50 protein-coding genes and 1 tRNA gene are annotated in these 50,075 nt (G+C 67.3%); 21 read left to right on the top strand and 30 right to left on the bottom strand.

The features are described 5' to 3' along the window. The first annotated feature begins 100 nt into the window (after window positions 1-100). Complete coding sequence (locus tag JC881_RS31745) at window positions 101-1,348, top strand: phenylacetate--CoA ligase family protein (RefSeq protein WP_198789729.1); 1,248 nt, start codon at window positions 101-103, stop codon at window positions 1,346-1,348. Here JC881_RS31745 and JC881_RS31740 read toward each other — a convergent pair. Then, window positions 1,339-2,364: a hypothetical protein gene (locus JC881_RS31740; protein ID WP_198789728.1), complete on the bottom strand. Its 1,026-nt coding sequence runs from the start codon at window positions 2,362-2,364 to the stop codon at window positions 1,339-1,341. The two genes, JC881_RS31745 and JC881_RS31740, sit on opposite strands and share 10 nt — an antisense overlap. A 109-nt stretch (window positions 2,365-2,473) precedes the next feature. After that, complete coding sequence (locus tag JC881_RS31735; protein ID WP_198789727.1) at window positions 2,474-3,589, bottom strand: citrate synthase/methylcitrate synthase; 1,116 nt, start codon at window positions 3,587-3,589, stop codon at window positions 2,474-2,476. 82 nt (window positions 3,590-3,671) lie between these two features. Here JC881_RS31735 and JC881_RS31730 point away from each other — a divergent pair, with 82 nt between their 5' ends. Next, window positions 3,672-4,835, top strand: a complete 1,164-nt coding sequence (locus JC881_RS31730; protein ID WP_198789726.1) for a citrate synthase — start codon at window positions 3,672-3,674, stop codon at window positions 4,833-4,835. A gap of 6 nt (window positions 4,836-4,841) precedes the next feature. Here JC881_RS31730 and JC881_RS31725 read toward each other — a convergent pair whose 3' ends face one another. Both JC881_RS31725 and JC881_RS32650 read right to left on the bottom strand, forming a co-directional pair. Beyond that, complete coding sequence (locus JC881_RS31725; protein WP_198789725.1) at window positions 4,842-5,411, bottom strand: type 1 glutamine amidotransferase domain-containing protein; 570 nt, start codon at window positions 5,409-5,411, stop codon at window positions 4,842-4,844. A 188-nt stretch (window positions 5,412-5,599) separates the two neighbouring features. After that, window positions 5,600-6,784, bottom strand: coding sequence for a M48 family metalloprotease (locus tag JC881_RS32650; protein WP_198789724.1), 1,185 nt, complete (start codon window positions 6,782-6,784; stop codon window positions 5,600-5,602). Between the two features lie 205 nt (window positions 6,785-6,989). On the opposite strand from JC881_RS32650, the gene JC881_RS31715 reads away from it, so the two are divergent. Further along, the gene (locus JC881_RS31715) at window positions 6,990-7,964 is read left to right on the top strand and encodes a tripartite tricarboxylate transporter substrate-binding protein (protein ID WP_198789723.1); all 975 of its coding nucleotides are present in this window, start codon (window positions 6,990-6,992) and stop codon (window positions 7,962-7,964) included. An 80-nt stretch (window positions 7,965-8,044) separates the two neighbouring features. Here JC881_RS31715 and JC881_RS31710 read toward each other — a convergent pair whose 3' ends face one another. Beyond that, window positions 8,045-10,177: a carboxypeptidase regulatory-like domain-containing protein gene (locus JC881_RS31710; RefSeq protein WP_198789722.1), complete on the bottom strand. Its 2,133-nt coding sequence runs from the start codon at window positions 10,175-10,177 to the stop codon at window positions 8,045-8,047. Between the two features lie 187 nt (window positions 10,178-10,364). Here JC881_RS31710 and JC881_RS31705 point away from each other — a divergent pair, with 187 nt between their 5' ends. Continuing rightward, on the top strand, window positions 10,365-11,342 hold the full coding sequence (locus JC881_RS31705) for a helix-turn-helix transcriptional regulator (RefSeq protein ID WP_198789721.1): 978 nt from the start codon (window positions 10,365-10,367) through the stop codon (window positions 11,340-11,342). 129 nt (window positions 11,343-11,471) lie between these two features. On the opposite strand, the gene JC881_RS31700 is transcribed toward JC881_RS31705, so the two are convergent. Further along, complete coding sequence (locus JC881_RS31700) at window positions 11,472-13,592, bottom strand: PQQ-dependent dehydrogenase, methanol/ethanol family (RefSeq protein ID WP_198789720.1); 2,121 nt, start codon at window positions 13,590-13,592, stop codon at window positions 11,472-11,474. Window positions 13,593-13,725: 133 nt separating this feature from the next. On the opposite strand from JC881_RS31700, the gene JC881_RS31695 reads away from it, so the two are divergent. Further along, window positions 13,726-14,946, top strand: a complete 1,221-nt coding sequence (locus JC881_RS31695; RefSeq protein WP_198789719.1) for a helix-turn-helix domain-containing protein — start codon at window positions 13,726-13,728, stop codon at window positions 14,944-14,946. 21 nt (window positions 14,947-14,967) lie between these two features. Here the strand turns inward: JC881_RS31695 and JC881_RS31690 are convergent, their stop codons facing one another. Further along, window positions 14,968-15,822 carry an IclR family transcriptional regulator gene (locus tag JC881_RS31690; protein ID WP_332875321.1) on the bottom strand — a complete coding sequence of 285 codons (855 nt, stop codon included), beginning with the start codon at window positions 15,820-15,822 and terminating at the stop codon, window positions 14,968-14,970. A gap of 115 nt (window positions 15,823-15,937) precedes the next feature. On the opposite strand from JC881_RS31690, the gene JC881_RS31685 reads away from it, so the two are divergent. The 4 genes from JC881_RS31685 (at window position 15,938) to JC881_RS31670 (ending at window position 19,701) form a co-directional block, all read left to right on the top strand. Then, the gene (locus JC881_RS31685) at window positions 15,938-17,206 is read left to right on the top strand and encodes a 3-isopropylmalate dehydratase large subunit (RefSeq protein ID WP_233102154.1); all 1,269 of its coding nucleotides are present in this window, start codon (window positions 15,938-15,940) and stop codon (window positions 17,204-17,206) included. Then, a complete protein-coding gene (locus JC881_RS31680) occupies window positions 17,203-17,709 on the top strand; it encodes a LeuD/DmdB family oxidoreductase small subunit (protein WP_198789717.1) in 507 nt (168 codons plus the stop codon). Before JC881_RS31685 ends, JC881_RS31680 begins: the two co-directional genes overlap by 4 nt. Window positions 17,710-17,780: 71 nt before the next feature. Further along, complete coding sequence (locus JC881_RS31675) at window positions 17,781-18,662, top strand: isocitrate lyase/PEP mutase family protein (RefSeq protein ID WP_198789716.1); 882 nt, start codon at window positions 17,781-17,783, stop codon at window positions 18,660-18,662. Between the two features lie 43 nt (window positions 18,663-18,705). Next, window positions 18,706-19,701, top strand: coding sequence for a Bug family tripartite tricarboxylate transporter substrate binding protein (locus JC881_RS31670; RefSeq protein ID WP_198789715.1), 996 nt, complete (start codon window positions 18,706-18,708; stop codon window positions 19,699-19,701). A 34-nt stretch (window positions 19,702-19,735) separates the two neighbouring features. Here JC881_RS31670 and JC881_RS31665 read toward each other — a convergent pair whose 3' ends face one another. From JC881_RS31665 to xylF, 5 genes are all read right to left on the bottom strand, one after another. After that, the gene (locus JC881_RS31665; RefSeq protein WP_198789714.1) at window positions 19,736-22,219 is read right to left on the bottom strand and encodes a membrane-bound PQQ-dependent dehydrogenase, glucose/quinate/shikimate family; all 2,484 of its coding nucleotides are present in this window, start codon (window positions 22,217-22,219) and stop codon (window positions 19,736-19,738) included. Window positions 22,220-22,290: 71 nt separating this feature from the next. Beyond that, a complete protein-coding gene (locus tag JC881_RS31660; protein ID WP_198789713.1) occupies window positions 22,291-23,448 on the bottom strand; it encodes an ROK family transcriptional regulator in 1,158 nt (385 codons plus the stop codon). 19 nt (window positions 23,449-23,467) lie between these two features. Further along, on the bottom strand, window positions 23,468-24,274 hold the full coding sequence (locus JC881_RS31655) for an ATP-binding cassette domain-containing protein (RefSeq protein WP_198789712.1): 807 nt from the start codon (window positions 24,272-24,274) through the stop codon (window positions 23,468-23,470). A 1-nt stretch (window position 24,275) separates the two neighbouring features. Beyond that, on the bottom strand, window positions 24,276-25,466 hold the full coding sequence (locus JC881_RS31650) for a sugar ABC transporter permease (protein WP_198789711.1): 1,191 nt from the start codon (window positions 25,464-25,466) through the stop codon (window positions 24,276-24,278). Window positions 25,467-25,607: 141 nt separating this feature from the next. Then, window positions 25,608-26,630: a D-xylose ABC transporter substrate-binding protein gene (gene xylF / locus JC881_RS31645; protein ID WP_013544086.1), complete on the bottom strand. Its 1,023-nt coding sequence runs from the start codon at window positions 26,628-26,630 to the stop codon at window positions 25,608-25,610. 217 nt (window positions 26,631-26,847) lie between these two features. Between xylF and JC881_RS31640 the strand changes: the two genes are divergently transcribed. The 3 genes from JC881_RS31640 to JC881_RS31630 all read left to right on the top strand — a co-directional run bounded on the left by JC881_RS31640 (window position 26,848) and on the right by JC881_RS31630 (window position 29,386). Further along, on the top strand, window positions 26,848-27,264 hold the full coding sequence (locus JC881_RS31640) for a surface-adhesin E family protein (RefSeq protein ID WP_198789710.1): 417 nt from the start codon (window positions 26,848-26,850) through the stop codon (window positions 27,262-27,264). Window positions 27,265-27,332: 68 nt separating this feature from the next. Then, window positions 27,333-28,430 carry a thiamine pyrophosphate-dependent dehydrogenase E1 component subunit alpha gene (locus JC881_RS31635; RefSeq protein WP_198789709.1) on the top strand — a complete coding sequence of 366 codons (1,098 nt, stop codon included), beginning with the start codon at window positions 27,333-27,335 and terminating at the stop codon, window positions 28,428-28,430. After that, on the top strand, window positions 28,421-29,386 hold the full coding sequence (locus tag JC881_RS31630) for an alpha-ketoacid dehydrogenase subunit beta (protein WP_198789708.1): 966 nt from the start codon (window positions 28,421-28,423) through the stop codon (window positions 29,384-29,386). Before JC881_RS31635 ends, JC881_RS31630 begins: the two co-directional genes overlap by 10 nt. A 16-nt stretch (window positions 29,387-29,402) precedes the next feature. On the opposite strand, the gene JC881_RS31625 is transcribed toward JC881_RS31630, so the two are convergent. Then, window positions 29,403-30,167, bottom strand: a complete 765-nt coding sequence (locus tag JC881_RS31625; protein WP_198789707.1) for an SDR family oxidoreductase — start codon at window positions 30,165-30,167, stop codon at window positions 29,403-29,405. Between the two features lie 124 nt (window positions 30,168-30,291). Between JC881_RS31625 and JC881_RS31620 the strand changes: the two genes are divergently transcribed. Together JC881_RS31620 and JC881_RS31615 are read left to right on the top strand one after the other, a co-directional pair. Then, on the top strand, window positions 30,292-31,218 hold the full coding sequence (locus JC881_RS31620; protein WP_198789706.1) for a LysR family transcriptional regulator: 927 nt from the start codon (window positions 30,292-30,294) through the stop codon (window positions 31,216-31,218). A 64-nt stretch (window positions 31,219-31,282) separates the two neighbouring features. After that, window positions 31,283-32,302: a Bug family tripartite tricarboxylate transporter substrate binding protein gene (locus JC881_RS31615; protein ID WP_198789705.1), complete on the top strand. Its 1,020-nt coding sequence runs from the start codon at window positions 31,283-31,285 to the stop codon at window positions 32,300-32,302. Window positions 32,303-32,311: 9 nt separating this feature from the next. On the opposite strand, the gene JC881_RS31610 is transcribed toward JC881_RS31615, so the two are convergent. Both JC881_RS31610 and JC881_RS31605 read right to left on the bottom strand, forming a co-directional pair. Further along, window positions 32,312-32,635: a DUF1840 domain-containing protein gene (locus tag JC881_RS31610; protein WP_198789704.1), complete on the bottom strand. Its 324-nt coding sequence runs from the start codon at window positions 32,633-32,635 to the stop codon at window positions 32,312-32,314. A gap of 11 nt (window positions 32,636-32,646) precedes the next feature. Beyond that, a complete protein-coding gene (locus JC881_RS31605) occupies window positions 32,647-33,918 on the bottom strand; it encodes an SAM-dependent methyltransferase (RefSeq protein WP_198789703.1) in 1,272 nt (423 codons plus the stop codon). Between the two features lie 115 nt (window positions 33,919-34,033). On the opposite strand from JC881_RS31605, the gene JC881_RS31600 reads away from it, so the two are divergent. From JC881_RS31600 to JC881_RS31575, 6 genes are read left to right on the top strand one after another with little or no spacing between them, the layout of a single operon-like run. Continuing rightward, complete coding sequence (locus tag JC881_RS31600) at window positions 34,034-36,418, top strand: bifunctional salicylyl-CoA 5-hydroxylase/oxidoreductase (protein ID WP_198789702.1); 2,385 nt, start codon at window positions 34,034-34,036, stop codon at window positions 36,416-36,418. A gap of 1 nt (window position 36,419) precedes the next feature. Further along, window positions 36,420-36,899 (top strand): MarR family winged helix-turn-helix transcriptional regulator, encoded by a 480-nt coding sequence (locus JC881_RS31595; protein WP_198789701.1) that lies wholly within the window; start codon window positions 36,420-36,422, stop codon window positions 36,897-36,899. Further along, a complete protein-coding gene (locus JC881_RS31590) occupies window positions 36,896-37,750 on the top strand; it encodes an enoyl-CoA hydratase family protein (RefSeq protein ID WP_198789700.1) in 855 nt (284 codons plus the stop codon). Before JC881_RS31595 ends, JC881_RS31590 begins: the two co-directional genes overlap by 4 nt. A gap of 4 nt (window positions 37,751-37,754) precedes the next feature. Further along, complete coding sequence (locus JC881_RS31585) at window positions 37,755-38,948, top strand: acyl-CoA dehydrogenase family protein (RefSeq protein WP_198789699.1); 1,194 nt, start codon at window positions 37,755-37,757, stop codon at window positions 38,946-38,948. 5 nt (window positions 38,949-38,953) lie between these two features. Further along, window positions 38,954-40,579: an AMP-binding protein gene (locus JC881_RS31580; protein ID WP_198789698.1), complete on the top strand. Its 1,626-nt coding sequence runs from the start codon at window positions 38,954-38,956 to the stop codon at window positions 40,577-40,579. Further along, window positions 40,576-40,974, top strand: a complete 399-nt coding sequence (locus JC881_RS31575; RefSeq protein ID WP_198789697.1) for a RidA family protein — start codon at window positions 40,576-40,578, stop codon at window positions 40,972-40,974. The genes JC881_RS31580 and JC881_RS31575 overlap by 4 nt, the downstream gene beginning before the upstream one ends. A 21-nt stretch (window positions 40,975-40,995) precedes the next feature. Here JC881_RS31575 and JC881_RS31570 read toward each other — a convergent pair whose 3' ends face one another. After that, window positions 40,996-41,970: a GlxA family transcriptional regulator gene (locus tag JC881_RS31570; RefSeq protein ID WP_198789696.1), complete on the bottom strand. Its 975-nt coding sequence runs from the start codon at window positions 41,968-41,970 to the stop codon at window positions 40,996-40,998. 115 nt (window positions 41,971-42,085) lie between these two features. On the opposite strand from JC881_RS31570, the gene JC881_RS31565 reads away from it, so the two are divergent. Further along, on the top strand, window positions 42,086-42,733 hold the full coding sequence (locus tag JC881_RS31565; protein ID WP_443083384.1) for an HD domain-containing protein: 648 nt from the start codon (window positions 42,086-42,088) through the stop codon (window positions 42,731-42,733). A gap of 110 nt (window positions 42,734-42,843) precedes the next feature. On the opposite strand, the gene JC881_RS31560 is transcribed toward JC881_RS31565, so the two are convergent. The 14 genes from JC881_RS31560 to rpsH form a co-directional block, all read right to left on the bottom strand. Further along, window positions 42,844-42,920 (bottom strand) — tRNA-Met (locus JC881_RS31560). Window positions 42,921-42,938: 18 nt separating this feature from the next. Beyond that, window positions 42,939-43,337 carry a 50S ribosomal protein L17 gene (gene rplQ, locus JC881_RS31555; protein WP_093436362.1) on the bottom strand — a complete coding sequence of 133 codons (399 nt, stop codon included), beginning with the start codon at window positions 43,335-43,337 and terminating at the stop codon, window positions 42,939-42,941. Window positions 43,338-43,426: 89 nt separating this feature from the next. Next, a complete protein-coding gene (locus JC881_RS31550; RefSeq protein ID WP_009124827.1) occupies window positions 43,427-44,416 on the bottom strand; it encodes a DNA-directed RNA polymerase subunit alpha in 990 nt (329 codons plus the stop codon). 139 nt (window positions 44,417-44,555) lie between these two features. Continuing rightward, window positions 44,556-45,179, bottom strand: a complete 624-nt coding sequence (gene rpsD, locus JC881_RS31545; RefSeq protein ID WP_009124826.1) for a 30S ribosomal protein S4 — start codon at window positions 45,177-45,179, stop codon at window positions 44,556-44,558. A 129-nt stretch (window positions 45,180-45,308) separates the two neighbouring features. After that, window positions 45,309-45,713, bottom strand: a complete 405-nt coding sequence (gene rpsK, locus JC881_RS31540) for a 30S ribosomal protein S11 (protein WP_009124825.1) — start codon at window positions 45,711-45,713, stop codon at window positions 45,309-45,311. A 12-nt stretch (window positions 45,714-45,725) separates the two neighbouring features. Next, window positions 45,726-46,091 (bottom strand): 30S ribosomal protein S13, encoded by a 366-nt coding sequence (gene rpsM / locus JC881_RS31535; RefSeq protein WP_013544105.1) that lies wholly within the window; start codon window positions 46,089-46,091, stop codon window positions 45,726-45,728. A 23-nt stretch (window positions 46,092-46,114) separates the two neighbouring features. Continuing rightward, entirely contained in the window at window positions 46,115-46,228 is a 114-nt protein-coding gene (gene rpmJ / locus JC881_RS31530) for a 50S ribosomal protein L36 (protein ID WP_013544106.1), read from the bottom strand. Between the two features lie 66 nt (window positions 46,229-46,294). Continuing rightward, the gene (secY, locus tag JC881_RS31525) at window positions 46,295-47,608 is read right to left on the bottom strand and encodes a preprotein translocase subunit SecY (RefSeq protein ID WP_042577480.1); all 1,314 of its coding nucleotides are present in this window, start codon (window positions 47,606-47,608) and stop codon (window positions 46,295-46,297) included. A gap of 27 nt (window positions 47,609-47,635) precedes the next feature. Continuing rightward, entirely contained in the window at window positions 47,636-48,067 is a 432-nt protein-coding gene (rplO, locus tag JC881_RS31520; RefSeq protein WP_042577479.1) for a 50S ribosomal protein L15, read from the bottom strand. An 11-nt stretch (window positions 48,068-48,078) separates the two neighbouring features. Beyond that, window positions 48,079-48,264 carry a 50S ribosomal protein L30 gene (rpmD, locus tag JC881_RS31515; protein WP_009124818.1) on the bottom strand — a complete coding sequence of 62 codons (186 nt, stop codon included), beginning with the start codon at window positions 48,262-48,264 and terminating at the stop codon, window positions 48,079-48,081. Window positions 48,265-48,288: 24 nt separating this feature from the next. Further along, the gene (gene rpsE / locus JC881_RS31510) at window positions 48,289-48,807 is read right to left on the bottom strand and encodes a 30S ribosomal protein S5 (RefSeq protein WP_198789695.1); all 519 of its coding nucleotides are present in this window, start codon (window positions 48,805-48,807) and stop codon (window positions 48,289-48,291) included. Between the two features lie 18 nt (window positions 48,808-48,825). Then, the gene (gene rplR, locus JC881_RS31505) at window positions 48,826-49,191 is read right to left on the bottom strand and encodes a 50S ribosomal protein L18 (protein WP_042672913.1); all 366 of its coding nucleotides are present in this window, start codon (window positions 49,189-49,191) and stop codon (window positions 48,826-48,828) included. Between the two features lie 14 nt (window positions 49,192-49,205). Next, window positions 49,206-49,739 carry a 50S ribosomal protein L6 gene (gene rplF, locus JC881_RS31500; RefSeq protein ID WP_198789694.1) on the bottom strand — a complete coding sequence of 178 codons (534 nt, stop codon included), beginning with the start codon at window positions 49,737-49,739 and terminating at the stop codon, window positions 49,206-49,208. Window positions 49,740-49,763: 24 nt separating this feature from the next. After that, window positions 49,764-50,075 (bottom strand): 30S ribosomal protein S8 (gene rpsH / locus JC881_RS31495; RefSeq protein WP_198789693.1); only part of this gene is annotated, 312 nt, incomplete at its 5' end.

Genomic DNA, 50,075 nt, shown 5'->3' with positions numbered 1-50,075 from the left:
CGGGGGACATTCGCGGAGGGGAGTACCCGGTGGCCTGTGCACGCGCCCTGAACAACACCCGTCGGCAAGACGCTGAACTGAAAAGATAAAGGGTACGGACATGACCGACCACTACGACAAGCTCGAGATCCGCGACCCCGCCGAACGCGAGCGCGACCTGCTCGCCGCGTTGCCCAAACAGATCGCGCAGGCACAGTCAGCAACCTCCGCGTTCAAGAAGATCCTCGACGGCGTGAAGCCCGCGGACGTCACGACGCGCGAAGCGCTCGCCAGACTACCGGTCACGCGCAAATCGGAATTGCTCGACCTGCAGAAGCAACGCCGCGCCGACGACCCCTTCGGCGGGTTCGCATCGATCGTGCGCGGCCCGCGCATGCCGCGCATGTTCGCCAGTCCCGGCACCATCTACGAACCCGAAGGCGAAGCGCGCGACTACTGGCGCACCGCGCGGGCGTTGCATGCGGCGGGCTTTCGCAGCGGCGAGCTGATCCACAACAGCTTCAGCTACCACATGACCCCCGCCGGCTCGATCATGGAGAGCGGCGCGCGCGCCATGGGCTGCACCGTGTTCGCGGGCGGTACCGGGCAGACCGAGCAACAGCTCGAGGCCATCGTCGACCTCAAGCCCGAAGGCTATGCGGGCACGCCGAGCTTCCTGAAGATATTGCTGGAGAAGGCCGAGGAGAAAGGGCAGAAGCTGCCCTCGCTCACCAAGGCGCTGGTCTCCGGCGAAGCCTTTCCACCGAGCCTGCACGACTGGATCGCCGCGCATGGCGTGAAGGGCACGCAGTGCTACGCCACCGCCGACCTGGGCCTCATCGCGTACGAGACGAGCGCGCGCGAAGGCCTCGTGATCGACGAGGGCGTGCTGGTCGAGATCGTGCGCCCCGGCACCGGCGACCCCGTGCCCGACGGCGAGGTGGGCGAGATCGTCGTCACCAGCTTCAACCCCGACTACCCGCTGGTGCGCTTCGGCACCGGCGACCTCTCGGCCGTGCTCGCGGGCACCTGCCCGAGCGGCCGCACCAACAAGCGCATCAAGGGGTGGCTGGGCCGCGCCGACCAGACCACCAAGGTGCGCGGCATGTTCGTGCACCCGTCGCAGGTGGCCGAGATCGCGCGGCGCTTTCCGGAAGTCCAGCGCGCGCGCCTGGTGGTCTCGGGCGAGATGGGCGACGACCAGATGACCTTCAGGCTCGAATGCGCCGGCACGCCGGCCGGGCTCGATGCGCGCATTGCCGATGCGGTGCGCGAGGTGACCAAGCTGCGCGGCACCATCGAGCTGGTGGCACCGGGCACGCTGCCCAACGACGGCAAGGTGATCGAGGACGCGCGCAGCTACAAGTAGCGGCGATAGAACCGGCGCGTCATGGCGCGCGTGATCGCCACCACCAGCGCCGCATAGACCAGCGCGAGCGCCACGGTGAGGCCGATGGCCCCGAGTGTGTTCGAGACGCGCAAGGAGCTCGCGTAGGCAATGAAGAACCATGCGATCGCGATCACGAGGCTCATCACCTGCACCAGCAGGAAGGCCGACACGGACGCGGCCACGGCCCTGAAAGGCCGCGCCGGCGACATGCCGGCGCGCGTACCGAGCCAGGCGCCCCAGAAAGCGAGCGCGAAGGCCGCGAGCCACGGCAGCACCAGGGTGAGCAGCAACCTGAGCGTGTTGTCATCCGACCGGAAAAGCCAGTTGGACACCGCAAGGCTGCTCCACAGTTGCATCGACGCGAACAGCGCGGCGATCAGCCACATGACGGCGCGGCGCGGCGGCGCGCCGGAAACCTCGAAGGCCGCATCCTCCGGTGCGCGAACCGGCACCTCCTGGCCGCCGCTGCGACTGCGGCTCAGCGCGAGGCGTGCTGCAAGCCACAGGCCGAGCACCAGCACCGTCAGCTGGACAACGGACTGCAACAGCATGGCGGCGCCCATGCCGAGATAAGGCGAGTAGCCGGAGAACTCTTCGAAGCGGCCGCCGAGCATGAACAGCGTCCTGATCTTGAAGAACAGCGGTGTCAGGCCGTAGTAGCTGAACGCGACCACGAGTGCCCACACCGTTGCGAAGCGCAGCCTCGCATCGTGCGCCAGCGCCACGTTCGCCGCGCCGAGTCTTTCGAGCGCATTGCGCGCATGGCTCCAGGCGAGCACGGCCGACAGCGTCCAGGGCACCGCGAGGCCGGCCAGCATGCTGATCCAGACCTCCGGTTGCGCGTAGGCACTGCGGATCTGCTCGACGTCGGGCGTGAACCGCGTCAGCAGCACGACGGTGCTGATGACGAACATGGCCACATCGAGCCCCACTGCGATCAGCGCGAAGTCGCGGGGCAAGCGCAGCGCGCGCTCGTCGGAAGGGTTCACCGTCATAGGAATACTTTCGGATTGCGTCATGCATGCCGAGGTCGGCATGCGAAGACAACGAGCGTACCGGATGACGGTGCGAAGGCGCGCGGGCCTTGCGCTTGCCTCTTCGGGCTCAGTGCACGAGCGCGGCTTCGGCGGCTTCGGGCGCGGGCCCGATGTACACCGACTGCGGACGAATGAGCCTGCCGTTCTTCACCTGCTCGCGCGCATGCGCCACCCATCCGCTCACGCGGCCCGCGGCGAACACGCAGGTGAAGCTCTCGCGGCCGAAGCCCAGCGCTTCGAGCAGCAGCGCGGTGTAGAACTCGACGTTGGTCTCCAGCGCGCGGTCGGGCTTCTTCTCGCGCAGGATCGCGAGCGCGGCCTGCTCCGCCGCTTCGGCCAGTTCGAAGCGCGCGGCATTGACGCTGCCCTCGGCGCTCAGCCGGCGCAGCGCGCCCTTGAGCGCATCGGCGCGCGGATCGCGCACGCGGTAGATGCGGTGGCCGAAGCCCATCAGGCGCTGGCCGCCGGCCACCGCGCCTTCGAGCCAGTGGCGCGCATTGGCGGCGGTGCCGATGGCATCGAGCGCATCGAGCACCGGGCCGGGCGCGCCGCCGTGCAGCGGGCCTTTGAGCGCGCTGATGCCGGCGAGCACCGCCGATGCCAGGCCCGCGCCCGTCGATGCCACCACGCGCGCCGCGAAGGTCGAGGCGTTGAGGCCGTGGTCGCACACGGTGACCAGGTAGGTGTCGAGCGCGGCGGCCTGCGCGGCCGTGGGCGTGCGGCCGTGGAGCATGCGCAGCATGTCGGCGGCATAAGGCAGCGATTCGTCAGGCGCGAGGGCCTGCACGCCGAGGCGCCAGCGCATCACGGCGGCCGTGTAGACCGCGGGCGCGGCGACCAGCCGCAGCGCGGTGGCGAGTTCGTCGCCATCGGGCAGCCGTGCGAGCAGCGCGCGCACCGCTTCGATGGGCGGCATCTTGCGCAGCACCGCGTCGTCGTTGGGCTGCAGGCGCTCGAAGGCTTCGCGGCGTGCGCGGCCGAGGGCACCGCGCAGGGCCGCGGCATTCGGCACGGTGTCGAAGAAGCCCTGGAACAGCAGCGCCACCACGTCTTCGTAGCGCCAGCGCTGCGCGATCTCGTCGAGCTGGTGGCCGCGGATCACCAGCCGGCCGGCCGCGCCGTCCACTTCGGACAGGACCGTGTGCGCGGCCACCACGCCTTCGAGGCCATCGTTGTTGTTCATCGTTTCGTACTCCTGGGTTGTCACGATGACGTTGATTCTGTCGGCGCTAACATTGACGTCAATCTTGATCCATTCCATCAACATGACCAAGGCACCCCTCTGGCTCCCCGCCGCCGAAGCGCTCGACCTGATGCAGGTGCGCCCGCAGACGCTCTACGCGAGCGTGAGCCGCGGGCGCATCCGCGCGAAGCCCGACGCGGCGGACCCGCGCCGCAGCCTCTACCACCGCGACGACGTGCAGCGCATCGCCGCACGCACGCGCGGGCGGCGCAGCAGCGAGACGGTGGCGAGCGAAGCGATCCAGTGGGGCGAGCCGGTGCTCCCCTCGGCGGTGTCGACGGTGGCCGAAGGGCGGCTCTGGTATCGCGGGCAGGACGCCTGCGAGCTGGCCGGGCACGCCACGCTCGAAGAAGTAGCGGGCCTGTTGTGGGAGAGCGCAGCGCCGCGCTTCGTGGCCACTGCGTCCGGGCCTGCGCATGCCAAAGCCGCAACGCCGTTGCAGGCGGGTTTGGTCGCACTCGCTGCACGCGCGGCGACCGATCCGCCTTCGCGCGGCCGCTCGCGCAGCGTGCTGCAGGCCGAAGCGGCCGACGTGATCGGCACGCTCGCCGATGCGCTGCTGGGCCCGTCGCCCTCGCACGCGGCGCACCTGCACACGCGGCTGGCCGCGGCGTGGCGACGTCCGCGCGCTGCCGACGTGCTGCGCCGCGCGCTCGTGCTGATGGCGGACCACGAACTCAACGCCTCGACCTTCGCGGCGCGCGTGACCGCCTCCACAGGCGCTTCGCTCGCGGCCTGTTTGCTCACGGGCCTCTCCACGCTGACCGGCCCTCTGCACGGCGGCGCCGCAGCGGCGGTGCAGGCGTTGATGCGCAGCGTCGCGACGCTGGGCAGCGAAGCCGCCGTGCGCGAATGGCTCGCGCACGACCGGCCGCTCGCGGCCTTCGGGCACCCGCTCTATCCCGCGGGCGATGCGCGCTGCGCCGCGTTGCTCGAGGTCATCGAACTGCCGCCCGCCTTCGCCTCGCTGCGCGCCGCCGGCGAGAAGCTGCTGGGCGAAGCGGCGAACATCGATTTCGCGCTGGCCGCGATGGCCGCCGTGCACAAGCTGCCGGTCGATGCGCCGCTGATTCTGTTCGCGCTCGCGCGCACCGTCGGCTGGACGGCGCACGTGCTCGAGCAGCAGGCCACGGGCCAGTTGATCAGGCCACGCGCCCGCTACACCGGGCCCGAACTCGCGCGCTGACGCGGTCTAGTGGATGGCCGCTTCGTAGGCGAGCTCGAACAGCTTGGTCATCTCGCGGTTGAAGGCCGGCAGGTCGTCGGGCTTGCGGCTGGTCACCAGGTGGCTGTCGACCACGACCTCCTTGTCGCTCCACTGCGCGCCCGCGTTCTGCAGGTCGGCGTGCAGCGAAGGCCACGAGGTCATCTTGCGGCCCTTGACGCCGCCCGCATCGATCAAGGTCCACGGGCCGTGGCAGATCGCGGCGATCGGTTTGTCCGCCTCGACGAAGGCGCGCACGAAGGCCACGGCCTTCGGGTCGATGCGCAAGGTGTCGGGGTTCACGACGCCGCCGGGCAGCAGCAGCGCATCGAAGTCTTCGGGCTTCGCGGCGTTCAGCGGCACGTCGACCTGGAAGCTGTCGGCCTTGTCGTGATGGTTCCAGCCGCGCACGCTGCCGTCCATGGGAGAGACGATCTGCGTCTGCGCGCCGGCGCTGTCCAGCGCCTTGCGCGGCTCGGTCATCTCGACCTGCTCGAAGCCGTCCGCAACGAGGATGGCGACTTTCATTCCGTCCAGTGATGAGGTGGTGATAGGCATGGGAAGGTGCTCCTTTAGGGGGTGTGAGTGGGTGAATTTCGGCGCGACGAAACTTCACCCTAGGGCCCCCGCCCGCGGCACGCATCGGCCTGCGCCGGGTCCGCCTGTCGGACAGTTCGACGGGCGGCAACCTTCTCTTACGACGCTTTACTGTCGAGCTACCGTCGAACCTCTTTGCGCAGCGCCAACTACTTGCGGCAGGCGACCGGCAGCGCCTTGGCGGGCAGGCCGTCGCCGGCCGTGCAGTGCCAGTCGATGCCGTCGTCGGTGGCCGACGGCTCCATCTGCAGCGTGCCCTTGGAGGTCTTCACCTCCAGCACCATCGTGTCGGAATCGAGCTTCAGGACCGATCCGTCGGGCAGGGTGTCCGGCGCACCGGCGGCCTCCAGGGATTCGGGGATCTCCTGCTTGTCCTTGTAGTAGGTGCCGAGCGTCTCGCGCACCGGCGCGGCCTGGTACCACGCCTGCGAGACGACGGCGCGCGCCTGGTACTCCTGGTAGGCCGGAATGGCCACCGCCGCCAGGATGCCGATGATCGCCACGACCATCACCAGGGCGAGCGCACCGCCACCCGCGCGGCCGGTGTTGGGCACGAAGATCGCGAGCACGTAGGCCAGCGGGTTGCGCCCCGGCAGCTTCGCGGCCGGATCGATGGCGCGCGCCACGCGCTTGGTGAGCCACGGGTAGCCGCCGATCAGTTCGTGGAACGAGGCCCAGAAGCCGCTGTTGCCCGCCGACTGGCCGGCATAGCGCTGCAGGTCGACGTTGCGCCACTGCTGCGCGCCGGCGGCCAGCGCCACGAGCGCGCGGGGCGCCGAGTCGGGCTCCTCGCAGCAGGCGGCGCCGTGCAGGTCGCAGGTGTATTCCTGCGCCCGCGAATAGGCCGCGCCCAGGAGCGGCAGCCAGAGCACCGGCATGCGCCAGACGTGGCCCGTGAGGTGGCGCTGCTTGATGTGGCCCAGCTCGTGGCCGATGTAGAAGTTGATGCCGTCGGGCTGCGTTTCCATCGCATCGACCACATCGGACAGCAGCACCACGAAGTCGCGCCCGAAGAAGCGGGTGGCGAAGGCGTTGAAGATGCCGTCGCCGTGCAGCAGGTAGGCCTCGGGCGGGTTCTCGATGCCCAGGTACCCGCAGCAGGCCTTGAAGCGCGCATGCAGTTCGGGCAGCTGGGTGGGCGAGAGCTTCACGGCCGTGCCCTTGATCCAGGCGATGACGGCCGACTGTGCGAACACATAGGCGATGAAGCCCAGCAGCACGTAGACGAGCGCGATGCCCAGGGTGCCCAGCACCAGCAGCCCCCAGATCAGCACGCCCAGGCCGAGCGTGATGTTGCCCAGCCAGCGCTCGCGCGGGTAGACCAGTGGATCCATTGGAATTTCCTCCTCGATGCGGCCCCTGGGGACCTGCGTTGTTGTGGTTGTTTTTCGCGCCCCCCGGCGCGATCTGCGAGCGCCGATCATGCCCGAGGAAGGGGTGGATTTCGTCACGAACCTAAGGGCTATTCGGTATAGGTCAGGCCGTGGTCAGCCTATAAGATCGCGGCCGATTTTCAAACTCAACCGTCCCGGAGACTTCATGAAGAAATTGCTTGCCCTTACCGCGATCGCCGCTGCCGGCGTCGGCGCTCACGCCCAGGATTTCCCCGCAGGCAAGACCGTCACCCTGGTGGTGCCTTTCGCCGCCGGCGGCCCGACCGACCGCGTCGCCCGCGACCTGGCCGAAGCCATGCAAAAGACGCTGGGCACCACCATCGTGGTGGACAACACCGCCGGCGCCGGCAGCTCCATCGGCACCGCCAAGGTGGCGCGCGCCAATCCGGACGGCTACACGCTCCTCTTGAACCACATCGGCATGTCCACGATGCCGGCGCTCTACCGCAAGCTCCCGTTCAACGTGGAGACCGACTTCGAATACCTGGGCATGGTCAACGAAGTGCCGATGACGCTGATCGGCAAGCCCTCGCTCCCGGCCAACAACTACAAGGAACTGACGACCTGGATCGAAGCCAACAAGGGCAAGATCAACCTGGGCAACGCCGGCCTGGGCGCCGCCTCGCACCTGTGCGGCCTCCTGTTCCAGAGCGCGCTGAAGGTCGAGATGACGCCGGTTCCCTACAAGGGCACGGCGCCGGCCATCGCCGACCTGCTGGGCGGCCAGATCGACCTCCTGTGCGACCAGACCACCAACACCACTTCGCAGATCGAGGCCAAGAAGGTCAAGGCCTACGCCGTGACCACGGCCAAGCGCCTGACCACGCCAGCCCTGAAGGACCTGCCCACGCTGCAGGAAGCGGGCGTCAAGGGCTTCGAAGTGTCGATCTGGCACGGCATGTACGCCCCCAAGGGCACGCCGGCGCCGGTGCTCAAGAAGCTGAACGAAGCCATCACGGCCGCCATGAAGGACCCGGGCTTCATCAAGCGTGAAGAGGCGCTGGGCGCGGTGATCACCACCGACAAGCGCACCGAGCCGGCCGAGCACAAGAAGTTCGTCTCGGCCGAGATCGCCAAGTGGGGCCCGATCATCAAGGCCGCCGGCGTGTACGCCGACTGATCTTCCCGATCGCCAGATAAAAAAGCCGCCGGCCCTTGGGACCGGCGGCTTTTTTCATGGCGGTGACAGCGGGAGAAAACTCAGGGCGTGACGGTCCAGACTTCGAAGTTCTTGCGCACGTCGACCTGGCGCGCGGTGCGTGCCACGAAGGTGAACGTGCTGAGCGAAGAGCCTTCGGCGTACTGGTAGCTGTTGTTGTTGGCCGGTGCGCAGTGCGCATCGGGAAGCGGCGCCACCGGCACGCAATAGACGATCGCCTTGCGGTTGGTGTTGCGCACGGTCACGGTCTCGCTGAAGCGCGCGCCGCTCGGGCCCGGCGCGCGGCCGAACACGCTGAACGAGGTCGGCGCGAGCGCGCCGTTGGGCACCACCCAGGCGTCCAGGTTGCCGTCGGCGCTGAAGTCGGCGTTGTTGGGGTCCACCAGGCTCGTCGGTCCGAAGACGATGCCGCGCGCGCTGCCCTGGCTTTCCGCCAGGAGGTCGGCGCGCACCGCGGGCACCAGCTCCACCAGGGGCGTCTGCACGGCCTCGGCGATGGTCGGCACGCGGGAGAAGGTGCGCACGTACTGCACCACGTTCGGCGTCACGCCGTCCGCGCGGAAGAACTCCAGCTTCCACACCGTCTGGTCGGGGATCTTGCGCAGATCGTCGTCGCCGATGAACGGGCTGGCGAAGAGGTTGGCGTTCTCGAAGTCGTTGGGGCTGCCCGTCTGCGCCGGATCGAGGTAGCGCGCCGACATGCGCCAGATCGACGAATTCAGGCCCGAGGCGATGGTGCCGTCCGGCGTGAGCACCAGCGAATTCAGGCCGCTCTTGGGCACCAGCACCAGTTGCCGGCCGGGCAGCGATTCGGTCGTGGCCACCACCTTCGCCAGGATCGGGTTGCCCATGCCGTCGCGCACGTTGTCCACCGAGAGGGCGTAGCCCACCGAATGGAACACCAGGTTCTGGTGCTTCAGGTAGTCCTTCTTCTCCAGCTGCGGCCGAACGAAGGCGCGGTAGGTGTCCGCGTTGCCGGTGAGCTTGAGCGCGCCGTCCACGACCCTCGCGTTGAAGACGTCGTTGTCGGTGTTGCCCAGGATGTCGGTCCAGCGATAGGTCAGCGCGATGTCGCCGTTCTTGTAGAAGTACTCGAAGTTGCCGCGGTCGTGCTTGAGGTTGGTCGGGCCGAAGCGGAACAGGCTGTCGAACGAGCGGCGCGCGCCGCCGGCCACGCGGCCGATGGGAACGCCGGCCGCCACGAAGTTCTCCGGGCTGTCGCCCACGAAGAGCGTGCGGCATTCGGGCGCGACCACGTTGGCCGCGGTGCCGAAGGCGTTGCCGTCCTGGTTGATCGGGCTGTTCACGCGCTGGTTGAGCGGCAGCGCATAGCAGGCGTTGATGCGCTCCAGCAGCGCCTGCACCATGGCCGGCGTGGGCGGTGCCGTCCCCAGCGAGATGGTCGCCATGCCCTGGACCGGCTCGATGGTGGCATCGTCGCTGCGAAAGACCAGAGACACCGGCTTGCTTGCGTCGTCCGTGGGCTGGCCCTTCACGGTGATCTCGATGTTGGCGGCCGCGCCATCGGGACGCACGGAGACGCTGATCGTGTCCAGCACGCGGTCCTGCCCCGAGCCGTTGGCCTGGAACTCGCCGCTCATCGGATCGATGCTCATGTTGAGCGCGTCCAGCAGCGGCTGCAGCGCCGCCACGAGCTTGGCGACCTTGTCGCTGATCGATCCGGCCGTGACCGCGCCGGCATCGGCTTGGATCGCCGCGGCCAGCTTCGACGGATCGCCGTTGGGCGCGAGCTGCGCCACGATGATGGTGGTCAGCGGCGTCACGTTGGTGGTGCCGGTCGCGGTGCTCGCGGTGGTGCTGTAGAGCGTCAGGTCGTCGCGCACGGCCTGGATCACCAGCGGCGCCTTGGTGCCCGCGGGCAGCGTGCAGGTGTAGGTGCCTTCGGGCGTGGTGGTCACTTCGCAGACCTTGGCGCCGGTCTGGTCGAACACCGTGAGCGCCGCGCCCGCGAAGGCCGCGCCGGTGGCGACCGTGCCGCTCAACGTGGTGCTGGCGGCCGCGGGCGGATCGCCGCCGCCGTTGCCGCCCGAGGCCGGCGGAATGAAGCCGAAGCCCCCACCGCCGCCGCCCCCGCCACCCCCTCCGCATGCAGCGAGAAGCGCCAGGGTGACGATGGACAGGGCATGGGGGATCTTGCGGGTGAGATGTGGCATTTGTGGGCTCTTCGAAAAAGTTGAAAACTCCGGACCTCCCGGGGTTCCGCAAACAATAGCTTTCACTTTTCGAAGAAAAAATGATGCAAATGCACCATTCTTGAAACACAAGGGCCTTTGCGCGGGCCGCAAACGAATCACCGGAACATGGGATGCGGTACCCCACCGCTGCGGGAAAACTCGGCCCATGCACCGTCCGGAACTGCACGACTTCAGCATGCTGCTGCTGCAGCTGTACCGGCTCTCGCACGAGTTGCCGATCGACGCTTTCCAGGACGCCGCGCTCGAACTGGTCAAGCCGGTGCTGCCCTTCGACGCGTCGATGTGGGGCACGGCCACCACCGCCGCCGAGGGCATCGACGTGCACACGCTGCACCTGCACCGCAAGACGCCCGAGATGATGATGGAGTACGACAACTTCAAGCACCTCGATTCCGCGGCTGCGAGCTTCTTCGGCAAGGGGCACGGCACGCAGGGCTTTCATTCGAAGAGCTGGTGGAGCGGCCCCGAGTACGCGCCCTTCCTGGACTACGTGCAGCGCTACGACCAGAACAACATCTTCATCACGATGGACAGCGACCCGCGGTCCAACTTCATGCACTGGTTCTCGCTGTTCCGCGCCGACCCCGACGCGCACTGCAAGCCCGAGGAAGTGAACCTGCTGGCGAGCCTCTCGCCGCACCTGATGCAGGCGCTGGCGCTCAACCGCATCGTGCACCTCGACAGGCTGGAGGCCGGCGGCCAGGCGCCCAGCGGCTCGGCCATCGGCGACCTGCGCGGCGTGCTCTATCACGCCGACAATTTCTTCGAGACGACGCTCAAGACCGAGTGGCCGTCATGGCACGGCCGCACGCTGCCCGACGTGCTGCTCAAGCACTTCCTGCACGGTCACGCGCGCTACAGCGGGCAGGCGATCGTGGTCACGCACCGCGTGGAGCAGCGCCTGCTGTTCCTCAAGAGCCGCATGCGCTGCCGCGCCGACAGCCTCACGCCGCGCGAGCACACCATCGCCGAGCTGCTGGCGCGCGGCGACACGCACAAGGACATCGCCGCCATCCTGAGCCGCTCGCCGGCCACGGTGCGCAACCACATCCAGTCGATCTACGACAAGCTGCAGGTGAGCAACGTGGCGGGGCTGATCCACGAGCTGCGGCTCGCGGGCTGAGGCTCGCCCCCAGGCTCCGCGCACTTCGTGTCGCTTCTCCACCCCCTACCGGGGGCGACACCTGCAGCCCGGCGAAGCCGGTTCTGCGGTGTCCCGCAACTGGATCACACCAGCTGCATACAGTGCGCCTTACTTCGGCCGGACCGCGTCCGCCGTCCCCTGGATGAACGCCTTGATGCTCTCGATGTCCTCGCCCGAGAGCTTGCCCGTGAAGTCGGGCATGCCGCGCGCCATGGCCGGGCCCTTGAGGATGAACTTGTCCAGGTTCTCGATGTAGGACGCGTCCATGTAGCCCAGGTTGGGAATGTTGCCGCCGCGGTCCACGCCCGGCACGCCGTGGCAGAAGACGCAGTTGCTCACGTAGAGCATCGTGCCGGCCTGCACCTTGGCGGGGTCGTACTTCACGCCCTGCACCAGCTTGCTCATGCGGTACTGCACGAAGTCCGGCATCTTCGCGGTGCCGCCGACCGCGAAGGTGTAGACCGTGCCCGGCCCCTGCTTCTCGGTGGCGCGCTGCGCGAGGCCGTACACGCCGCCCCAGCCCACGGCCACCGACACGTACTGCTTGCCATCGACCATGTACGTCGAGGGCGCCGCGACCACGCCGGTGCCGGTGGGCGTTTCCCAGAGCTTCTCGCCGGTCTTCGCGTTGTAGGCCAGGAGCCGCCCGTCGGCCGTACCCTGGAACACGAGGTTGCCCGCGGTGGTGAGGGTGCCGCCGTTCCAGGGCGAGGCGTAGTCCACGCCCCAGGCCTCCTTCTGCGTCACCGGGTCCCACGCGACGAGGCGGCCGAACGGCTTGCTCGTGGGCGGCTCCACGTTGGCGAACTTGCCGGTGTTCCAGCCGAGCGCCGCGTGCGGGCGGCCCGGTGCGTTCTGGTCGAACTTCCAGTCCTTGTCGTCCATGAGGTTCAGCGGCACGTGCTGCGCGGGCAGGTAGGCCAGGCCCGTCTGCGGGTTGAACGACATCGGGTGCCAGTTGTGCGCGCCGAACGGTCCGGGCACGCTGTCGCCGGGCTTCTCGTTCTGCCGCGCGGCGGCGATCTCGATGGGGCGGCCGTTCTTGTCGTAGCCGGTGGCCCAGTTCACGTCGACGAAATTTTTCGCCGAGATGAACTTGCCGTTGGTGCGGTCGATGACGAAGAAGAAGCCGTTCTTGGGCGCGTGCAGCAGCACCTTGCGCGCCTTGCCGCCGACCTTGACGTTGGCCAGGATCATCGACTGCGTGGAGGTGTAGTCCCAGTTGTCGCCGGGCGTCTCCTGGTAGTGCCACACGTACTTTCCGGTGTCCGGGTCGAGCGCGACCACCGAGCCCAGGTACAGGTTGTCGCCGCCCTTGGGGCTGCGCGCCTTGTGCGCCCAGGGCGAGCCGTTGCCGGTGCCCACGTACATCAGGTTGAGCTCGGGGTCGAAGGCGAAGCTGTCCCACGCGGTGCCGCCGCCGCCAGCCTCCCAGTATTTGCCGCTCGGGTCCCAGGTCCTGGCGGCGCGCGCCATCGATTCGTCCTCGAAGGGCTTGGCCGGATCGCCGGGCACCACGAACCAGCGCCATTTCTGGTCGCCGGTCTTCGCGTCGTAGGCGGTGACGTAGCCGCGCACGCCGTACTCGGCGCCGCCGTTGCCGATGATGACCTTGCCCTTGAAGACGCGCGGCGCGCCGGTGATGGTGTAGCTGCCCTTCTGCCCTTTGATGGTGTTCTTCTCCCACACCTTCTGGCCCGTGGCCGCATCGAGCGCGATGAGCCGGCCGTCGTAGGCCGCCACGTAGACCTTGCCTTCGTGGATCGCCACGCCGCGGTTCACCACGTCGCAGCAGCCCCTGAAGCCTTTGGACTTATCGACCTGCGGATCGAAGGTCCAGAGTTTCTGCCCCGTGCGGGTGTCCACGGCATGCACCACGCTCCATGAAGCGGTGACGTACATGATGCCGTCCACCACCAGCGGCGTGGATTCCACGCCGCGCGTCGATTCGAGGTTGTACGACCAGACCAGCCCGAGCTCTTTCACGTTGCCCGCGTTCACCTGGTCGAGCTTGCTGAAGCGCGACTCAGCGTAATCCAGGCCCACGCTGGGCCAGTCGGGGGTTTTCTGCGCCGCGTTGGCGCGGATGAAATTGCCGTCGACTTTCTTCGCAGCGGCAGCAGCGCGGTCCTGCGGACTCCGGGTTTGGGTCTGGGCCGTGGCCATCGACGCGCCCAGGCACAGCAATGCGCCGGCCAGCAGGCGCAGCCCGGTGGTGGTTTTTTTCATCGTGGGTCTCCTTGTGCCGCAAGGATCGTTCGCGCAACGCCGTCGTTCACCTTCGGGATTTCCCCAATCGAGCCTTGTTCCATTGCGGAACACATTGGGCGGGGTTCCCGGTTCCAGGGAGGCATCGAACACCATGACCATCGAGACGTTCGGCACGGCGGATGCGCCGCGCCAGCTCTTCGCCAGCACGCCCGCGCAGCGCGTGGCGCTCGCGCGGCAGCAGTTCTTCGAGGAAGGCGTGCGGCCCTCGGGCCTCATCGGCGAAGCGGTGCTGCAGTCGTGGATGCGCTGCACCCGCACCCATGCCGACCGCCAGCGCATCGTGCCCTTCGATGCCGTCACGCCCAGCCGCCTGCACGCCACGCTCGCGCGCAACCGCGAACTGCTCGACGTCGCGCGGCAGGAGCTCGGGCAGATGGAGCACGCGCTCGCGGGCACCGACTGCCGCGTGATCCTCACCGACCGCGAAGGCGTGGTGGTGCACGTCACGCAGCAGCCGTGCGCCGGGCACCAGCCGGTGCTGCGCAAGACCGCACGCGTGGGCGTGAACATCTCCGAGCGCATCGTGGGCACGACCGCGCCCGGCATCGTCGCGAGCACCGGGCAGGCCTGCACCGTGGATGGCGCGGAGCACTACTTCGACGTGCTGCGCGAGATGCAGTGCGCGGCCGCGCCGATCCGCGACGTGACGGGGCGATTGGCCGGCGTGCTCGACCTCACGATCGAGGCACGGCGCTTCGGCTTCGATGCGGCGTCGATGGTGGCGCTGTATGCGACCACGATCGAGAACCGCTTGCTGCAGGCGCAGTCGCGCGACCACCTCATCCTGCGTTTCCAGGCGAGCCCCAAGCTGCTGGGCACGCCGCTCGAGGCGCTCGCGGGCATCGCGCCGGACGGCACGATCGCCTGGCTCAACAACGCGGGCGCGCGATTGCTCGGGCGCTTGCCCGAGGCGGCGGACGAGCGCGATGTCGAATGCCTGCTGGGGCACGACCTTGCGAGTTTGCTGCGGCTGGGGCGCCGCGAATCCGCGCAGCCGTTGCGGCTCGCGAGCGGCCTGGGCGTATGGGTGCAGGCGCATCTGAAGCGCGCGGACGGGGTGGACTTCCAGCATGCGGTGGCGATGTCCAGCGTGCAGGCGTCAACGCCCGTCGCGCATTCGGTGGATGCAGCGACTGCGCCAGCGCTCGAGGCGGCCACCGATGGGCCGCACGCCGAGACACTGCAGGAACACAGCCGCAAGCTGATCGAGGAAACGCTGGCCGCGCACGGCGGCAACGTGTCGCAGGCCGCGCGCCAACTCAATGTGTCGCGCGGCACGCTGTACCGCCGCATGCGCGGCTGGACGTCCTAGCGGCCCGCGCAGGCCGGCGGGTCAATCGCCATCGCGGCCCGACGACGGCGCCGCCGACTTGGCTTCGAGCAGCACGCAGATCGCACGCACCTGCTGGTGAATGATCTTGGCCACCTCCGCGCGCCGCGCCGGCCCCATGCGGCTGGAAATGGCCGCCACGCTCACCGCTGCGATCGGGTTGTCGGGCGGAAAGGCCACGCCGATGGCCGCCGCGCCGGGCGTGGCCGCGCTGTCCAGAAATGAATAGCCCTGCGCACGCGTCTGCGCGATGGCCTCGCGCAGGAAGCCCGGCTCGAACGCACCGAACTTGGCATAGCGCGCCTCGTTGGCCGCGACGATCAACTCCGCTTCGGCCTCGGGCAGCGCGCTCAGGATCGCGAGGCCGCCGGCGCCCACGCCCATGGGCCGGCGAATGCCCACATCCAGCGTCAGCGCCTTGATCGGGTAGGCGCCCAGCGCGCGGCTGGTGCAGATGGATTCGGGGCCACGCCGCTCGCTCAGGTAGACCGTGTCGTGCGTCTGCTCGGCGATGACGCGCAGCGCCTCGTCGCACAGCTCGCTCAGCTGGTAGTGCGGCTGGGCCAGCATGCCCAGCTCGTACAAGAGCGGCCCCAAGTGGTACTTGCGGGTGAGCAGGTCACGCACCAGGAGCCCTTCCACTTCCAGCCGCTGCAGCATGCGAAAGCACGTGGACATGGGCAGGCCGCTCAGGCTCACGACATCGGCAATGCGCATGCCGCGCCGGCCGCGCGAAGCCACCACGCGCAGCATGCCCACCACGCGCTCGATGCTCTGCGTGCCCGAGCGCGCGCCGCTGGCGGGCAGGGGCTGAGGCGCGGCGTTCTTCCCAGGGGTGGCTCGGCGTTTAGTTTCCACAATGCGGCAGTAATTGGGGTTGTTCCCCAAGAGCGGGGAAAGTCGCTCGAATGTAATAGGTATCTCGAACCCACCGAACTCCCATATCGTGGAAGTGAAGAAGATGCCCCAGACGATGACAGAGAAGATCCTCGCCCGTGCCGCCGGCCGGCCGGGCGTGGTGCCCGGCGAGGAGATCACGGCGCGGCCGGACTTCGTGATCGCATACGACTTTCCCGGCTACACCGACGTGTTCTTCAAGGAGACGCGCGAGGACTTCGGGATCGAGAAGGTGTCCAGCCCCGAGCGCTTCGTGCTGTTCATCGACCACATGGTCCCGGCCACCGCGCCCAAGGAAGAGGAGCTGCACAAGATCACCCGCGCCTGGGGCAAGGAACAGGGCGTGCCGGTGCACGAACGCGAGGGCATCGGCCACCAGGTGGCGGCCGAGCTGGGCTATGCCACGCCGGGCGCCTTCGCCGTTCACTTCGACGGCCATGTGAGCCAGCTGGGCGCCTTCGGCACCTTCGCCTTCGGCGCGCGAAAAGGCGTGCTCGAATCTTTCGTGACAGAGACGCTCACCATGACCGTGCCGCCGACCGTGAAGGTCGAACTGACAGGCGCGCTCCAGCCTGGCGTGATGGCGCGCGACGTCTTTCACCACATGGTCCGCGTGATGGGCCCGGCCTCCTGCCGCTTCAAGGTGGTGGAGCTGTGCGGACCGGTGATCGACGCGATGAGCATCGAAGGGCGCCAGACCATCTGCGGCCAAGCCATGTTCCTCGGCGCGACCACCATGCTCATCGCGCCCGATGCGAAGACGCTGGCCTATGTGCAGGGGCGCTCGAAGATCGCGCTGGACCCGGTGTACCCCGATGCCGATGCGCACTACGACCAGGTGGTGACGATCGACGTCTCGGCGCTGGAGCCGATCGTCGTGATTCCGCCCAGCCCCGCGAACACGCGGGACCTGAAGGATTTCACCGGCGTCGAAGTGCACACCGGCTACCTCGGCTCGTGCGCCAGCGGCCGGCTCGAGGACCTGCGCATCGCGGCCGAGGTGCTGCGCGGGCGCCACATCCAGCCGGGCTTCCAGCTGCATGTCGTGCCGACGTCCAAGGCCATCATGGCCGCTGCCGCGCGCGAAGGGCTGATCGAGGTGCTGGTCGAGGCGGGCGCCTTCATCAGCTCGCCCAGCTGCGACTATTGCTTCGGCCGCATCGCCACCATGACCGACGGCCAGCGCGCCGTGTCCACCGGCACGCTGAACACGCCGGGGCGCATGGGCAGCGTGGATTCGGAGATCTACATCTGCAATGCGGCGGTGGTGGCGGCCTCCGCGCTGGAAGGCCGCATCGCCGATCCGCGTCCTTATCTGATGCAAGCGGCGGGAGCGCTCGCATGAGCCTCGCGAACCTGCGCGGCCGCGCGGCCTGGGTCTTCGAGGAAGACGACTACGACATCGACCTCATCGTCGGCGTGCGCAACATCAAGATCACCGACGTGAAGGAGCTGGCCGCGCTGGCCATGGCCGACTACACGCCGGGCTTCGCGGCCACCGTGCACAAAGGTGACCTGCTGATCGGCGGCCACAACTTCGGCTACGGCCACCCGCACTACCCGGCCATGCGCGCGATGCGGCACCTGGGCATTGCCGCGGTGATCGCCGAATCGTTCTCGCCCGGTTTTTTCCGCGGCGAGACCAGCATGGGCTTTCCGCTCGTGAGCTGCCCGGGCATCTGCGCAGCGACGGCGCGCGGCGACGAGCTCACGGTCGATTGGGGCACGAGCGAAGTGAAGAACCTGCGCTCGGGCCAGACCTTGATGCTGCAACCCTTCTCCGATTCCGAGCGCGGCATGCTGGACGCGGGCGGGCTCATTCCGTATCTGAAGCGCCGCACGGCCTGACCTTTTTTCTGCAAGCCCATGGCGCAGCGCCCATGCCGGGCCGCGGCGCACTTTTTTTCAGGAGACAAACGATGACCTCATCTCGCCAGGCACTGCGCCAGCGCATCACCCACGGCCCCACCCTCTGGTGCGGCGGCGCGCAGGACGCGCTGTCGGCACTGCTGGTGGACCAGTCGGATTTCGACGGCATCTTCAGCACGGGCTTCGGCATCTCGGCCGCGCTGCTGGGCCAGCCCGACATGGAGCTGTACACGCTCAGCGAAAACGTGGCCACCGTGAACCGCATGGCCAACGTCGTGCGCAAACCCATCTTCGTGGACGCGGACACGGGCTACGGCAGCGTGCTCAACGTGGGCCGGGCCGTGCGCGAGTTCGAGAAGGCCGGCGCCGCGGCGCTGCAGCTGGAAGACCAGGTCAGCCCCAAGCGCTGCCCCGCCGCCGCGGCGCCCTCCACGCTGGTGTCGATCGACGACGCGCTCGCGCGCATCAAGGCCGCGCTCGATGCGCGCACCGACCCCGATCTTTTGATCGTCGCGCGCACCGATGCACAGGACCCCGGCGAGGCGCTGGAGCGCGCCGCCCGCTACGCGGAGGCCGGCGCCGATTTGATCCAGCCCATCTCGCGCACCTTCAACAGCTTCCAGCAACTCGTGCAGCTGCGCGAAACCTGCGGCCGGCGGCTGTCGCTGATGCTGATGGCCGACACCTGGATGACCGCGCTCACCCGCGAGCAGATCGAGAGCGTGGCGGCGTTTACCAGCTATCCGATCGCCGGCCTGCTGACCACCGTGCATACGGTGCAGGCCAACCTGCGCGAGCTCGCGCGCCGCCGCTCGGGCGATTTCGCCGACCTGCCGTTTGCGCAGACATCGATGACGGACTTCAAGGACCTCATCGGCTGGCATGCGCTCGAAGAGCGGCAGGCCCGCTACGAGACCGGCGGCGCCCGCTGAGCTCGGGCCCATCGTTCCCACAAAGAAAAACCAGGAGCAAAACGTGCGTACTCTCACCCTCATCGGCCGTGCCGTCGCGGCAGGAACACTGGCCCTGGGCCTGGGCACTTTCGCCATGGCGCAAGGCGACGCCTATCCGACCAAGCCGATCCGCTTGGTCGTTCCTTATCCGCCGGGCGGCGCGACCGACGTGGCCGCGCGCATGCTGAGCCCGCGCCTGCAGGAAGAGCTCGGGCAGACCGTCGTGGTGGAGAACCGCCCCGGCGCGGGCGGCAACATCGCCATGATCAACGTGGCGCAGAGCGCGCCCGATGGCCACACCCTGGCGGTGACGCTCACGGGCATGCTGTCGATCAACCCGGTCATCTACAAGAAGGCGGGCTTCCAGGCCGCGGACTTCGTGCCGGTGTCGCGTGTATCGCTCGCGCCGCTGCTGCTGGTGGTGCCCGAGAAGTCGCCCTACAAGAACGTGCAGGAGCTGCTGGCCGCGGGCAAGAAGGCCGGCAAGGGCGGCCTGCCCTACGGATCGGCCGGCGCGGGCGGGCTGTCGCACCTGGCATCGGAAGCCTTCAACGCCAACGCCGACGGCAACTTCACGCACGTGCCCTACAAGGGCGGCGCGCCGCTGGTGCAGGCCTTGATGGCCAGCGAAGTGACCTGGGGCCTGCTGGGCACCGGCGACGTGCGCAGCTTCATCCAGTCGGGCAAGCTCAAGGCCATCGGCCAGTTGCGCAACGGCCGCTCCGAGCTGTGGCCCGACGTGCCGACGCTCACCGAGCAGGGCGTGCCTGGCGGCGTGGACTTCGATGTGTGGTTCGGCGTCGTCGCTCCCGCGAAGACGCCCGCGCCGGTGGTCAAGCTGCTGGGCGAGAAGATCGCAAAGATCACCGCCGAGCCGGCCTTCCGCAAACGCCTGAATGAACTGGGCGGCGTGGCGCCGGCGACCGGCAACACGCCCGAGGCTTTCGCCGCGGTGCTCAAGCGCGAGCTGGCCATCCTGCCCAAGGCGGCGCAGGAGGCGGGATTGCAGCTCGACTGAGCGCCGGTCCGGGCGCGGGTCGCGCGGGCCGCGCCTATCGCTTGGGCAGCGCGTAGGCGATCACATGGTCGCCCGTGCGCGTGCCGAGCGAGCCGTGTCCGCCGGCCGCCACCAGCACGTACTGCCGGCCGTCGCTGCCGCGGTAGGTCATCGGCGTGGCCTGCCCGCCCGCGGGCAACCGGCTGCGCCAGAGCTCCTTGCCGTTGCCCACGTCGTAGCCGCGCACGTACTGGTCCAGCGTGCCCGAGAGGAACGCGACGCCGCCCGCGGTCATCACCGGTCCGCCCAAGTTGGGCACGCCCATCGCGAACGGCAATGGCAGCGGCGAGCTGTCGCGCACCGTGCCGTTCTTGTGCATCCAGATGACCTTGCCGCTGCGCAGGTCCGCGCCCGCCACGTGGCCCCACGGCGGCGCCTGGCACGGCAGGCCGAGCACCGAGGTGAACGCGCTGAGCTTGATCGCGAACGGCGCGCCGAAGTTCTCGTTGAGCGCGGGCAGGCTGTCGTTCGGACGGTCCTTGCCTTGCACGTACAGCGTGGTGTCGTCCGCGCGCGGCACGAGCCTGGAGACGAAGGCCAGCGACGCGGGCGTGGTGAAGGCGATCTGCCGCTGCGGATCGACCGCGATGCTGCCCCAGTTGAAGACGCCGAAGTTGCCCGGATAGATGAGCGAGCCCTGCGTGGACGGCGGCGTGAAGCGGCCTTCGTAGCGCAGCCGGTGGAACGCGATGCGGCAGGCCAACTGGTCGAAGATCGTGCCGCCCCACATGTCCGATGGCTTCAGCGCGGGCGGATCGAACGAGAGCCCCGACACCGGCTGCGTCGGCGCGGTGCGGTCGCCCGTGGCCGCGCCCTGCGGCGCGGGCCGCTCGTTCACCGGCACGATGGGCTTGCCGTTGCGCCGGTCGAGCACGAAGAGCTCGCCCTGCTTGGTCGGCTGCACCAGCGCCGGAATGGTCTCGCTGCCCACGCGCAGATCGATGAGGCTGGGCTGCGCGGGCACGTCGTAGTCCCAGAGGTCGTGGTGCACCGTCTGGAAGCTCCAGCGCACGCGGCCGCTCGCCAGATCGAGCGCCACCACCGACGACGAATAGCGCTCCGCGCCCTCGGTGCGCTTGCCGCCCCACTGGTCCGGCGGCTGGTTGCCCGTGGGCACGTAGACCAGCCCCAGCGCCTCGTCCACGCTGGAGATCGACCAGCTGTTGGGCGAGTTGACGGTGTAGGTGCGGTCGGCCGCGATGGGCGCGGTCTCCTCGGGGTTGCCCGAATCCCAGTTCCACACGAGCGCGCCGGTGTTCACGTCGAAGGCGCGGATCACGCCCGAGGTTTCCTTGGTCGAGACGTTGTCCAGCACCGTGCCGCCCACCACGATGAGCGAGCGCGTCACCACCACGGGCGAGGTCGAGTAGTAGGAGCCCGCCTTGACGTTGGGCATGTTCTTCCAGAGATCGATCTGGCCGCTGCCGCCGCCGAATGCCATGCAGGGCTTGCCGCTGTCGGGGTCGAGCGCGATGACGCGGCCATCGGCGGTGGGCATGAACAGCTTGGCGTCGCACGCGCCTGCCGGTGCCGGTGCCGAAGGTGCAGGCGATGGCGATGGCGTCGCTGCGGCAGCAGGTTGCGCCGCGCTCCCCGCGTAGTAGGAGAGCCCGCGACAGGTCAGGTGCTGCAGCGCGAGCGACTTCTGAACCTCGGGCGTGTAGCGCCAGATCTGCTCGCCGGTCGTCGCGTTGAGCGCGATCACCGCCTGGTGCGGCGTGCAGAGAAAGAGCCGCTCGCCGATCTTCAGCGGCGTGACCTCGAAGGTCGTCTCCTCCGGGTCGCCGGGCTGGCCTCGCACGTCGCCGGTGCGGAAGTGCCAGGCCTCTTCGAGCTGCCCGACGTTGGCCGGCGTGATCTGGTCGAGCGCCGAGTAGCGCTGGCCGAAGCCGGTGCCGCCGTAGGCGGTCCAGTCGTCCTTGGGCGCGGGCGGGCTGGCGAGAGCGGCGGCCGTTGCGTTGGCTGTTGTGTTGATCGATACATCGGGCAACGGCGCGATGCCTTCGACGCGCCCCGGCTCGCGCGTCCACGAGAACACCGCCGCCAGCAGGAAGGCCGCGAGCACCGCGCCGAGCACGGCGCGCGTGCGGCCGATGCCCGTCGCATCGCGCCGCGCGAGCGCGCGCGCCACCCAGGGCGTGAGGAGGAACAGGCCCACCACAAAGAACACATCGCCGCGCGCGGCCAGCGGCCACCAGTCGAAGCCCACTTCCCACAGCGCCCACACCAAGGTGAGCAGGACCACCGCCGCGTAGAACAGCAGCCCGACGCCGCCGCCGCGCTTGAGGAGCAGCGCCGAGGCGATGAGCCCGAGCCCCGCGACGAGGTAGTACCACGAGCCCCCGAGCGCGATGAGCCATGCGCCGGCGACCGCGAGCGCAAGGCCCGCAAGGCCCAGGAGCACCGCGATCACGACAAGCAATGTGGAGGGCGACGAGGACTCGGCGGGCTGGGTGAACTGGGCGGAGGAACGCGTCATGGTCTTGAACTCCCGACAGGCAGAGTTCAGACGTTAGGGCATCGATCGCGCGCCGCGCGTAGGCCGAAGGCTCAGGCGGCGGCGAGAACGCGCGCGGCGCGCGCGCGCCGCGTTCGCGCATCGGGTTGCAGCGGCCTTAAGTATTCGTGTAATGCGAGCGCCGCGGCGCCGACCGCGGGCGCGAGTTCTTCGTAGCGCGCGGTGCGCAATTCGGGCGCCGGCATGCCCGCGCCATCGGCATGGCGCTTCACGGCCTCGAACGCGGCCTGCACGAAGCCGCGATGCGCCGCGCACGACTTGCCGCCGAGCACGATCGCGCGCGGATTGAAGGTCACCCACAGGTTCTGCAGCAGCACGCCGAAGAAGGCCGCGGCGCGTGGCATGTCCACGCCTTCGCGCTCCAGCGTGCGCGAGCCGAAGAAGGCTTCGGCGCAGCCGCGGCGGCCGCACGAGCACAGCGGGCCGTCCAGTTCGAGGATGGTGTGGCCGATCTCGCCGGCCATGCCCTGCGCGCCGGTGAAGAGGCGGTCGTTCAGGATCACGCCCGCGCCCACGCCGACGTCGCAGCTCACGAAGATGAGCGGGTCCTCGCCCTCGCCCGCGGCGAATTCGTATTCGCCGAGCACGGCCGCGTCGGCATCGTTCTGCAGTTGCACGGTGACGCCGGGCAGGCCCGCGGCGGCGAACGATTTTTCGAGCGCGGGCAGGAGGCTCACGTTGCGCCAGCCGAGGTTGGGCGCGAAGCGCACGACGCCGGTGCAATCGTCCACCGCGCCCGGCACGCACACGCCGATGCTCGAGAGGCGCAGGCCCAGCGCGTCGAGCTGCCTGTGCGCGGCCGACGCCATGCGCGCGACCTGCGCGCACACGCCGGCGGGCGAGCCGTCGGTGAGCGCGTGGGTGTTGGAATACAGCACCTCGCCCTGCAGCGAGACGCACACGAGCCGCACGGTCTCCACCGCGATCTCCACGCCCATCAACGCGCGCACGCCGACGTCGATCTGCAGCGGCGTGGAAGGCCGGCCGAGCCCGTCGTTCACGGCCGCATCGGACTCCTTGAGCCAGCCTTCGTCGAGCAGCTCCCGCACCAGCAGGCTCACGGTGGATTTCGTGAGGCCGCTCTCGGTGGCCAGCCGCGCACGCGAGAGCCCCGGCTGCGCGCGCAGCAGCCGCAGCAGCACGCTGCGGTTCATGCGCTTCAAGAGCTGCTGGTCGCCGATGGTCTTCATGTCGCGAGTCGGGTCGGGATCAGACCGCGGTCACGGCTGCGGCCGATGCCGCGTGGTGCGCCTGCGCTTTGCCTTCGGGGCGCTTGCCCGCGATGATCATCCCGAGCACTTCGTCCTCGGTCACGTCTTCGGTGCGGTAGGTGCCCACGAGCTTGCCGTTCTTCATGACCGCGAGGCGGTCGCTCAGCGAGAACACGTCGGGCATGTCGTGCGTGATGAGGAAGATGCCCACGCCGTCGGCCTTGAGCTGCTTCACGAGGCCGCCGACCATCGCGGTTTCTTCGGGGCCGAGCGCCGCGCAGGGCTCGTCCATGATGAGGATGCGCGCGTTGAAATAGAGCGCCCGCGAGATCGCCACCACCTGCCGTTGCCCGCCCGAAAGGCGCCGCACCGGCACGCGGATGTTGGTGAAGTTCTTGTTCAGGCGGTGGAACACCTTGCGCGCCTGCACTTCCATGAAGTGGTCGTCCAGCGTGTTCCAGCGCGTCATCTTCTCGCGGCCGAGAAAGAGGTTGGAGACCGAGTCGAGGTTGTCCGCGAGCGCGAGCGTCTGGTAGATGGTCTCGATGCCCTGCGCCTGCGCTTCGGCGGGCGTGCGGATGTTGACCTTCTCGCCCGCGATGAGCGTGTCGCCGGAGTCGATGGGGTAGGCGCCCGCGAGCATCTTCATGAGCGTGGACTTGCCCGCGCCGTTGTGGCCCAGGAGCGCCACCACTTCGCCGGGGTAGAGGTTCACGCTCACGCCGTCCACGGCCTTCACGCCGCCGAAGGCCTTGCGGATCTCGCGCAGTTCGACGAGGGGCTTGGAGGTGTCGATGGTGTCCATGTCAGTTCTCCCCGAACTTGCGGCGGTAGAGCACGTCGAACACCACCGCCACGATCAGCACCTGGCCGATGATGACCATGCGCTTGCCGATGGGCACATCCAGCAGCAGCATGCCGCTGTCCAGCGACTGCATGATGAGCGCGCCCAGCACCGAGCCGAAGATCGAGCCGCTGCCGCCCGCGAGCGCCGTGCCGCCGATGACGGCCGCCGCGATCACGTAGAGCTCCATGCCCGTGCCCAGCGAATTGGTGCCCGCATTGAGCCGCGCGATCGACACGATGGCCGCCACGGTGACCAGCACCGCCAGCAGCGCGAAGAGCATCAGCGTCACGCGCTTGACCGGAATGCCCACGAGCGCGGCCGCATCGGGGTTGCCGCCCATCGCGAACACATAGCGCCCGAAGCGCGTGCGGTGCACGATGAACGACAGCACGATGGCCACCACCGCCCAGATGAGCACCGGAATCGGAATGCCCTGCGGCTCGGACTTGGACGAGATCTGGTAGTTGTTCATGACCGCCGCGAAGCCGACGACCACCGCCACCGGCACGGCCGTGATGAGCACGTCCAGCCACAGCGGCTCGGTGGGCATTTCGTAGCGCTGGCGCGCGCGGCGCTTTTGCACCATGCGCCCGAAGAGCACGAGCGCCACCAGCGCGGCGATCACCCAGCTCGCGGTGGTGCCGACGCCGCCGTCGTAGCCGCCGCCCAGGCGCTGGAAGAATTCGTCGTTCACCGGCTGCGTCTTGCCGTCGGCCACGAGGAAGGCCGCGCCGCGGAACGACATCAAGCCGCCGAGCGTGACCACGAACGAGGGCACGCCGAGCACCGCGGTGAGCCATCCCTGATAGATCGAAACGAGCAGCGCGACCGCAAGCCCCGCGAGGCAGGCCGTGGGCCACGACCAGCCCGAGGTGTATTGCAGGTACGCGATGAGCACGCCCACGAAGCCCATCACCGAGCCGACCGACAGGTCGATGTGGCGCGCCACGATGATCAGCACCATCACGGTGGAGACGATGCCCACCACGGCGGTCTGCTGCGCGACGTTGTAGAGGTTTTCGGGCGAGAGAAACACGCCGCCCGACATGACGCTGAAGGCCACCGCCATGACCACCAGCAGCACGCACATCAATATCAGGCGCAGGTCGACGCCCGTGCGGCGCCACCATCCCGGAGTTTCATTGCTCATTTCTTGGATACCCCCTCAAAGCCGATCCAGCGGATTCAGCGGATTCAGCGAATTCAGCAGATGCGCGAGGGCGTCCCGGCCGGGCCTTGGGAGCCCGGCCTGACGCATGCATCGCGCGGATGGACGACTGGCTCGGCTTGCCTACTTGCAGGCCGCGGGCGCGCTGGCGGCCGGGACGCCCTTGCAGAGCTCGTCCTTCTTGATCCAGCCGGCCTTGACCACGACGTCCAGGTTGTCGCGCGTGACCGGCACCGGCGTGAGCAGGCGCGAGGAGAGCGCCACCTTCTTCGGGCCCGAGTTCCACTGCGCGGCCTTCTCGACGGGCTTGCCCTGCGAGAGCGCGATGGCCGCGCTGGCGGCTTCGCGGCCGAGCTCGCGCGAGTCCTTGAAGATGGTGGCGGTCTGCGTGCCGAGCGCGATGCGGTTGAGCGCCGCGAAGTCCGCGTCCTGGCCCGACACCGGCACGCCGCGCAGGCCCTTGGCCGTGAGCGCGGCGACCGCGCCGCCGGCGGTGCCGTCGTTGGCAGCCACCACCGCGTCGACCTTGTTGGCGTTCTTGGTGAGGATCTGCTCCATGTTCTTCTGCGCGACCTCGGGCTTCCAGCCTTCGGTGTATTCGTCGCCGACGATCTTGATGTCGCCCTTCTTCACGGAAGGCTCCAGCACCTCCTGCTGGCCCGCGCGCAGGAAGTCGGCGTTCGGGTCGCTCGGCGAGCCCTTGATGATCACGTAGTTGCCCTTGGGCTTGACCTTGAGCACCTCGCGCGCCTCCATGCGGCCGACCTCGACGTTGTCGAAGGTGATGTAGAAGACGCCGGGCGCCTCGATCAGGCGGTCGTACGCGACCACGGGCACCTTCTGGCGCGTGGCCTTGGTGATGGCCGGCAGGATCGCGTCCTTGTCCATCGCGAGCACGATGAGCGCCTTGGCGCCCTTGGACATCAGGCCCTCGATGTCGCCCAGCTGCTTTTCGGGCGAGCCGCCCGCGTCGGCGCTGATGTACTTGGCGCCGAGCTTTTCAAGCTGCGCCTTGATGGCCGCCTCGTCGGTCTTCCAGCGCTCTTCCTGGAAGTTGGACCAGCTCACGCCGACCACGGTCTGGGCCAGTGCGCTCACGGCGGTGAGGCCGAAGGCCATGGCGGCCAAAGTTTGTTTGAGTTGCATCGGTGTCTCTCCTGCCGTGTAAGAAAATAGTTAGTTTGAAGGGCGAACTAACTATCCCATCGAGGCCCGAGGATTGCATCGGGGAATTCCCCGAGCGGCGCCGTCCGACAGGCACGCGGCGCGAAAAACGGTAAATTGATGTTTCAGCGGCCGGCCGGCAAGGTCGGCTTTTTTTGAGCCCGGCACGCACCCGTGCCCTTCCTTTCGGAGCGATGGCGTGAAGTACTGGTTGGTGGCAATCGGCCTGCTTGGCGGCATGGCCCATGCGCAGTCCGCGTGGTTCACGGTGGTGGGCGATCCGCTGGACAAGGCGACCGACACCGTGCAGGTCGATCCGTCCGGCGCCGCGTCGGCCGAACCCGCGCGGCAGGGCATGAACCTGCGCGTGAACCGGTCCACGCCGCGCACCAACTGGGACGGCGTGCCCTACCGCTCCTACGAATCGCGCGTGGTGTTCGACTGCCAGGCGCGGCGCGCCTCCTACGTGGCCGCGCGCTTCTACATCGAGCCCCTGTGGCAGGGCGAGCCGCACCACGTCGCGGACTACGGCAATGCGCCCAAGCCCATGCTCTTTCGCGACATGAAGCAGAACCCGACGGCGCGCATCGTGCGCGCCGCATGCCGGTCGAGCTAGATCCGTCCTGCCATTCGATACTGATACGATTTTTGTCACGCGCCCATTCCAGAGGCGCTGGAGACAAGATGGACTCGAGCACATCCGGCGCCGGTGAGGCGCTCTACCGCACGATGGTGCGCATCCGCGCCTTCGAGAACGCCGCCGAGACAGCCAGCCAGGGAGGGGTGAGCGCCTACGGCCAGCAGGCGGCCGGCGCCGCCAAGGTGCGCGGGCCGCTGCACCTCTCGACCGGACAGGAGGCCGTGCCCGCAGGCGTCTGCGCGCACCTGCGCACGAGCGACTACCTCACCTCCACCCACCGCGGCCACGGCCACACGCTGGCCAAGGGCGCGGACCTCACCCGCATGATGTGCGAGCTCTTCGGCAAGGCCACGGGCTTCAACGGCGGCAAGGGCGGCTCGATGCACATCGCGGATTTTTCCGTCGGCATGCTGGGCGCCAACGGCGTGGTGGCGGCGGGGCTGCCGATCGCGGTCGGCGCGGCGCATGCGCAGAAGCTCATGAAGGCGGCGCAGGGCCGCTCCCAAGCCGCCTTGCCCCCCTCGGGGGGAGGTCCCGGCTTGCCGGAGCCAGGGGGCCACAGTGTGGGCGACGACATCACGGTCTGCTTCTTCGGCGACGGCGCGATCAACCGCGGGCCCTTTCTCGAAGCCCTGAACTGGGCGCGCGTGTACGCGCTGCCGGTGCTCTTCGTCTGCGAGGACAACCGCTGGAGCGCCACCACCGCGAGCGGCCCGATGACGGCGGGCGACGGCGCCTCGGCGCGCGCCATGTCGATGGACATCGCGGCCACGCAGGTCGATGGCAACGACGTGTTCGCGGTGCACGAGGCCGCCGCGCGGCTGGTGGACGAAGTGCGCGACGCCGCCGGGCCGCGCCTGCTGCATGCGCTGACGTACCGCGTGAAGGGGCATGTGTCGGTCGATCTCGCGGCGTACCGCGACCCGGCCGAACTGGCCGCGGCGCTGGAGACCGACCCGATCGCGCGCACGCGCGGCCACCTGCTCTCGGCCGGCGTGAGCGCGGCCGCGCTCGATGCCATCGAGAACGCGGCGCGCGACGAAGTCGACACCGCGCTGGCCGTCGCCGATGCCGCGCCCTGGCCGGAGGCGAGCGCCGCCTTCACCGACGTGCAGACCACCGGAGCAGGCCAATGGCATTGAGCAAGGAACTGAGTTATTCCGAGGCCGCCGTGCTCGCGGTGCAGCGCGAGATGGAAGCCGATGCGCACGTGGTCGTGCTCGGCGAAGACGTCGGCCGCGGCGGCATCTTCGGCCAGTACAAGGGGCTGCAGGAACGCTTCGGCGCCGAGCGCGTGATCGACACGCCGATCAGCGAGGCCGCGATCATGGGCGCCGGCGTGGGCATGGCGCTCGCGGGGCTGCGGCCGGTGGTGGAGATGCGCGTGGTCGACTTCGCGCTCTGCGGCATGGACGAGCTGGTGAACCAGGCCGCCAAGAACCGCTTCATGTTCGGCGGCCAGGGCCGCGTGCCGCTGGTGGCGCGCATGCCGGGCGGCATCTGGGACGCGTCGGCCGCGCAGCATTCGCAATCGCTCGAAGCCTGGTTCGCGCACCTGCCGGGCGTGGTGGTGGTGAGCCCCTCGACGCCGCAGGACAACTACGGGCTGCTGCGCTCGGCGCTGCAGTGCGGCGACCCGGTGGTCTACATCGAGCACAAGACGCTGTGGGGCCTGCGCGGCGAGGTGGACGAAGACATCGCCGTGCCGCTCGGCAAGGCGGCGCGCGTGCGCGAAGGCAACGCGCTCACGCTCGTGAGCTGGAGCCGGCAGATGCAGGCCTGCGCCGCGGCGTGCGGTGCGCTCGCGGCCGAAGGCATCGCGGTCGATCTGATCGACCTGCGCACGCTCTGGCCATGGGACCGCGAGACGGTGCTCTCGTCGTGCGCGCGCACCGGGCGATTGCTGGTGGTGCACGAGGCGGTGCAGGCCGCGGGCTTCGGCGCGGAGATCGCGGCGAGCGCCGCGGAGGCCACGGGCTGCGGCATCGCGCGGCTCGGCGCGCCGCGCATTCCGGTCGGCTATGCGCCGGTGCTGGAGGCGCAGTCGCGCATCGGCGCGGAGGCCATCGTGGCGGCCGCGAAGAAGCTGCTGGACTGAGCTTGCGGGTCTGACCTCAGGCGGCGAAGCCGCCGTCGATGTTCAGGCTCGCACCGGTCACGAAGGCCGCTTCGGGGCTGGCCAGATACGCCACCATGCTCGCGATTTCGTCGGGGTGGCCGTGGCGGGGCAGTGCCATCAGGCCGTGCATCGCGGCGGCGTTCGGGCCGTCGACCGGGTTCATGTCGGTGTTGACCGGGCCGGGCTGCACGTTGTTGACGGTGATGCCGCGCGGGCCGAGGTCGCGCGCCAGGCCCTGCACCAAGCCCTTGAGCGCCGACTTGCTCATCGCATAGGCCGCGCCGCCGGGCCAGGGCATGCGTTCGGCGTTGGTGCTGCCGATGTTGATGACGCGACCGCCTTCGCCCATGTGGCGCGAGGCCGCCTTGGCCGCGACGAACACGGCGCGCACGTTGACGTCGAGCGTCTTGTCGAAGTCTTCGAGCGAGAAGTCGTCCAGGGCACCGCCCAGGAACACGCCGGCGTTGTTCACCAGGATGTCGATCTTGCCGAGCGTGCGGGCCGCTTCGTCGATGCCGGCGGTGAGGGCCGCGGCGTCGGCGCTGTCGATCTTCAGCGCGAGCGCGCGGCCGCCTTCGGACTGGATGCTGCGGACCAGCTCGTCGGCCGGGGCAGCGGCGCTGCTGTAGCTGAAGGCCACGGCCGCGCCGTCGCGCACCAGGCGCCGCACGATGGCCGCGCCGATGCCGCGCGAACCGCCGGTGACGAAGGCGACCTTGCCGGCCAGGACAGGGGAGGAAGAAGAAGTGGTGGAAGCCATGATTTTTTCCGTGTGTTCAGTGGAGGAATGACTTCAGTGTCGGGATTCCACTCCTTCTCCGGTAGCCATCAATCGGTGCAATCAAATTCAACCCAAAGTTGAAGATGAGATCGAAAATAGGCGCATGGAACCCCTCAATCACCTCGAATCCTTCGTGCAGAGCGCCGAAAGCGGCAGCTTCTCGGCGGCCGCGCGGCGCCTGGGGCTCACGCCGGCGGCGGTCAGCAAGAACGTGGCGCGGCTCGAAGCACGGCTGGGCGTGCGGCTGTTCCAGCGCAGCACGCGGCGGCTCACGCTGACCGAGGGCGGGGAGCGCTTCCTCGCGCAGATCGGCGGGCCGCTCGCCACGCTGCAGGAGGCGGTGGCGGGTCTCGCGAAGGACGACGGCCAGCCGGCCGGCACGCTGAAGGTGAGCATGGGCCAGGCCTTCGGGCGCGAGCACGTGTTGCCGATGATGGGCGACTTTCTCGCGCGCTACCCGGCCATCCTGCCCGACTGGTACTTCGACAACCAGCAGGTGGACCTGATCGGCGAGGGCTTCGACGCGGCCATCGGCGGCGGCATCGAACTGTCGCCCGGCGTGGTGGCGCGGGAGCTCTCGCGCATCCACGTGGTGGCGGTGGCGTCGCCGGCCTACCTGGCGGGCCGCGAGATGCCCGCGCAGCCCGCGGACCTCGCGACGCTCGACGCGCTGCTGCGGCGCTCCTCGCCCACCGGGCGGCTCCGCAGCTGGACGCTGCAGCACGCGAACGGCCAGCAGGCCACGGTGGAGCTGCCGCGGCCGCGCGCGATCTTCAACGACCCCGAGGCGATCGCGCAGGCGGCGATGCTGGGGCTGGGCGCGGCGATGCTGCCGATGCCTTTCGTCGAGCGGGGCCTTCGCACCGGCGAGCTGGTGCGGCTGCTGCCCGAATGGCATTTCGATGCGGGCGTGGTGTGGCTCTACTACCCGAGCAAGAAGCTGCTGCCGCCGAAAACGCGGGTGTTCGTGGACTTCGTGCTGGAACGATTCCACAGCGAACGGTTTTCGCAGCGCATGCAAGTGTCCTGAAGGCGTCGATTCCCGGGGTTTTCACTCGCGGCGGCGGGCGGGGTTCACCTGTACAAACACGCGCATGAACTTATCTTTCAAAACGAATCGCCGGGCCGCGCTGACGGCGTCGGCCGCTGTCGCAGCCATCGCCCTCGCGGCGCCCGCTGCCTGGGCCCAGGGCACCTGGCCGACCAAGCCCGTGCGCATCGTCGTGCCCTTCGCGGCCGGCGGCACCACCGACATCCTGGCGCGCGCGGTTGCGCCCGAGCTCTCCAAGGCCTTCGGCCAGCAGTTCATCGTGGACAACCGCGCGGGCGCGGGCGGCAACGTGGGCGCCGAGCTCGTCGCGCGCGCGCCCAACGACGGCTACACGCTCCTGATGGGCACGGTGGGCACGCACGGCATCAACCGCGCGCTGTACCCCAAGCTGCCCTTCGACCCGATCAAGGACTTCGTGCCGATCACGCTGGTGGCGGCGGTGCCGAACGTGATGGAAATGAACGCCGAGAAAGCCAAGACGCTGAACATCCACAACGTGCAGGACTTCATCAAGTACGCCAAGGCGAACCCCGGCAAGCTGAACATGGCTTCGAGCGGCAGCGGCACCTCGATCCATCTGGCGGGCGAGCTCTTCAAGAGCATGACGGGCACCTTCATGGCCCACATCCCGTACAAGGGCTCGGGCCCGGCGCTGCTGGACATGGTGGGCGGCAATGCCGACGTGATGTTCGACAATTTGCCCTCGTCGATGGCGCAGATCAAGGGCGGCAAGCTCACCGCGCTGGCCGTGACCAGCGCGCAGCGCTCGCCGGCGCTGCCCGACCTGCCGACGGTGGAAGAAGCGGGCGGACCGACGCTCAAGGGTTTCGAGGCGAGCTCATGGTTCGGCCTGCTGGCGCCGGCCGGCACCTCGCCCGAGATCGTGAACCGGATTCAGCAGGAAGTGGCCAAGTCGCTCGGCACGCCCGCCATCAAGGAGAAGATGCTCGCGCAGGGTGCGATCCCGAGCGGCAATTCGCCGGCCGACTTCACCAAGCTCATCGCGAGCGAGCACGTGAAGTGGGCAAAAGTCGTCAAGGACTCCGGCGCGAAGGTGGACTGACGCGCCGCTTCAGGTGCTCCAGGTCACATCCTTGTTGTCGGCCTGCGAGTCCTTGAGCATGTGAAGCAGGGGCGCTGCACGCTGGTGCAGTCCTACATGCTGCTTCTCGGCATCGCTGGTGTGGCCTTCGACGGCGTAGTCGTCGTTGTTGTGGCTGTTGCTGCCCTCGCGCGTCAACGCGGCCTCGAGCGCGGCGATGGCGCCGGGAATCTGCTCGACCGTGATGATGCCCTGCGGCGCCGGCGACTTGCCGACGATGTCGAGCAGTTGGCGCGCATGCACTTCGAGCATCACGAAATCAGGAGAGGCCCGGGACTTGAAACGATAGAGCATGTTTTTTTCACTCACTTGTAGATGTAGTCACGGGCAAAAGGGTACACCGATTGCGCACCGCGCAAGACGCCCGCGCGCCCTACATTGCCGTCAGGCTTTGTCGACAACATCTGATGCAAGGAGATCCATCCCTGCTCGAAGCTCATGGCCGAGCCCGCCAGATACAGGCGGTAGGCGCGCAGCACGCGCTCGGCGTTCTCGCCCTGGCGGCCGCCGCTGCGCTGCAGCACCTCGCGCGCGGTGTCCAACTGCGCCTCGAGCGCATCGGACCAGGCCCAGAGCGTGCGCGCATAGTGCGGGCGCAGGCTCTCGGTGTCGACCATCTCCAGGCCTGCAGCGGCCGTCTCGCGCAGCACGTGCGTCACGTGCAGCAGCTCGCCGCCGGGGAAGATGTACTTCTCGATGAAATCGCCCATGCCCGCGCCGAGCTGGCGGTAGTTGAGCTCGCCCGAGGTGATGCCATGGTTGAGCACCAGGCCGCCGGGCTTCAGGAGCGAATGGATCTTGCGAAAGTACGTCGGCATGTTGGCCGCGCCCACGTGCTCGAACATGCCTACGGAGGAAATCTTGTCGAAGGGCTGCTCGGCCGAGAGCTCGCGGTAGTCGCGCAGCTCGACGCGCACGCGGCCCTGCAGGCCCTTCTCTTCGATCAGGCGCTGCACGTAGGCATGCTGGTTCTTCGACAGCGTGATGCCGGTCGCATCGACGCCGTAGTGCTCGGCCGCCCACAGGAGGAGCGCGCCCCAGCCCGAGCCGACGTCCAGGTAGCGCTCGCCCGGCTGCAGCATGAGCTTCTTGCAGATGTGGTCGAGCTTGGCGTCCTGCGCCTGGGCCAACGTAAGTTCGGGCGTGCGGAAGTAGGCGCATGAATAGACCCGGCGCGCATCGAGCCAGAGCGCGTAGAAGTCGTCCGATACGTCGTAGTGGAACTCGATCTGCGCGGCGTCCTTGCGCAGCGAATGCGAGCCGTGCGATTTCGCCCGGTGCTGCAGGCGGCTCCACCAGCCGGTGTCGGTTTCGGCCGGGTTGCCGGGCAGCATGCCGACGGTGGCGTCGATCAGGTCGCGCATGGCGCCTTCGATCTGCACCTTGCCCTCGACATAGGCCTCCCCGATGGCCCCGACCTGCCGGGCGGCCAGCTTGGCCAGCACCGTCCATTCCTTGAAAGCCAGCGTGACGCGGGCTCCCGCCTGGGCAACGCGCCGGCCATCCGGCAGTTCCAGCGCGATGGGGACAGGCAGCGAAGCCAGCTGCGACTCGATCTTGGGTATCAAGTTTTGCATGGGGCCCATGGTATTGATTTTTGCAAGTGTTTGCATCCCTCCCCGCGCCGGCATCCCGGGGCCCGTTACGAAACCAGCATTGACAGCAGATTGTTTATGTCTAAACTATTCAACCATGAACAGCCTCAGCCCGGTCAAACCCGCTCCCGCCGCGGACCTCCAACGCATCCTGTGCATCGGCGGTGGGCCGGCAGGCCTGTATTTCGCCCTGTTGATGAAGGCGCGCAACCCCGCGTTGCAGATCACGGTGGTGGAGCGCAACCGGCCCTTCGACACCTTCGGCTGGGGCGTGGTGCTGAGCGACCAGACGCTGGGCAACCTCCGGGCCGCCGATGCCGACACCGCGGCGCTGATCGGCAACGAGTTCCATCACTGGGACGACATCCAGGTCTTCTTCAAGGGCCGCCAGGTGCGCTCGGGCGGCCACGGCTTCTGCGGCATCGGGCGCAAGCGCCTGTTGAACATCCTGCAGGAACGCTGCCTCGCGCTGGGCGTGGACCTGGTGTTCGAGACCGACGCCACCGACGACCAGGCGATCGCCGCGCAGTACAAGGCCGACCTCGTGATCGCGAGCGACGGCCTCAACAGCCGCATCCGCCAGCGCTACGCCGATGTGTTCAAGCCCGACGTGGACCTGCGCAACTGCCGCTTCGTGTGGCTGGGCACGCACCAGACCTTCGACGCCTTCACCTTCGCCTTCGAAGAGACCGAGCACGGCTGGTTCCAGGCGCACGCCTACCAGTTCGACGACAAGACCTCGACCTTCATCGTCGAGACGCCAGAGGCGGTGTGGAAGGCCCACGGCCTGGACCAGATGGAGCAGCCCGAGGCCGTCGCCTTCTGCGAGAAGCTGTTCGCCAAATACCTGGGCGGCCACGCGCTCATCAGCAACGCCACGCACCTGCGCGGCTCGGCCAACTGGATCCGCTTTCCGCGCGTGGTGTGCGAACGCTGGACGCACCGCATCGACGTCGAAGGCCGCTCGGTGCCCGTGGTGCTGATGGGCGACGCGGCGCACACGGCGCACTTCTCGATCGGCTCGGGCACCAAGCTCGCGCTGGAAGACGCGATCGACCTCGCGAACGAGTTCGAGCAGGGCGGCACGCTCGACCATGTGCTCGAAGGCTATGAGGCACGCCGCAGCGTCGAGGTGCTGAAAATCCAGAACGCCGCGCGCAACTCCACCGAATGGTTCGAGAACGTGCCGCGCTACACCGGCATGCAGATCGAGCAGTTCGCCTATTCGCTGCTCACCCGCTCGCAGCGCATCAGCCACGAGAACCTGCGCGTGCGCGACACGCAATGGCTCGGCGGCTACGAGCAGTGGCTCGCGGGCGGCAAGGCGATGGCGCCGATGCTCATGCCCTACAAGGTGCGCGGCCTCACGCTGAAGAACCGCATCCTGGTCTCGCCGATGGCCACCTACAGCGCGGTCGACGGCGTGCCGCAAGACTTTTTGCTGGTGCATCTGGGCGCGCGCGCGCTCGGCGGCGCCGCGATGGTGTTCGTCGAAATGACGAGCCCGACGCCCGAAGGCCGCATCACGCCGGCCTGCACCGGCCTCTACAACGACGCGCAGCAAGCAGCCTTCAAGCGCATCGTCGATTTCGTGCACACGCAGTCGAGCGCGAAGATCGCGATGCAGCTCGGCCACAGCGGCCCCAAGGGCTCCACGCGCGTGGGCTGGGAAGGCACCGACGAGCCGCTCGAAGACGGCAACTGGCCGGTGCTCGGCGCAAGCGCGCTGCCCTATGGCGAACACAACCAGCTGCCCGCCGCCATCACGCGCGCCGAGATGGACACGCTGCGCGACCAGTTCGTCGATTCGACCCGCCGCGCCGTCGAGTGCGGCTTCGACTGGCTCGAGCTGCACTGCGCGCACGGCTACCTGCTGTCGGCCTTCATCAGCCCGCTGACCAACCAGCGCACCGACGAGTACGGCGGCGACATCGAAGCGCGCTGCCGCTATCCGCTCGAAGTGTTCCGCGCGATGCGCGCCGTGTGGCCCGAGGACAAGCCGATGAGCGTGCGCATCTCCGCGCACGACTGGGCGCCCGGCGGCAACACCGATGCGGACGCAGTCATCGTCGCGCGGCTCTTCAAGGGAGCCGGCGCCGATTTCATCGACGTGTCGTCGGGCCAGACCACGCGCGCCGCCAAGCCGGTGTATGGCCGCATGTACCAGACGCCGTTCTCCGACCGCATCCGCAACGAGGTCGGCATCGCGACCATCGCGGTGGGCGCGATCACCGAGGCGGACCAGGCCAACAGCATCATCGCGGCCGGCCGCGCGGACCTCTGCGCCATCGCGCGCCCGCACCTCGCGGACCCCGCATGGACGCTGCACGAAGCGGCCAAGCTGCAGAGCCGCGATGTCGACTGGCCCAAGCAATACCTGAGCGGCCGCGACCAGATGTACCGCGAGATCGCCAAGCAGCAGCAGATCGCCGCGGCGAATGCCGCGATGGCCGCCGCGCCGAACCCCGAGGAGACACACTGACATGGACCTCGAAGCGCGCGCGCACAGCGAACATCCCGAAGCCTTGCGGCTCTGGCTGCGGTTGCTCACCTGCACCCAGTTGATCGAGAAGCAGGTGCGCAACGAGTTGCGCTCGCAGTTCGCCACCACGCTGCCGCGCTTCGACCTGATGTCGCAACTGGAGCGCTCGCCCGAGGGCCTGAAGATGAACGAGCTCTCGCGGCGGATGATGGTGACGGGCGGCAACGTCACCGGCATCACCGACCAGCTGGTGACCGAAGGCGTGGTCGAGCGCATCAACGTCGAAGGCGACCGGCGCGCCTGGCGCGTGCGGCTCACCGCGCGCGGCCGCAAGCTCTTTCACGAGATGGCGCAGCAGCACGAAGACTGGATCGTCGAGGCCTTCGCGGGCCTCAGCAGCAAGGAGATCGCGCAGCTGCACAAGCTGCTCGGCAAGGTGAAGCAACACTCACACAACCAATCGATGGCGGAGACCCCATGAAGCACTACATCGGCGCAGGCAATCCCATGCGCGCCCAGTTCGAGGCGAAGGCAGCCTACAAGGCCGAGCACTTTGCATGGAGCTACGAGGCCGGCGTCGGCACCGTCACGCTGAACCGCCCCGAGCGCAAGAACCCGCTGACCTTCGATTCGTACGCCGAGCTGCGCGACCTGTTCCGCGCGTTGAACTACGCGACCGACGTGAAGGCGATCGTCGTCACCGGCGCGGGCGGCAACTTCTGCTCGGGCGGCGACGTGCACGAGATCATCGGACCGCTCACGGGCATGCGCATGCCCGAGCTGCTCGAGTTCACGCGCATGACGGGCGACCTGGTGAAGGCGATCCGCGCCTGCCCGCAGCCGATCGTGGGTGCCATCGACGGCGTGTGCGCCGGTGCCGGCGCGATGATCGCGCTGGCCTGCGACCTGCGCTACGGCTCGCCGGCCACGCGCACCGCGTTCCTCTTCACCCGCGTGGGCCTGGCCGGCGCGGACATGGGCGCATGCGCACTGCTGCCGCGCGTGATCGGCCAGGGCCGTGCGTCGGAACTGCTCTTCACGGGCCGCGCGATGACGGCGCAGGAAGGCCACGCGTGGGGCTTCTTCAACGCGCTGCACGAAAGCGATGCGCTGCTCGAAGCCGCCACCAAGATGGCGCGCGAACTGGCCGAAGGCCCGAGCTTCGCGCACGGCATGACCAAGACGATGCTCGCGCAGGAATGGTCGATGAGCATCGACCAGGCGATCGAGGCCGAAGCGCAGGCGCAGGCGATCTGCATGCAGACCGAGGACTTCAAGCGCGCCTACGAAGCCTTCGCGGCCAAGCGCAAACCCGTGTTCGGTGGGGACTGAAGCCATGATGACGAAGATTCCCGCGCCGCCTTCGACCGCGCACCTCGCGCTGCCCTTCTTCGACGAAGCGCATCGCGCGCTCGCACGCGACCTGCTGCCGTGGTGCGCAGAACAGGAGATCGACGAGCGCGACGACCGCGCGGCCTGCCGCGAATGGGTGCGCCGCCTGGGCGATGGCGGCTGGCTGCGCTACGCGGTGCCCGGCAGTGCAGGCGGTGCGCTGGAGCGCCTCGATTCGCGCGCGCTGGTGCTGCTGCGCGAGACGCTCGGCTACCACTCGCCGCTGGCCGACTTCGCCTTCGCGATGCAGGGGCTGGGCAGCGGCGCGATCACGCTCGCGGGCACGCCGGAGCAGCAATCTCAGTATCTGACTGCGGTCGGCAAGGGCGAGAAGATCGCGGCCTTCGCATTGAGCGAACCCGATGCGGGCTCGGACGTGGCCGCGATGGCCATGCGCGCCGAACCCACGGCCGATGGCTGGCTGCTGAACGGTACGAAGACCTGGATCAGCAACGGTGGCATCGCCGACTTCTATTGCGTGTTTGCGAAGACCGATCCGACGGGCGGCACGCGCGGCATCACGGTGTTCATCGTCGATGCGACGACGCCCGGCCTGGATACCTCCGAGCACATCGACGTGATGGCGCCGCACCCGCTCGCTACGCTGCGCTTCGAGAACTGCGTCGTGCCGCGCACCGCGCAGTTGGGCGAGCTGAACGGCGGCTTCAAGCTCGCGATGCGCACGCTCGACATCTTCCGTGCATCGGTCGCGGCCGCGGCACTCGGCATGGGCCGTCGCGCGCTCGCCGAAGCCATCTCGCACGCGAAGAACCGCCGCATGTTCGGCCAGACGCTCGCGGACTTCCAGCTCACGCAGGCCAAGCTCGGCGAGATGGCCGCGCTGATCGACAGCGCTGCACTGCTGACCTACCGCGCCGCATGGATGCGCGACGACGCCGAGCAGCGCGGGGCAGCGGCGGTGGGCGATGTGTCCGCAGCCGCCGCAATGGCCAAGATGTGCGCCACCGAAAACGCGAGCCGCGTGATCGACATGGCGCTGCAGATGCACGGCGGTCTCGGCGTGAAGGTTGGCACGAAGATTGAAAGCCTCTACCGCGACATCCGTTCGCTGCGCATCTACGAAGGCGCGACGGAAGTCCAACAACTGATCATTGGCAAATCCGTTCTGCGGGGATAAATACCGTGTCTGCCCAAGTCGACCGCTTCGTTCACGACCGCCTGCCGCCTGCCGCGCAGTTGCCGGTGTTTCGCTATGACCTGCCCGAGCTGCAGTTGCCCGACCAGCTGAACCTCGTGGAGGAGCTGCTGGACAAGGCAGATGCCAAGGGCTTCGGCGACAAGCCGATGCTGCGCTCGCCGGCCGGCACGCTCACGTACAGGCAGGCCGCCGTCGAGGTCAACCGCATCGCGCAGGTGCTGACCGAAGACCTTGGGCTCGTGCCCGGCAACCGCGTGCTGCTGCGCGGCGGCAACTCGGTGGCGATGGCGCTCGCGTGGCTCGCTGTGGTGAAGGCCGGATTGATCGCGGTGGCGACGATGCCGCTGCTGCGCGCGAAGGAACTCGGCGACATCATCGAGAAAGCGCAGCCCGTGGCCGCGCTGTGCGACGGCCGCCTGCTCGATGAATTGGTGACCGCGCAGAAAGAGCATCCGGTGCTTGCGACGGTGATCGCATTCAACAAGCCCGATGCGGCGGAGTCGCTCTCCGCGCGCGCGGCCGGCAAGAGCGGCGTGTTCACCGCATGCCCCACGGCGGCCGACGACATCGCGCTGCTTGCGTTCACGTCGGGCACCACGGGCAAGCCCAAGGCACCCGTCACCACGCACCGCGACGTGCTCGCGATGTGCGAGACCTGGCCGCGCCACGTGCTCAAGGCGCGCAGCGACGACATCGTGGTGGGCTCGCCGCCGCTGGCCTTCACCTTCGGGCTCGGCGGGCTGCTGGTGTTCCCGATGTGGGCTGGCGCTTCGGTGTATTTCGCCGATGCGCCGTTCACGCCCGAGGGGCTGGTCAAGCTCATCAACGAAGTCGGCGCGACCCTCTGCTACACGGCACCCACGTTCTACCGCCAGATGGCGCCGTTCGTGAAGCAGCACGGCATGCCGAGCCTGCGCATCAGCGTGAGCGCGGGCGAGGCCCTGCCCGATGCGACGCGCCAGCTCTGGAAGGACGCCACCGGCATCGAGATGCTCGACGGCATCGGCGGCACCGAGGTGTTCCACATCTACATTTCCGCCGCGGGCGCCGACGTGCGCAAGGGCGCGGTCGGCAAGGCGGTGCCCGGCTTCACCGCGAAGGTGGTGGACGACAAGGGCAACGAAGTGCCGCATGGCACCGTCGGCAAGCTCGCGCTGCAGGGGCCGGTCGGCTGCCGCTATCTGGACGATCCACGCCAGGCCGACTACGTGAAGAACGGCTGGAACTACCCCGGCGACTCGTTCGTGCAGGACGACGACGGCTACTTCTTCTACCAGGCGCGCGCCGACGACATGATCATCACCGCCGGCTACAACGTCGGTGGCCCGGAAGTCGAGGATGCGCTGCTCAAGCACCCCGCGGTGGCCGAGTGCGGCGTGATCGGCAAGCCCGATGCGGACCGCGGGATGATCGTGAAGGCCTTCTGCGTGCTCAAGCCCGGCAACGAAGGCGATGCGGCGCTCGTGAAGGCGCTGCAGGACCATGTGAAGGCCAGCATCGCGCCCTTCAAATACCCGCGGGAGATCGAGTTCGTGGCGGTGTTGCCGCGCACGGAAACCGGCAAGCTCCAGCGATTCAAACTGAGACAACTCAACGGCACCACATCATGATGAACAAACTCCTGCAGCCCGAAGGCTGGCTGCCCCCCAAGGGCTATGCGAACGGTGTCGCCGCGCGCGGCACGATGCTGTTCATCGGCGGACAGATCGGCTGGAATGCGCAGCAGCAGTTCGAGTCGGACGACTTCATCGACCAGTGCGGCCTGGCGCTGCGCAACATCGCCGAGGTGCTGCGCGCGGGCGGCGCGGGCCCGGAGCACATGGTGCGCATGACCTGGTACGTGACGGACCGCGACGAGTACAGCCGCCGCTTGGCCGAGCTGGGCCCGGTCTATCGCGATGCGATGGGGCGCAACTTTCCGGCGATGACCTGCGTGCAGGTGGCGGCGCTGGTCGAGCACCGCGCGAAGGTCGAGATCGAGGTCACGGCGGTCATTCCGGACTGATCGTTTCTTTTCGCCATGCCGTCAGCCGACGGCGTGCGCGTAGCGCTTGCGGTACTCCGCCGGCGTGATGCCGACCTGGCGCTGGAACGCGCGCCGCAAGGTGTCGGCATCGGCGAATCCGCATTGGGCCGCCACCTGTTTCGGCGCGGCATCCCCGGCCTCGAGCAGGCGCCGTGCGGCGGAAACTCGAATGCCCTCGACCCAGGCTGCGGGTGTCGCGCCGACCTCTTGCGTGAAGAGCCGCGCGAAGTGGCGAGGGCTCAGGCTCATGCGCCCGGCCAGGTGGGCGACGCTGTGGTCTTCCGCGGGGTTCGCCGCGATCCAGCGCTGAACTTCCTGCAAAGCCGATCTGCCCGTGGGCGCGGCTTCGCCCTTGCGGCTGAACTGCATCTGGCCGCCCGGGCGCTTGAAGAACATCACGAGCTGGGCGGCGACTTTCATGGCGACCTCTCGGCCGAGATCTTCCTCGACGAGCGCGAGCGACAGGTCCAGGCCCGCGGTCACGCCGGCGGCGGTGCGCAGTCGCCCGTCGCGCACATGGATGGCATCGGCATCGACCTGCACTGCGGGGAAAGCTTGTGCCAACTGATCGGCCACCGCCCAGTGTGTGGTGACCCGCCGGCCATTGAGCAACCCCGCTTGCGCCAGCACGAAGGCGCCGCTGCAGACCGAGCCGAACCGGCGCGCCTTGGGCGTGAGCTTGCGGAGCCACGCGGTGACGTCAAGGTTGGTCGCCGCGCTCGCGGCATGCGGCGTGCCGGCCACCAGGAGCGTGTGGATCGGCTCGTCGATGTCTTCGCCGATGACAGCGTCGGGCATGAGCCGAACGCCCGATGAACTGCGGATCGTGCCGGGCTGGCTGGCGATGACGCGCAGCCGGTAGGCCTCGGTGCGCGCCTGCACGTTCGCCTCGGCGAACACGTCGAGCGGGCCGGAGACGTCCAGCAGCTGGACGCCGGGCATGGCGAGGATCGCGATGGTCTTCGTGGTGGGCATGGCTGTTCTCCGTGTCTCTTTCGGGGACGCAATGGCAGAATTTGCCGCCTCACGTCCATTGAAGACACTGTAGCCGACTCCTAAAGTTGTTCTCACACTCACAGGAGAAATCCACATGGCTTTGACGACGACGATCGACGGGGTCCGCATCCCCGACAGCAAGCTCGCGCGCGAGATCACCGAAGTGGTTCGCGACACGGTGCCCTCGCTGCTGTTTCACCACTCCAGCCGGGTCTATTACTTCGGCGCGCTGGCCGGCAAGCGCCGCGGCCTCACGTTCGATCCGGAGCTGCTCTACGCGGGCGCGATGTTCCACGACATGGGGCTGGTGAAGGCGCACAGCAGCGCGAACGAGCGCTTCGAGGTCGATGGGGCCAATGTGGCGCGCGATTTCCTGCGCGGCCACGGGATCTCGCAGCAGGATGTCGACCTGGTCTGGACGGCGATCGCGCTGCACACGACGCCGGGGATTCCGCAGCACATGGACCCGGTGGTGGCGCTGGTGACGGCTGGGGTCGAGATGGACGTGCTGGGCCTGACTTACCCGGAGTACAGCGAGGCCGAGCGCACGCAGGTCGTGCATGTACACCCGCGCACCGAACACTTCAAGGAGGACATCATCCAGGCCTTCTACGACGGCATCAAACACAAGCCGGAGACCACCTTCGGCAACGTGAAGGCCGATGTGATTGCGGACAAGGAGCCGCACTTCCACCGCGGCAATTTCTGCAGCGTGATTCGCTGCTCGGCTTGGCACGGCTGAGAAATCGGGGAAATCCGGGACATAAAAAAGCCCTCATTGCGAGGGCTTGGTTCATTCAATTTTCCGGCCAAAGAAAAAAGGCCCTTTGAAATTCAAAGGGCCTTTTAAATTGGTTGCGCGAGCAAGATTTGAACTTGCGACCTTTGGGTTATGAGCCCAACGAGCTACCAGGCTGCTCCATCGCGCGGCAAGATGGAATTATAACTTATTCTGCAGCGCCTTGGTCGGCATCTGCTTCTTTAATTTCAGGACGGTCGACCAGTTCGACGAGGGCCATGGGTGCATTGTCGCCAACGCGGAAACCCATCTTCAGGATGCGCGTATAGCCGCCCGGACGTGCCGCGAAACGCGGGCCCAGATCGGCGAAGAGCTTGACGACGCTGTCGCGGTCGCGCAGGCGGTCGAAGGCCAGGCGCTTGTTGGCGAGCGTGGGCTTCTTGGCGAGCGTGATCATCGGTTCGATGACGCGGCGCAGTTCCTTGGCCTTGGGGACCGTGGTCTTGATGACTTCGTGCTCGATGAGCGAATTCATCATGTTCTGCAGCATCGCAAGGCGGTGCGAGCTGGTGCGGTTGAGTTTGCGAAGTCCGTGTCCGTGACGCATGGTGCTTTTCCTTTACTTTATTAAACAGGCAGCCGTATCAGGTACTGCCCGGGCACGAGCCCTCAGGGGCTCAATTCAAAAAACAAAAATCAACGCTTGTCGAGACCGGCCGGCGGCCAGCTTTCGAGCTTCATACCCAAGGTCAGGCCGCGCGAAGCGAGGACTTCCTTGATTTCGTTGAGCGACTTGCGACCCAGGTTCGGGGTCTTGAGCAGCTCGTTCTCGGTGCGCTGGATCAGGTCACCGATGTAGTAGATGTTCTCGGCCTTCAGGCAGTTGGCCGAACGCACGGTGAGCTCGAGCTCGTCGACAGGGCGCAGCAGGATCGGATCGAATTGCTGTGCGCTGCGCGGTGCCGGTGCATCGAATGCAGCCAGTTCGCCGCCTTCGAGTTGTGCGAACACCGCCAGCTGTTCGACCAGGATTTTAGCCGAGGCGCGAACCGCATCTTCAGCGGTGATGGCACCGTTGGTTTCGATCTCGACCAGGAGCTTGTCCAGGTCGGTACGCTGTTCGACGCGGGCGCTTTCGACCGTGTAGCTCACGCGCTTGACGGGCGAGAACGACGCGTCCAGAACGATGCGGCCAATCGACTTGGTCGGCTCGTCGGCATAGCGGCGCATCGTGCCGGGCACGTAGCCGCGACCCTTTTCGACCTTGATCTGCATGTCGAGCTTGCCGCCTTGCGACAGGTGCGCGATCACGTGGTCAGGATTGATGATCTCGACGTCGTGCGGCGTCTGGATGTCCGATGCGAGGACCGGGCCTTCGCCGTCCTTGCGCAGGCTCAGCGTGACTTCGTCGCGGTTGTGGAGCTTGAACACCACGCCCTTGAGGTTCAGAAGGATGTTGACGACATCTTCCTGCACGCCGTCGATCGACGAGTACTCATGCAGAACGCCAGCGATCGTGACTTCGGTGGCCGAGTAGCCGACCATGGACGACAGCAGAACGCGACGCAGCGCGTTGCCGAGCGTGTGGCCGTAGCCGCGCTCGAAAGGCTCGAGCGTCACCTTGGCCTTGTTGGCGGCAAGTTGCTCGACCTGAATGGTCTTGGGTTTCAGCAGGGTGGTTTGCATGCAGACTTCCTCTCAATACCCCCGGCTCGTTACACCGGTAAGGCTGGTGAAGCACCTGACCCGCAACAAAGCACGGGGCAGGAACGTGAACAACAAAAACTTGTTGCCCGCACACGCCAGGTGTGCGGGAACAAAAAAATCAACGCGAATAGAGTTCGACGATCAGCGATTCGTTGATGTCGGCTGCGAATTCGTCGCGATCGGGCACCTTCTTGAACGTGCCTTCGGCCTTGTCGGCGTTCACATCGACCCATGCCGGAATACCGACTTGCTGGGCGAGTTGAAGCGCTTCGACAATGCGGTTCTGCTTCTTGGACTTGTCGCGCACGGCGATCACGTCGCCGGTCTTGACCAGGTACGACGGGATGTTGACCGACTGACCGTTCACCGTGATCGCCTTGTGCGACACGAGCTGACGTGCTTCAGCGCGGGTCGAGCCGAAGCCCATGCGGTAGACGACGTTGTCCAGGCGCGATTCGAGGATGAACAGCAGGTTGGCGCCGGTGTTGCCACGGCGGCGATCGGCTTCTTCGAAGTAGCGGCGGAATTGCTTTTCCAGCACGCCGTACATGCGCTTGACCTTCTGCTTTTCGCGCAGTTGCAGGCCGTAGTCCGACGTGCGCTGACCCGAAGTGCGGCCGTGCTGGCCGGGCTTGGAATCGAACTTGGCCTTGTCTTGAATCGAACGACGGGCGCTCTTCAGGAACAGGTCGGTGCCTTCACGGCGGGAAAGTTTGGCCTTGGGGCCGAGGTAGCGTGCCACGAGTATTCCTTTGTGTCATCTGCCGCAGTTGCCTGCGGGAGCCATCAGCGGGACGCGGATGGCGGTGGGCTTAGTTAAAAAACAAATGCGCAGCCGCTCGAAAGCTGGCTGCGCCTTGCGGACTGACGATCAGATGCGGCGACGCTTCTGGGGACGGCAGCCGTTGTGCGGAACGGGCGTCACGTCGGCAATGGAATTGATCCGGATGCCGAGCGCAGCCAGTGCGCGCACCGACGATTCGCGACCGGGGCCCGGGCCCTTGATCTCGACGTCGAGGTTCTTGATACCTTGTTCGACAGCAGCACGGCCGGCCACTTCGGAAGCGACCTGCGCAGCGAACGGGGTCGACTTGCGCGAGCCCTTGAAGCCCTGGCCACCCGACGAAGCCCACGACAGGGCGTTGCCCTGGCGATCGGTGATCGTGATGATGGTGTTGTTGAACGAGGCATGCACGTGGGCGATACCGTCCGCAACGTTCTTGCGAACCTTCTTGCGAACGCGCTGTGCGGCGTTGTTTGCAGGTGCTTTAGCCATGCTGGTCTATCCTTATTTCTTCAGGGACTGCGCAGCCTTGCGCGGACCCTTGCGGGTGCGGGCATTGGTGCGCGTGCGCTGGCCGCGCATCGGCAGGCCGCGACGGTGACGGAAGCCGCGATAGCAGCCGATGTCCATCAAACGCTTGATGTTCATCGTCGTCTCGCGACGCAGATCGCCTTCGATCGTGAACAGAGCGATCTGATCGCGGATCTTCTCGAGATCGGCGTCGGTCAGATCCTTGATCTTCTTGGAATATTCGATGCCGCTCGCTTCGCAGATTTGACGGGCGCGGGTGCGACCGATACCGAAAATGGCGGTCAGGCCGATTTCAGCGTGCTTGTGCGGCGGGATGTTGATGCCAGCAATACGTGCCATGTGCGTCCTCTAATACTCTTCAATCAACCCTGGCGCTGCTTGTGGCGCGGGTCGGTGCAAATCACACGCACCACACCTTTACGGCGGATGACCTTGCAATTACGGCAGATGGTTTTGACCGAAGCCGAAACTCTCATTTCATTCTCCTAAAACTGTTTAACGTGGCGGTCTACCGCCCGGACTCAATACTGAAACTCACAGCCCTACGATGTCTTGAAGTTCGCCTTCTTCAGCAGCGATTCGTACTGCTGGGACATCATGTAGTTTTGCACCTGGGCCATGAAGTCCATCGTGACGACCACGATGATCAGCAGGGAGGTACCACCGAAGTAGAACGGCACGTTGTACTTCAGGATCAGGAACTCGGGCAGCAGGCAGACGAAGGTGATGTACACCGCGCCGGCCAACGTCAGGCGAACCAGAATCTTGTCGATATAGCGAGCGGTCTGGTCACCCGGGCGAATGCCAGGAATGAATGCACCACTCTTCTTCAGGTTGTCGGCCGTTTCCTTGCTGTTGAACACGAGTGCCGTGTAGAAGAAGCAGAAGAAAACGATCGCGGCAGCGTACAGCAGCACGTAGATCGGCTCGCCCGGACGCAGCGCGCCGGCAATGTCCTTGATCCAGCGGAAACCACCTTCACCGGTACTGAACCAGCCGACCACCGTTGCGGGCAGCAGGATGATCGAAGAGGCGAAGATCGGCGGAATCACACCGGCCATGTTCAGCTTCAAGGGCAGGTGCGACGATTGGCCGCCATATACCTTGTTGCCGACCTGGCGCCGCGCATAGTTCACGAGGATCTTGCGCTGGCCGCGTTCGACGAACACCACGAAGTAGGTCACCAGGACCACCACCGCGATGATGAAGAGCGCAACGATCGGGTTCATCGCACCGGTGGTCACCAGCGAGCCCAGACCTGCAACGGCGCTCGGCAGACCTGCCGCGATGCCCGCAAAGATCAGGATCGAGATGCCGTTGCCCAAGCCGCGTTCGGTGATCTGCTCGCCGAGCCACATCAGGAACATCGAACCTGCCGTCAGGCTCACCATGGCGGTCAGGCGGAAGCCGAAACCAGGGGCGATCACCAGACCGGCCGACGATTCGAGGGCCACTGCGATGCTGAACGACTGGAACAGGGCCAGACCGAGCGCGCCATAGCGCGTGTACTGCGTGATCTTGCGGCGGCCAGCCTCGCCTTCCTTCTTCAATTGCTCGAAGGTCGGAAGCACGTAGGTCATCAGCTGCATGATGATCGACGCCGAGATGTACGGCATGATCCCCAACGCGAACACGGTGAAGCGCGACAGCGCCCCGCCCGAGAACATGTTGAACAGGCTCAGAATGCCGCCCTGCTGGCCCTGGAAGAGCGCCGCCAGCTGGTCCGGGTTGATACCCGGCACAGGGATGTGCGCGCCAATCCGGTAGACCACGAGCGCGAGCAGCAAAAAGACGAGCCGACGACGGAGGTCGCCGAACTTGCCTGTTTTTGCGATCGTTGCCGCGTTAGTTGCCACGAAGAACTTCTTTCAGTCCGATGGTGATCAGGCGACGCTGCCGCCAGCTGCTTCGATCGCAGCCTTGGCGCCAGCCGTTGCACCCACGCCCGTCAGCTTGACGGCCTTGGTGAGTTCACCGGTCTTGACGATCTTGACGACCTTGGCGAGCTGGCCCACGAGGCCGGCTTGCTTGAGTGCCAGGACATCCACTTCGGCCAGGCCGAGCTGCTCGAGGGCAGTCAGCGTGACTTCGGCGTTGAACTTCAGCAGGTGCGACTTGAAACCACGCTTGGGCAGGCGACGTTGCAGCGGCATCTGGCCGCCTTCGAAACCAACCTTGTGGAAGCCACCAGCGCGCGACTTCTGGCCCTTGTGACCGCGACCTGCGGTCTTGCCGATGCCCGAGCCGATACCGCGGCCAACGCGGCGCTTGGCGTGCTTGGCGCCGGCTGCCGGCTTGATGCCATTGAGTTCCATATCAGTCTCTCTTACAGAACTTTGACCAGATAACTGATCTTGTTGATCATGCCGCGCACCGCCGGGGTGTCTTGCAGCTCGCTCACGCTGTTGAGCTTGCGCAGGCCGAGGCCACGCACGGTCGCGCGATGCGATTCCTTGGTGCCAATCGGGCTCTTGACCAATTGCACCTTGAGGGTTTGTTGTTGCGTCGTCATTTGAATGCTTCTTTCGGCTTGCGCTTAAGCGAAGATTTCTTCGACGGTCAGGCCACGCTTGGCAGCCACTGCGGACGCGGTCGTCGAGTTCTTCAACCCGTCGAGCGTGGCGCGAACCATGTTGTAGGGGTTCGACGAACCATGGCTCTTGGCCACGATGTCGGTGATGCCCATGACTTCGAACACGGCGCGCATCGGGCCGCCGGCGATGATGCCGGTACCCTTCGGGGCGGGGATCATGACGACCGAAGCGGCGCCATGGTGACCCGTCACGCGGTGATGCAGCGTGCCGTTCTTGATCGAGATCTTGGCCAGGTTGCGGCGGGCTTCTTCCATCGCCTTCTGCACGGCAGCAGGCACTTCCTTGGACTTGCCCTTGCCCATGCCGACGCGGCCGTCGCCGTCGCCCACGACGGTCAGTGCTGCGAAACCGAGGATACGACCACCCTTCACCACCTTGGTGACGCGGTTGATCGCGATCATCTTCTCGCGCAAACCGTCTTCAGGGCCTTCGTTCTGCGTTCTTGCTTGAATCTTTGCCATTTTGAATCTCGTGTCCGGTTAGAACTGCAGACCGGCTTCGCGAGCCGCCTCGGCCAGCGCCTTGACGCGGCCGTGGTACGCAAAACCTGCGCGGTCGAAGGCGACCTTCTCGACGCCGGCTGCCTTCGCCTTTTCAGCGATGCGCTTGCCGACGGCGGTGGCTGCAGCGGCATTGCCGCCCTTGCCCGAACCGCCGAGCGAGGTACGCACTTCGGCTTCGGCCGTCGATGCGGTTGCGATCACCTTGGTGCCGTCGTCGGAGATGACGGTGGCATAGATGTGCAGGTTGGTGCGGTTCACCGTCAGACGGGCCACGCCCTGCGTCGCGATGCGAATGCGGGTCTGGCGCGAGCGGCGAAGACGCTGTGCTTTTTTGGTCAACATCATTTTGCTGCCCCTTACTTCTTCTTGGTCTCTTTGATCACGATCTTCTCGTCCGAATAACGGATGCCCTTGCCCTTGTAAGGCTCAGGCGGACGAACAGCGCGGATCTCAGCGGCGATTTGACCAACGCGCTGACGGTCAGCACCCTTGATCACGATTTCGGTCGGGGTCGCGGTGGCCACCGTGATGCCCTGGGGCATTTCGATGTTGACCGGGTGCGAATAACCGACTTGCAGGTTCAACTTGTTGTTGGACGCTGCGGCCTTGTAGCCGACGCCGACCAGATTGAGCTTCTTCTCGAAGCCCTTGGTCACGCCAACCACCATGTTGTTCACCAGCTGACGGATCGTGCCGCTCATCGCATTCGCTTCACGCGATTCGTTGGCCGGTTCGAAGTTCAGCTTGCCGTCATTGCTGACGACCTTGACCAGGGGGTTGCGTGCAAGATTGAGCGTGCCGCCCGTGCCCTTGACGCTGATCTGGTCTTCCTTGATCGACACATCCACGCCTGCGGGGATGGTGATCGGCATTTTTCCTACTCGGGACATTTCAGTAACTCCTCGATGTCTCGGTTAGGCGACGTAGCACAGAACTTCGCCACCGACACCGGTAGCGCGGGCCTTGCGGTCGGTCATCACGCCCTGGGGGGTCGTGACGATCGCAACGCCGAGGCCGTTCTGGACTTGCGGGATGGCTGCGCTGGCCTTGTAGACGCGCAGGCCGGGGCGGCTCACACGTTCGATACGCTCGATGACCGGGCGGCCAGCGTAGTACTTCAGCGTGATGACGAGTTCGGACTTGCCGGCTTCGGTCTTCACTTCGAAGCCGTCGATGTAGCCTTCGTCCTTCAGGACCTGTGCAATCGCGGCCTTCACCTTGGAAGA

It is taken from the genome of Variovorax sp. IB41 (assembly GCF_016405905.1).
In the GTDB taxonomy this organism is placed as follows: domain Bacteria; phylum Pseudomonadota; class Gammaproteobacteria; order Burkholderiales; family Burkholderiaceae_C; genus Variovorax.
Note: the sequence above shows the minus strand (reverse complement) of the source record. Positions and strands in the feature narration are given on the sequence as shown.

Bases quoted from the DNA above. Each gene is read 5' to 3' on its own strand.
- JC881_RS31745 (WP_198789729.1), top strand. From the start codon at position 101: ATGACCGACCACTACGACAAGCTCGAGATCCGCGACCCCGCCGAACGC.
- JC881_RS31740 (WP_198789728.1), bottom strand. From the start codon at position 2,364: ATGACGGTGAACCCTTCCGACGAGCGCGCGCTGCGCTTGCCCCGCGAC.
- JC881_RS31735 (WP_198789727.1), bottom strand. From the start codon at position 3,589: ATGAACAACAACGATGGCCTCGAAGGCGTGGTGGCCGCGCACACGGTC.
- JC881_RS31730 (WP_198789726.1), top strand. From the start codon at position 3,672: ATGACCAAGGCACCCCTCTGGCTCCCCGCCGCCGAAGCGCTCGACCTG.
- JC881_RS31725 (WP_198789725.1), bottom strand. From the start codon at position 5,411: ATGCCTATCACCACCTCATCACTGGACGGAATGAAAGTCGCCATCCTC.
- JC881_RS32650 (WP_198789724.1), bottom strand. From the start codon at position 6,784: ATGGATCCACTGGTCTACCCGCGCGAGCGCTGGCTGGGCAACATCACG.
- JC881_RS31715 (WP_198789723.1), top strand. From the start codon at position 6,990: ATGAAGAAATTGCTTGCCCTTACCGCGATCGCCGCTGCCGGCGTCGGC.
- JC881_RS31710 (WP_198789722.1), bottom strand. From the start codon at position 10,177: ATGCCACATCTCACCCGCAAGATCCCCCATGCCCTGTCCATCGTCACC.
- JC881_RS31705 (WP_198789721.1), top strand. From the start codon at position 10,365: ATGCACCGTCCGGAACTGCACGACTTCAGCATGCTGCTGCTGCAGCTG.
- JC881_RS31700 (WP_198789720.1), bottom strand. From the start codon at position 13,592: ATGAAAAAAACCACCACCGGGCTGCGCCTGCTGGCCGGCGCATTGCTG.
- JC881_RS31695 (WP_198789719.1), top strand. From the start codon at position 13,726: ATGACCATCGAGACGTTCGGCACGGCGGATGCGCCGCGCCAGCTCTTC.
- JC881_RS31685 (WP_233102154.1), top strand. From the start codon at position 15,938: ATGACAGAGAAGATCCTCGCCCGTGCCGCCGGCCGGCCGGGCGTGGTG.
- JC881_RS31680 (WP_198789717.1), top strand. From the start codon at position 17,203: ATGAGCCTCGCGAACCTGCGCGGCCGCGCGGCCTGGGTCTTCGAGGAA.
- JC881_RS31675 (WP_198789716.1), top strand. From the start codon at position 17,781: ATGACCTCATCTCGCCAGGCACTGCGCCAGCGCATCACCCACGGCCCC.
- JC881_RS31665 (WP_198789714.1), bottom strand. From the start codon at position 22,219: ATGACGCGTTCCTCCGCCCAGTTCACCCAGCCCGCCGAGTCCTCGTCG.
- JC881_RS31660 (WP_198789713.1), bottom strand. From the start codon at position 23,448: ATGAAGACCATCGGCGACCAGCAGCTCTTGAAGCGCATGAACCGCAGC.
- JC881_RS31655 (WP_198789712.1), bottom strand. From the start codon at position 24,274: ATGGACACCATCGACACCTCCAAGCCCCTCGTCGAACTGCGCGAGATC.
- JC881_RS31650 (WP_198789711.1), bottom strand. From the start codon at position 25,466: ATGAGCAATGAAACTCCGGGATGGTGGCGCCGCACGGGCGTCGACCTG.
- xylF (WP_013544086.1), bottom strand. From the start codon at position 26,630: ATGCAACTCAAACAAACTTTGGCCGCCATGGCCTTCGGCCTCACCGCC.
- JC881_RS31635 (WP_198789709.1), top strand. From the start codon at position 27,333: ATGGACTCGAGCACATCCGGCGCCGGTGAGGCGCTCTACCGCACGATG.
- JC881_RS31630 (WP_198789708.1), top strand. From the start codon at position 28,421: ATGGCATTGAGCAAGGAACTGAGTTATTCCGAGGCCGCCGTGCTCGCG.
- JC881_RS31625 (WP_198789707.1), bottom strand. From the start codon at position 30,167: ATGGCTTCCACCACTTCTTCTTCCTCCCCTGTCCTGGCCGGCAAGGTC.
- JC881_RS31620 (WP_198789706.1), top strand. From the start codon at position 30,292: ATGGAACCCCTCAATCACCTCGAATCCTTCGTGCAGAGCGCCGAAAGC.
- JC881_RS31615 (WP_198789705.1), top strand. From the start codon at position 31,283: ATGAACTTATCTTTCAAAACGAATCGCCGGGCCGCGCTGACGGCGTCG.
- JC881_RS31610 (WP_198789704.1), bottom strand. From the start codon at position 32,635: ATGCTCTATCGTTTCAAGTCCCGGGCCTCTCCTGATTTCGTGATGCTC.
- JC881_RS31605 (WP_198789703.1), bottom strand. From the start codon at position 33,918: ATGCAAAACTTGATACCCAAGATCGAGTCGCAGCTGGCTTCGCTGCCT.
- JC881_RS31600 (WP_198789702.1), top strand. From the start codon at position 34,034: ATGAACAGCCTCAGCCCGGTCAAACCCGCTCCCGCCGCGGACCTCCAA.
- JC881_RS31595 (WP_198789701.1), top strand. From the start codon at position 36,420: ATGGACCTCGAAGCGCGCGCGCACAGCGAACATCCCGAAGCCTTGCGG.
- JC881_RS31590 (WP_198789700.1), top strand. From the start codon at position 36,896: ATGAAGCACTACATCGGCGCAGGCAATCCCATGCGCGCCCAGTTCGAG.
- JC881_RS31585 (WP_198789699.1), top strand. From the start codon at position 37,755: ATGATGACGAAGATTCCCGCGCCGCCTTCGACCGCGCACCTCGCGCTG.
- JC881_RS31575 (WP_198789697.1), top strand. From the start codon at position 40,576: ATGATGAACAAACTCCTGCAGCCCGAAGGCTGGCTGCCCCCCAAGGGC.
- JC881_RS31570 (WP_198789696.1), bottom strand. From the start codon at position 41,970: ATGCCCACCACGAAGACCATCGCGATCCTCGCCATGCCCGGCGTCCAG.
- JC881_RS31565 (WP_443083384.1), top strand. From the start codon at position 42,086: ATGGCTTTGACGACGACGATCGACGGGGTCCGCATCCCCGACAGCAAG.
- rplQ (WP_093436362.1), bottom strand. From the start codon at position 43,337: ATGCGTCACGGACACGGACTTCGCAAACTCAACCGCACCAGCTCGCAC.
- JC881_RS31550 (WP_009124827.1), bottom strand. From the start codon at position 44,416: ATGCAAACCACCCTGCTGAAACCCAAGACCATTCAGGTCGAGCAACTT.
- rpsK (WP_009124825.1), bottom strand. From the start codon at position 45,713: ATGGCTAAAGCACCTGCAAACAACGCCGCACAGCGCGTTCGCAAGAAG.
- rpsM (WP_013544105.1), bottom strand. From the start codon at position 46,091: ATGGCACGTATTGCTGGCATCAACATCCCGCCGCACAAGCACGCTGAA.
- rpmJ (WP_013544106.1), bottom strand. From the start codon at position 46,228: ATGAGAGTTTCGGCTTCGGTCAAAACCATCTGCCGTAATTGCAAGGTC.
- rplO (WP_042577479.1), bottom strand. From the start codon at position 48,067: ATGGAACTCAATGGCATCAAGCCGGCAGCCGGCGCCAAGCACGCCAAG.
- rpmD (WP_009124818.1), bottom strand. From the start codon at position 48,264: ATGACGACGCAACAACAAACCCTCAAGGTGCAATTGGTCAAGAGCCCG.
- rpsE (WP_198789695.1), bottom strand. From the start codon at position 48,807: ATGGCAAAGATTCAAGCAAGAACGCAGAACGAAGGCCCTGAAGACGGT.
- rplR (WP_042672913.1), bottom strand. From the start codon at position 49,191: ATGTTGACCAAAAAAGCACAGCGTCTTCGCCGCTCGCGCCAGACCCGC.
- rplF (WP_198789694.1), bottom strand. From the start codon at position 49,739: ATGTCCCGAGTAGGAAAAATGCCGATCACCATCCCCGCAGGCGTGGAT.